Origin of the sequence: Demequina sediminis (assembly GCF_039545075.1) — a bacterium.
GTDB lineage: Bacteria > Actinomycetota > Actinomycetes > Actinomycetales > Demequinaceae > Demequina > Demequina sediminis.
Genome location: NZ_BAABRR010000013.1, coordinates 1 through 54882, shown reverse-complemented (window position 1 = coordinate 54882; position 54882 = coordinate 1). Strand labels below are relative to the sequence as shown.

The window sequence follows — 54882 nt, the reverse complement described above, 5'->3', positions numbered from 1 at the left end:
CGCAGGAAGTCCCCGTGATCGAGGCGGCTGAAGACGGCCTCGCGCACGCGGTCCGTCGTGGGACGGGTGCCGCGCGGCGGCACGGCGAGCCGGCGGCCGCCCCAGCGGCCCGCGATGATCCTCGTCACCGGACCAGCCTACGGGTCACGGCGCGACGCGACGCAGCACCTCCAAGCATGCGCGTGCGTTGTGATACGGGCACTTCCATGGACCCATCTTGACGTCTCCGCCGCCATCAGACCGGGGCGTGTTGCTCGCGTCCAGGCGCGCAAACCACTCTCCCCCCTCGCGATCGATCACGTGGCGCTCGATGTAGTCCCACGCGCGCAGCGCCGCGGCACGGTCCTCGGCCCGGCCCGCCAGCTGGAAGGCGTTGAGCCATCCCACGACGCCCTCGGCCTGCGGCCACCAGTGGCGGTCGAGGTCCGTAGGCCCCGCATGAGTGCCCGCGTACAGCACCGCGCCGTCGGCGGCCACGCCGCGGTGACGCACCGCCTCGGCGAGATCCAGCGCCGCCTCGCGCGTGCGCCACTCGAGATCGGCATCGTCGAGGCCCCACGCCGCGAGCGCCTCCCACGCATCCCACAGCAGCCAGGACCCCTCGATGTCGTGGCCGTACGAGACGCCGTCCGAGCGGCTGTCCCAGCTCTCGTCGAAGTACAGCGCGCAGTGAGGGAAGGGCGCGGCCTGCATCACGCTGTCGAGCACGGTGCGCAGCAGCGTCTCGAGCGACTCAGCGACAGTGGGCGACGAGGACGCACGCAGCAGCTCCGTGAGCGCCTCGAGAACGTGAAGGTTCGTGTTCATCGACTTGGGCACGTCGGGGTCAACCTCCGACAAAGCCATCCGGTCGGTGGGGGTCCAGTCGCGCGCGAGGGCCTCGATGTAGCCGCCGTACTCGCGGTCGCGGGCGCTCGCATCCACTGCCGCGGCGAGCCACAGCGCGCGCTCGAGAGCGGAGTCGTCCCCCGTCACCCGCGCCCAGCACGCGAGCGCGTAGACGGCGAAGGCCTGGGCATAGACCTGCTTGCGGTCGTCCACGACGGCGCCCGACGCGTCGAGCGACCAGTACACGCCACCGTGCTGCACGTCCCACATTGGGCCCGTGAGGACGTCGAGCGCCCGGCGCGCGGTCGAGAGGTGTCGCTCGCGGTGCGTGGGCACGGCCTCCGCGGCCGCCGCGAACGTCCACAGGATCCTCGCCGCGAGCACCGAGTGGCGCGGCAAGTGGTCGAGGTAGTCGAGCCCGCCCGAGACTCCCCCGCGCAGGCTGCCGTCCTCGGCGAAGGCGTGTGCCTCCCAGAACGGCAGGATCCCTCCCGCGAGCTCGCGCTGGGCGAGATCACGCAGGACCGCGAGCTGACGATCGGAGTTGATGACTTCGGGCATGCGCAAAACTGTAAACGCTCACAACCGGGACTCGTGCACGCACTCTCGACTCCTCAACGAGGCGCCTCGGCGGTCGATGGGGAACGCTCACGCTACGTTCCTGTCAGGGCGCGCGGTCCGCACCCACTAACCGCGCTCGAGGTACTTCTCGCGCTCCGGATCGAGCATGTCGGCGATCGCCGCGGCGAGCTCGGGGTGCGTCGCGAGCGTGGGATCGGCCGCCACGAGCGCGACGGCCTCCTCGCGTGCCTGCTCGATCACGGCGGCGTCCTTCACCACGCGCAACAGGCGCAGCGAGTTGCGGCCACCCGACTGCGCCGCGCCCAGCACGTCTCCCTCGCGACGCAGCTCGAGATCACGCTCGGCGAGCACGAACCCGTCGGTGGTCGCGGCGAGAGCGCTCAGGCGCTCGTGCGCGAGCGTGCCCTCCTCGGCATGCGACACGAGCAGGCAGATGCTGGGCTCGCTACCGCGCCCCACGCGACCGCGCAGCTGATGGAGCTGAGAGATCCCGAAGTGCTGAGCGTCCAGGATCACCATCGCCGTGGCCTCGGGCACATCCACGCCCACCTCGATCACCGTGGTCGACACGAGCACGGGTGCCTCGCCCGAGGCGAAGCGGGCCATCGCGGCGTCCTTCTCGTCGGAGGACAGCCGGCCATGCATCACGCCGATCCCGATCCCCGCGAGCGCGGGCGTCTCGCGCAGTGCCGCTGCCACCTCGACCACCGCCGCCAGCGGCGGCCGGGACGGCTGCTCGCCCGCGGCATCGTCCGCCGCCACCTCCGCGTCGAGAGGGGTCTCCTCCTCTGGCTCGGCGTCGTCGCCATCGATGCGCGGGCACACGACGTAGGCACGCCCGCCGCGCTCGACCTCCTCACGCACGCGCGTCCAGATCCGCTCGATCCACGCCGCGTTTCCCGCCGGCACGAGGTGGGTCACGGTGTCCTGGCGGCCGGCGGGGCGGTCGCTCAGCACCGAGGTTTCGAGGTCCCCGAAGACGGTCATCGCCACCGTGCGCGGAATCGGGGTGGCCGTCATGACGAGAGTGTGGGGGACGCGGGTGCCCCGCTCGCGCAGGGCGTCGCGCTGCTCGACGCCAAAGCGGTGCTGCTCGTCGACCACCACGAGGCCGAGGTCGGCGAACTGCACGGTCTCGCTCAGCAGGGCGTGGGTGCCCACCACGATGCCCGCCGCCCCCGAGGCTGCCTCCGCGAGCGCGGCGCGCCTCTCGCGCGATCCCTGTGAGCCGGTGAGGAGCACGATCCGCGTCGCGTCGTCGGCGGCGGTCAGCATGCCGCCGTCCGCGAGCGGACCCATCAGCGCGCGCAGGGACCGCGCGTGCTGCGCCGCGAGCACCTCGGTGGGGGCAAGCAACGCGGCCTGGCCCCCCGCGTCGACCACCTGGAGCATCGCGCGCAGCGCCACGACGGTCTTGCCCGCGCCCACGTCGCCCTGCAGGAGGCGGAGCATCGGCGTCGACCGCGCAAGGTCGGCTGCGAGGGCCTCGCCCACCTCCCGTTGGCCCGCGGTGAGGTCGTACGGCAGCCTCGCGTCGAGGGCCGCGACCAGCCCACCGCTGCGAGGCGGCCGCGGGGTCGCGGCGAGCGCCTCGTGATCGGCGCGCCTGCGCGCGAGCGCCGTCTGCAGGACGAGCGCCTCCTCGAAACGCAATCGGGCGCGCCCACGCCGGTGGTCGCCCACGGCCTCGGGGACGTGCACCAGGCGGAGAGCCTCGAGCAGGGTCGGAAATCCGCGACGCTCGCGCAGGTCGAGCGGCAGGGGGTCGGGAACGTCCGCCTCGGTGAGGGGATCGAGCACCGCGCGCACGGCCCTGCCGATCCTCCAGGTGGGGACCGATGCCGCGGCCGGGTACAGCGGAATAGGCCGGGAAGCCTCCGCCATCGCGGCGTCCTCGTCCGCGGCGTCGACACCGACGATGAGGTAGTCGGGGTGGGTGAGCTGGCGCCGGCCGCGGTAGTCGCCCACGGTGCCGGTGAACAGTCCGCGACGCCCGGGCCGCAGCTTGTCCTCGTGCATGCGCAGCACGCCCGCGCGCTTGGCGAAGAAGGTCAGTTGCAGGGTGTCCGTGCCGTCCGTCACCACCGCCTCGAGCATCGCGCCACCACGAGAGCGCATCTGACGAACGGTCGCGGTGCGCACCTCCGCCATGACGGTGACGTGCTCGCCCGGGGTGAGCTCGGCGAGCCGCGTGAACTCCCCCGGCGCGCCATAGCGGCGCGGGTAATGGCGCAGCAGGTCCCCGACCGTCACCAGCCCCAGCTTCTCCAGCGACCCCGCGGCGCGGGCGCCCAGCACCTTCGCGAGCGGCTCGTCGAGTCGACCGGTCATCGAGGAGTGGCCTCGACACCGATGAGGATGGGCGGCCACTCGTGACCACCCTCGTAGACCGCGACCTCCGCGCCGGGAGCGCGCGCCTCGATCGAGGCGCTCACCGACTGCGCCACCGAGTCGTCGACGCCGCGCGCGAGGATGAGGGTGACGACTTCGGTGCGGGAGTCAACCAGCCGGTCGAGGTCCTCGTCGAGAGCGTCGCCCGTGCTCTCCCCCACCGCGGTGGCGGCGACGGCGGCGGCCATCAGGTCCGCCACCTCCTCGCCGGGGGTGGCGAGCGCCGATGCCGCGACGGCGGCCACCACATGCGCCTCGTGGGCGGCGTCGAGCACCACCAGATGCGGCTTGCCGCGCTTCGCCTCGAGGGCGCGGGCCACCGCAAGCAGGGCGGGGTCGCCCGCGACCACGATCGCCTCCGCTCCCGAGGCGTCGCGCACCGCGCGAGAGAGGTCGCGGCGGTGCAGCGCGCCGGGATCGGGAACCACGAGCACCACGGCGCCGGCGTCAGCCAGCGGCTCGGCGAGCCCCGCGCACGTCGTGAGCGCGACCACTCCGGTCGCGGTGCGGTCGTGGACGATGCTCATCGCGATCGAACGCACCACGATCTGCCGCGCGGTAGCGCCGGCGGCCACCGCGACCGCTCGCGCGGGATGATCCGTGTGGACATGGGCGTGGAGCAGACCCACTCCCGCCGTGACGGTGACGGAGTCGCCCAGCGCGCCGAGCGCGCGAGCGATCGCCGCGCGTCCGGCCTCCTCCTTCTCGACCACGAACATGACCTCGTAGGCCCCGCCGTGCTCGGCGCCATGGCCGGGATGGCCCGGCTGCACCACACGGTGACGCCTGCCCGGAAGCTCCCACGCCACCTCGGGGTGGTCCGCGAGGGCGTCGGGGCCCGCGATCGCCTCGGCGAGCCGCTCGAGCTGGAGCACCAGGGCGGCGGCACCCGCATCGACCACGCCCGCATCGCGCGCGCTCGGAAGCTGCTCCGTGGTGCGCACGAGCGCCTCGCGCGCGCCGTCGACCGCCGCCACGATCACCTCCGCGCGTCCGCCTCGCGCGGCCGAGACGTCGGTCGCGGCGGCGGCCGCCGCCCTCGCGACGGAGAGGATCGTGCCCTCCACCGGCGTGCTCACCGCACCGTAGGCTGCCTCGGCCGCGACTGCGAGCGACTGCGCGATGGCGTGCGCGTCGACGGACTCGATGCCTCCACGCTCGTCCATGACGCGCAAGAGGGCGCTGAGGTACTGGCTCACGATCACGCCGGAGTTGCCGCGCGCTCCCACGAGCACGCCGCGCGCGAACGCGGCGGCGACGTCGCGATGGGTCGCGTCGGCGGGCAGGCGCGCGATTGCGCGGTTGCCCTCCTGCAGCGTGAGATAGACGTTGGTGCCGGTGTCGGAGTCCGCGACGGGGAACACGTTGATCGCGTCGAGGCGGCCGCGGGAACGATGCACCGCGTCGAGTCCGGAGCCCAGCCAGCGGCGCAGGGTGTGCGCTTCGCTCACGGGTCACCTCCGGTCGGGGGCGTGGGGATGCGCCCGCGTACTATCGTGGCACGACACGCCGACACCGGCGGGCCGCGCGCCGCGTCGAGCACCCCACGGGTTTGCCGCCCGGGCTGGTCGTCGGTTACGCTAGTGCGGTTGCCCGATCATCCGGGCCCCCAAGCTTTGCGGGTCGACCCTTCGACCTGCGCCATTAACGAGGAGAACTATCGTGGCTGCCACCTGCGACGTCTGCGCCAAGGGACCGTCCTTCGGTCACAGCATCTCGCACTCCCACCGCCGCACCAAGCGTCGCTGGAACCCCAACATCCAGCGCGTGCGCGCCGTGGTCGCGGGTACCCCCAAGCGCCTCAACGTGTGCACCTCGTGCCTCAAGGCCGGCAAGGTTCAGCGCGCCATCTGATGGATGCGCGCGCCGGCGTGCACCGGCGCGGCTGATCGCCGCCTCTCCCAAAACGGACGTCCCATCGGGGCGTCCGTTTTGCTGTCCGCCGCGGGTCCGGGGTTGACCCGCGGGCTATCCGCCGAAGTGGTCCCAGCCATGGTCGACAGGCGTCTCGCCATCGACCCGCACGCCCGAGAAGGCGTCGGTGGTCTCACCCACCACGGTCCATCCCGCCGGCACGGCCGCCTCGCGGGGGAACACGGCCAGCATGTGGTGGTCCTCTCCCCCGGTGAGGGCCCACGGGCGCGGGTCGACCAGCAACTCGATCGCCGCAAACCGCGCCCCCTCGTGCACGGGGACGTCATCCGACCGCAGCGCGATTCCCACCTCCGAGGCTCGCGCGATGCGACCCGCGTCCCGCACCAGTCCGTCGGAGATGTCCATGAGCGCCGTGGCGCCGTGCAGCGCGGCCTCGAGTCCCGCGCCGATCCGGGGGCGCGGGCGCAGGAACAGGCCGATGCTCTCCTCGTCGATGCGCCTGCCCTCGGTGAGTTGGACGTAGCCCGCCGCGGCCGCCCCGAGCGGCCCGGAGACCGCCACGACCTGGCCGGGCAGGGCATCGGCCCGTGTGATGGGCTGCGTGCCGTGCGTCTCGCCCAGCACGGTGACGGAGATCGCGATCTCCCTCGCGCCGGACAGGTCGCCGCCCACGACGCCCACGCCGTGCGGCTCGCACGCCTCACGCAGTCCGTCGGCGAAGCGCAGCACCCAGTCCGCGTCGAGGGTGGGCGGCGCCGCGAGCGTCACCTGCAGCGCGGTGGGGACCGCGCCCATCGCGTCGATGTCCGCGAGGTTCTGCATCGCCGCGCGCCATCCGACGTCCTCGGGGCTCGACCAGTCGAGCCGGAAGTGCCTGTCCTGGATGAGGACGTCCGAGGAGACCACCAGGTCCCCGTCGATCGCCAGCACCGCGGCATCGTCGCCGGGGCCCAACACCTCCGCGTCGCTCACGGGTAGCCGCGGGACGAATGCCGCGATGAGCGCGTCCTCCCCCATCTCGCCAATGCTCGCCATGCGCACCAGCGTAGGGGTGGCGGGGCGGGTGCCCGGCCAGGCGCGGACGCCCGGCCGCACGCCGCTACCCGACCTCGAGCACGACCTTGCCGCCGACGCGCTGGGTCTCGAGGTGGATGCACGCGCTCATGTGCTCCTCGAGCGGGTACACCGCCCCGAGATGCGGGCGCACCTCGCCCCGGTCGATCCACGCCGCGATCCGCTCAAGAGAGGCCCCCTCGGGCCTCGCGGCGACGAGCGCCACGCGCCTGCGCAGCCACGGACCGGCCGCCGCGGCCGCGAACATCGGCCCCGCCGGCCCGAGGAGGCGGCTTCCCTTGAGGGCACCCGCCGGGGCAAACACGCCGTCCGACGCGATCAGGGGCGCGAGCCGTCGCAGCGGCAGCGTCGCGACCGTGTCGAACACCACGTCGAAGCGTTCGCCGCAATCGCGCACGTCCTCGCGGTCGTACGCGATCACGCGGTCGGCGCCGAGGCCAGCCACCCAGTCCGCGTTGCGATCCGCACACACGGCCACCACGCGTCCCGCCCCGAGCGCCTTCGCGATCTGCACGGCGAAGTGCCCCACGCCTCCCGAGGCGCCCAGCACCAGCACGCTCGCGCCGGCCGGCACGCGCGCCTTCTCGAGGCCATGGAGCGCGGTGAGCGCGCCCATCGGCACGGCGGCGGCCTCGGTGAAGGTGAGCGACCGCGGCTTGAGCGCGAGGCGCGACGCGTCCGCGACCGCGGCCTCGCCGCATGACCCGAAGCCGATCTCTCCGTAGACCGCATCGCCCACCTGGAAGGAGTCGACGCCCGCTCCCAGGGCATCGACCACCCCCGCGACGTCGGCACCCAAGACGCGCCGTCCCGGGCCGCGCCACCCGACCGCGCTGCGCGCGATCCACGGATCCGCACGGTAGAGATGCCAGTCGTACGGATTGAGTCCCGCGGCGCGCACCCGCACGCGCACCTGACCCGGTCCGGGTGCCGGGTCCGGCAGCTCGCTCATCGAATGCCCCTCGGGCCCGCCGTAGCGCGTGTAGGTCACGGCCCTCATGGCGCCACCACCACCTTGCCTGCGGCGTGACGCGAGGCCACGCGTGCGAGTGCCGCCTCCGCCTCGCGCAGCGCCCACACGCGATCCACGTGGGGCCGCAGCGTGCCGTCGGCCAGCATCGCGGCGAGCCGCTCGAGGTCCTCTCGCCGCGGCGACGAGTAGTAGGTCAGCACGCGCACGCCGCGCACCACGAGGTTGACCCACGCGGCCTTGGCCACGCGCGCGAGCGGGCCTCCGTCCGGGCCGGGCTCGCCCGAGTTGGGCAACAGGACCCCGCCAGGGGTCAGGAGGCGCATCACCTCGCGCATCCGATGATTGCCCACGTTGTCGAAGACCAGGTCGAAGCGCTCGTCGAGGTCGAGGATCGACTCCCGCGTGTAGTCGACCACGCGCGCAGCGCCCAGGTCCGCGACCCAGTCGGCATTGGCCGCCGAGCACACCGCCGTCACCTCGGCGCCGGCCGCGGTCGCGAGCTGCAGCGCCAGGTGGCCGATTCCCCCGGCCGCTCCGTTGATGAGCACCCGCTGGCCGGGCGCGAGACCCGCCGCGCGCAGGCCGTGCAGCGCGGCGAGTCCCGCCATCACCACCGCTGCGCCGTCCTCCGCGGCGACGGCGTCGGGCAGCCTCGTCACGCGCTCGCACGACGCCACGGCGTGCTGCGCGAGCGACCCTCGCGTCTCGCCAAAGACGCGGTCACCGCGACGGACCCCCGTCACCGCCTCGCCGACCGCGACCACGATGCCCGCGGCATCGGTCCCGATCACGCCGTGGCGCGGGCGCCGTAGCCCGCCACTCATGCGCAACACCCAGGGCCGACCGCGGAGCTTGAAGAGGTCGGCGGGGTTGAGGGCCGCGGCCTCGACGCGAATCAGCACCTCGCGCGGGCCCGGCACGGGGACGGGGACCTCGGAGATCTCGACGATGTCGGGCTCTCCGTACACGCGGTGGACCGCGGCGGTCATGGTGGTCGTGGACACGGTGGTCATGATGCGCTCGTTTCGTGAGTGACGGAAGGGGTGGGGAGGGACGATGCCCTGGCAGAGTCGGCGGGGATGTCCGCCACGGCGTCGCGCGGCGGGCGCAGCCCGACCGTGAGGAGGTAGCCGACCATCCACAGTTCGCCGACGGTCGCGACCAGGGACAGGCCGTCGACCAGGGCGACGGGGGCATCGGCCCATCCGTAGCCCACGAGGGCCGAGGCGACGTACCCGAGGCCTCCCGCGACCAGGAGCCAGCCGAGCAGTCGCGGCAGGCGGCGCGACGCGAGGCCCGCGACGCCCATGGGGATCAGCCACAGCCCGAAGAACACGGCGCCGACACCCCAGGCGTGGTCACTGACCTCGAACAAGAGCTGAGCGGTGGCGGCGGCGTCGCCCGCGGGGGCGAGCGTCGGGTCGGCGGACACGGCCGTCGCCGTCGCGAGCGCGGCCGCGGATCCCATGATCGCGGCGGCGTTCATCAGTCCGAATCCGGCGATCGCGGCCCCGGCGACGGGCGCGTCGCGCCGCCACAGCCCGAGGAAGCCGATCGCCGCGAGCGCCTGAGCGATGACGACAGCGAGTTCGAGGGCGAGGTAGGCGAGACCCGTGAGCCGGGCCGTACGAAGGGTGGACATGGTGGACTCCTGGGGTGCGCGAGGGCGCGTCGAGTAGAGCCGCGTGCCGCGGCCGTCATGAAGGTGTGCTGCGCCGGGGCCGCGGCGCGGCCCGAGCGTGCGGTGAAGGGCGGCGCTAGGCCTGCTCCTCCTCGGGGTACTGGAAGACGTCATCGAGCGGGACGTTGAACGCCCGCGCGATCTGGAAGGCCATCTCGAGTGACGGCGAGTACCGTCCCTGTTCGATCGCGATGACGGTCTGGCGGGTCACGCCAATCCTCTCGGCGAGGTCCGCCTGGGTCATCTCGCCGTGCGCGAAGCGCAGCGCGCGGATCGCGTTCGTCACGCGGGTCGAGCGTCCCATCAGAAGCCCCTGCGGTACGCGCGGAGCTTGGTGGCGGCGACGATCACCCCAGTGATGAGTCCGGACAGGAACAGGGCGTGAGCGATCCAGAAGGGATCGGCGTCGAGCATCGCGAGCACCGCGGCGGCGGCCGATCCCAGTCCGGCGAGCGTGTAGCCGCGCGCATTGCCGAGGAGCTCGATCTGCTTGTCGCGGACGTCGCCGTCCTCCCACTCGGGCGTCTCGCCGGCGACCTCGGCACGCACGCCGGTGGCGATCGCCGAGGCGATGGTGCCCGCGACGATGAAGACGATGATCGCGCCCCACGCCCACAGCATCGGCGCGACCCAGCTGACCTCGGCGACCGGCGCGTCCAGGGCGCGCGCCACGATGACTGCGAAGTAGACGATTCCCACGAGCGGGAACACCACGAGGCTCGCCCACACCATGCGTTCGGTCATGGTCATGAGAGGTCTCCTCGGTACGCGGAGAGCGACACAACTGCGGAGGAGACGGAGCCGAGGAACGAGCCGACGAAGAGCACGTGGGCGCTCCAGAAGGGGTCCGCGTCGAGCGCCATCATGATGAGCGTCACGAGCACGGCCAGGCCGGTCAGCTGGCCCCCTGCGGTCTCCGACATCAGCGCGATGTGGGTGTCGCGTTCGTCGGCGACGCGGGTGCCGCGGGCGCGCCAGCGCATCGTCCCGTAGACCGCCCCGTAGATGGCGCCGCCCACGACCAGCGCGGCGAGCATCGGCCCCTGCCACGCGACCTGCGTGAAGGGAAGGTCGTCGCCAGCCGCGCGTACCGCGATGACCACCCAGTACGCGACGAAGGCCGCGATGCCGAGCCCCAGGCCGATCGCCCGATTGCGCTCCTCGAAGGACATCACAGCCCCCTGCGGTCGAGCACCACGCGTGCGCCGACGCCGAAGACGGCGGCGAGCGCGTACGCGAGGAAGAGCGCGTTGGCGATCCAGAAGGCGTCCGCCTCCCGGATCGCGAGGACCATGGGCCCGAGCGCGAAGATCGAGAACGCGTAGAAGGCGAGGGCGTCCGCGCGGCGGCCGATCTCCTTGTCGCGCTGGTCGGTGAGCTCCGCGCGCGGGCCGCGACCGCGCACGATCGACCTGCCAATCGCGTGGATCACGATCGAGGCGACGATCGCGCGGAAGAGCGCGCTGGTGTAGTCGACGTCCGCGGCGGGGGTCGAGTCGAGCTGGATCGCCAGCCACGCCACGTAGACCGCCGTCGTGACCAGCGCGGCGAACCCGTACGCCACCTGGCCTCTCAGCTCGAAGCTCATGTCCCCTCCGGTGTCAAAGATTGTTGACTTGCTCAAGGTATGCCTCGCTTGACATCGTGTCAAGAGTTCTTGACATGGACGATGCAGGGCGCGCGCCCGCCGCGCCACCCCGCCTCTGTTCGCACCACGTACCCCCCCCGTTCGCAAGTCACACATCTGGAGCCACGTGGAACGCGCGCACACGGGGATTCCGAATTACCCGGCGTCAGATGTGTGACGTGCGGAAGAGCAGGCCCACACGGAGCGGACCCGCACGGAGCGGGTCCTACGCGTGCGCCCGGTCGAGCCAGCGCCCGGCCCGCGAGATCCGCACGTAGGCGATGCCCATGAAGACGCCCCGCGCGACGTTGAAGAGCAGGAACGCCCGCCAGAGGTCGTGGTTGCGGCCGTCGTCGACCCACGCGAGACCCGCGAGCAAAGCGGGCACGAAGACCAGCAGCGCCGCGGCGAGCATGGTCACGAGCATCTCGCGCGTGCGACCCGCCCCCAGGAAGACGCCGTCGAACAGGTACGCCGCCGAGGACGCGAGCGGCAGCCACACGACCCATCCGATGTGCTCCTGCGCCGCGGCGGTGACCTCCGGCAAGGACGTGAGGACCGCGAGGAAGGGCCCCGAGGCGAGCAGGTACGCGATCGTGAAGACCCCGCCGATCGCGACGGCGGGCAACGCGGAGGCCGCGACCGCGCGGCGGAACGCCGGAACGTCACGCCGTCCCACCTCGCGCGCGACCATCGACTCCGCCGCATGCGCGTAGCCGTCCTGCCCATAGCTGGCGAGCAGCATGAGCTGCATGAGGATCGCATTGGCCGCAAGGATGTCCGGTCCCAAGCGGGCCCCGTAGGCGGTCACGAACGTCAACACCGCATACAACGTGGCGGTGCGCAGGAAGAGGTCCGTGTTCATCGCGGCCAGACGCCGCCAGCCGGTGCGCAGCCCGCGGCCGCGCCAGCGCCGCACCGCGGCCCGCGTGGCAGGTCGAGCCGCCCGCCACCAGAGCGTCACGGCGACCGCAAGACCCAGCCACTCGGCGATCACGGTCGCCGCCGCGGCCCCCGCGGAGTTCCACCCCAGTCCCCCCACGAAGGCCACGTCGAGCACCAGGTTGACCACGTTGACAGTCGCGACAATCACGAGCGGCCGTCGCGTGTCGCCGGCGCCCACGAACCACCCCGAGATCACCAGCGTCACGAGCGCGGCCGGCACGGAGGCCATGCGGATCCACGCGTACTGGATCGCAAGGTCCCTCACGTCGCCCGCCGGCGCGAGGACGGACATCAGTGCGGGCACCGCGATCCACTGCAGGAGCAGCGCTCCCCCGCCGATCGCGACCGCAAGAAGGGCCGCGCGTTGAGCGTGGGTGACCGCGGCATCGTCCCTTCCCGAGCCCAGCGCCCTGCCCACCAGCGACGTGGTGCCGGTGCGCAGGAAGCTCACGAGCCACATCACGGCGCTCAGCACCGTCGACCCCAACGCGACCGCCCCCAGGTGCGTGGCGTTGGAGAAGTGGCCGAGCATCGCGGTGTCCACGAGACCCACCAAGGGCACCGTGATGTTGCCCAGGATCGCGGGCCACGCGAGCGAGAACGCGCGACGATGCGGCAAGGGGGTGCGAACGGTCACACCGAGACGTTACCGGGCGCCACTGTGACGCTCGGCACACTGCTCTCCCGTTCAGTCGTGGCGCACCATTAGGCTCAGCCCGTGGATCCGCTCACCCTTCGCGTCGCGCTCGCCGCTGTCGCCGTGAGCCTGTTGCTGCTTTCGTACGCCGGCGTGCACCGGCGGACGCGCTCGCGGTACTCCATGTGGTGGTGCCTGTCGCTCGTGGCCACCGCCGCGGCCACCATGCTCTACCTCTTCAACGGCACCGACGCGCAGTTGATCGCCAACCCCCTCGCCAACGCCGTGGGTACCGTCAGCGCCGCGTGCACGTGGGGCGCCGCGCGCGCCCTCGGTGGCCGCACGCTCGGCGTCTGGCCGCTCGTGGTGCCCGCCGCGGGAGTCTTCCTCGCCTCGATCGCGGACCGCCCCGCGACCAACATCTGGGCGGGCGGCTGGGCGACGCTCCTCGCGATGGTGCTGCTGTTCGCCGCAACCGGCCGCGACCTCTGGAAACTCCGCGGGGAGCACCGCGACATGGGCGAGTCCCCCTTGGGCACGCGAGCCATCACGATGCTCGCTATGACCGTGTCGGGCCTGACGGTCTTCTACGCGTTCCGCTTCGCGATGTACATGGCGTTCGGCCCCACGCACGAGACCTTCCAGACGTTCGTCGGCTCCGTGCCGACCACGCTCGCGCTGATCGTCGCGCTCGTGATCGTCACGTTCACCATGACCGACCTCAGCGCGGTCGAGAGCACTCACCAGCTGCGCATGCGCGCGACCCGCGACTCCCTCACCGGCCTGCTCAACCGCGGCGAGTTCAAGGCCCGTGCCACGGCCCGCCTCGCAAGCTCGGGCGCACGCCATGCAATCGTGTTTGCCGACCTCGACCACTTCAAGGCGATCAACGACACCCACGGCCACGCGGCGGGCGATGCGGCGCTGGCGACGTTTGCCTCCGCCTGCCAGCAGACGCTCACGGGTGACGAGATTGTGGGCCGCATGGGCGGCGAGGAGTTTGCGCTGCTCCTGCCCACCTCGGAACCCGAGGAGGCGCGCGCCCGCGTCGAGCGCGTGAGCGAGGCGTACGCTCGCCTCGCGAAGGCCGCCAGCATCCCCTCGACCACGGTGAGCTATGGCATCGCGATCGTCGCCGAGACCGACGACCTCGCGCAGGCGCTACGCCGCGCGGACGCCGCGATGTACCGGGCCAAGCGCGCGGGGCGCGACCAGGCAGTCGTCGACGGCACGCACTGACGTTCCGACGCGGGCCGGCGCACGGCTAGTCTGAATCGCGTGAATCGCACGTCCGCCGCCCTGGTGCTGGCCGCCCTCGCGGCTCCCCTTGCGGGCTGCGCCTCGCCGCTCGTGGTCGATGCCGCCCCCTACGCGGCCGATCCCGACTGTGCGCGCGTCATGCTCGCGGTGCCCGAGGTCGTGGGCGGCCTCGACATGAGGGCCACGTCCTCGCAGGCCACGAGCGCGTGGGGCGAGGACAACGCGCTCGTCATGCGGTGCGGCGTCGAGCCCCCCGGACCCACCACGGAGACGTGTATCGCGGTCGAGACGTCGGGAGACACCGTCGACTGGCTCGTGCTCGAGGAGGACGATGCGTGGCGCGCGGTGACGTTCGGACGCTCGCCCGCGGTGGAGCTTGAGGTGCCCAAGGTGCGCGCGCAGGAGGCGCTCGGCGACGTGCTTGCCGAGGTCTCCGCCGCCGCGGGGCGCGCCCCGCTCAACGGACTCGCCTGCCGCTAGCCGACCGGGTACGGCTAGCGCAGCCCCACCGGCCGCTCGAGCGCGACCGTGAGCAGCGTCTCCACGAGCGCCGGATACGAGATGCCCGCGGCCGCCGCCATGCGCGGATACATCGACGTGGGAGTGAAGCCCGGCATCGTGTTGATCTCGTTGACCACCACATCGCCGGTGTCCGTCACGAACACGTCGACGCGGGCGAGCGACTCGGCGTCGATCGCGCGGAAGGCGCGGCGCGCATAGTCCGCGACGGTCGCCGCCACGGCGGGCTCGAGCTCCGTGGGGCACAGCAGCGTGACCGCGGCCTCGTCGAGATACTTGGCCTCGAAGTCGTAGAAGTCGTGATCGCCGCCCGTGATGATCTCGCCCGCGGGGGACGTCAGCAGCCCGTCGGGCGTCGCAAGCACCGCGGTCTCGATCTCGCGGCCCACCACCGCCGCCTCGATGAGCACCTTCGGATCGTGCTTCTGGGCGTCCGCGACGGCCGCATCGAGGGCCGCCCAGTCGGACACCTTCGAGATTCCCATCGAGGATCCGGCGCGGGCCGGCTTGACGAAGACGGGAAGCCCTAGAGCCTCGATCTGCTCGCGCTGCTCGCTCACGCCCACCGTGGGGGTGACCACGACATCGGGCGTCACGGGCAGGCCCGCGCCACGGAACACCGTCTTCATGAAGACCTTGTCCATGCCCGCGGCGGAGGCGAGCACGCCGGACCCGACGTATCTCGTGTCGGTGAGTTCGAGCGCGCCCTGGATCGTGCCATCCTCGCCCCACGGCCCGTGGAGCAGGGGAAATACCACGTCGACGTGGGCGAAGTCGCGAGTCTGACCGGCATCGGTCACCACGGTCCACTGCCCCGAACCGGCCGCCCGCGGCGTGACCACGGCCTCGTCGGTCGCGAGTACCTCGGGCATCCGTCCGTCGATGATGCGCCACTGCGCGGGGTCGGAGGACACCGGCGTCCAGCGGCCCTCGCGCGTGATCCCCACCGCGACCACGTCCCACGTGTCGCGGTCGATCGCGCCGAGCACTCCGCCCGCGGTCACGCACGACACGCCATGCTCGGAGGACCGACCGCCGAAGACCACCGCCACCGTGGGCCGCGCCGTCGATGCCGCCATCAGTCGACCTCCGCCTTGCGCGGCCGGGACAACAGCGCCTCGACCACCGACTCGCGCGGCGCGCCGCCCTCGAGGATGGTCACCACGCCGTCGCAGATCGGCACCTCGACGCTAGCCGACGCCGCCAGTTCGCGGATCGACTGGGACGTCTTGACGCCCTCGGCGGTGCCGCGCGTGAGCGCGATCGCCTCCTCGAGCGAGGCGCCTCGACCGATATGGGCGCCGAGCGTGTGGTTGCGCGACAGCGGCGACGCGCACGTCGCGATCAGGTCACCCATGCCCGCCAGCCCCGAGAAGGTCTCGGGCCGCGAGCCGAGCGCGAGGCCCAGCCGCGTGATCTCCGCGAGGCCACGCGTGATGACCGTCGCGGTGGTGTTGTGACCGAAACCGAGGCCATCGGCGATCCCCACGCCCACCGCGATGACGTTCTTGTACGCGCCACACAGCTCCACGCCCACCACGTCGTCATTCGTGTACGGCCTGAAATAGGACGATGCCGTCGCGGCGGCCACGAGTTCGGCGGCCTCCCGGTTGGACGATGCCACGACGGTCGCCGTGGGCTGGTGTTGGGCGATCTCGCGCGCGAGGTTGGGCCCGGACACCACGGCGACGCGATCGGCGCCAAGGGCCCAGGCGTCCGAGATGACGCTCGACATGCGCGCGTGCGTCCCGAGCTCGACACCCTTCATGAGCGACACCGCGACGGCGCCGTCGGGCACGAGCGACGCGAACGGAGCGATGATGCCCCTCACGTGCTGCGCGGGCAGCGCGATGGCCACGAGGTCGGCTCCCGCGAGGGCCTCCTCGACATCGGTGGTCGCGTGAATCCCCGCGGACAACTCGACGCCGGGAATCGACGCCTCGTGGCGGCGCTCGTCGCGGATCGACCGCACGACGGCCTCGTCGCGACCCCACAACGTCACCTGCGTTCCGGCATCGGCCAACACCGCCGCAAACGTCGTGCCCCACGCGCCCGAGCCGAGCACCGCGGCCCGGGTCATCGCGCTCCCCCGCGTCCGTCGCGCTTGCCGCGCATGTCGAACGGCGTCGCGGGAGGCGTCTCCCCACGGATCTCGGCGACCATGGAGGTCAGCGTAGCCATGATGCGGTCCGTCGCGACCCGCAGGGTCGCGGTGTCGAGCTCGCCGCCGCGGAGGTCGTCGAGGTCGACTGGCGGGCCGGCCACCACCGTGATGGTCTTGCGCGGGATGGGGCGCAGGAGCTTGCCGTAGCGCGGAAGGAGGCGCTGTGCGCCCCATTGCGCGACGGGGATGACGGGCACGCCGGTGCTGAGCGCCATTCGCGCCACGCCGGTACGCGCGACCATCGGCCACAGGTCGGGGTCGCGGGTGAGGGTGCCCTCGGGGAACATCGCGATCATGTCGCCGCGGCGCAGCACCTCGACGCCTGCCTCGACGGCCTCGGCGGCGCGGGACGTGCCTCGATAGACGGGGATTTGGTCGAAACCGCGCAGGATCGGGCCGATCACGGGCGCCTCGAAGAGGCTTGACTTCGCGAGGAACCGCGGCGGGTGTCCGTTGTTGTAGAGGAAGTGCGCGAGCGTGATCGGATCCGCGTAGGTCATGTGGTTCGACACCGCGATGAAGCCGGTGTCGGAGGGCAGGTGCTCCGCACCATGCCAGTCCTTGCGCGTGCACGCGGTCACGAGTCCCTGCAGGAACCTCGCGCCGCCGCGATAGAAGCGGGTGGGCTGCGTCGGCACGGGCTTAGACGACCTCGGCGCCGAGCGCGGACAGCTTGCCTCGGAAGTTCTCGTATCCGCGGTCGATGATCCCGATGCCGCGCACCGTGGACGTACCCTCCGCCGCGAGCGCGGCGATGAGGTGGGAGAAGCCGCCGCGAAGATCGGGCACCTCGATGTCGGCCGCCTTGAGCGGCGTGGGACCCGAGATCACCGCGGAGTGCTTGAAGTTGCGGTCGCCGAACCTGCAGGCACGGTCGCCCAGGCACTCGCGGAACAGCTGAACCTGGGCACCCATCTGGCACAGCGCGTGCGTGAAGCCGAACCGCTGCTCGTAGACCGTCTCGTGGACGATGCTCAGGCCCTTGGCCTGCGTCAACGCGACCACGAGAGGCTGCTGCCAGTCGGTCATGAAGCCGGGGTGCACGTCCGTCTGCAGCGCGATCGAGTGGAGGTCGCCGCCCGGGTGATAGAAGCGAATGCCGTCGCGAACCACCTCGAACTCGCCGCCGACCTTGCGGAACACGTTGAGGAACATGCCCATGGTGCGCTGCTGCGCGCCGTGAACGAAGATGTCGCCCTTGGTCGCCAGCGCGGCGGAGGCCCACGAGCCCACCTCGATGCGGTCCGTGAGCGCGTAGTGGTCGTAGCCGTGGAGGCGCTTCACGCCCTCGATCGTGATCGAGCGGTCGGTGTCGACCGAGATGATCGCGCCCATCTTCTGGAGCGTGTCGATGAGGTCCTTGATCTCGGGCTCGACGGCCGCGCCCTCGAGGTGAGTGATGCCCTCGGCCATGACGGCGGTGAGGAGCAGTTGCTCGGTCGCGCCCACCGAGGGGTAGGTGAGCTTGTGCTTGATGCCCTTAAGCCCGTGTGGCGCGGTGAGGTAGAGGCCGTCCTCCATCTGCGTGACCTCGGCCCCGAACTTCTTGAGGATCTCGAGGTGGAAGTCGATCGGCCGGTCACCGATCCGGCAACCGCCGAGGTCGGGGATGACGGCCTCGCCCAGGCGGTGCAGCAGGGGGCCACACAGCAGGATCGGGATGCGGGACGAGCCCGCATGCGCCGCGATCTGTGCGGCATCCGCGCGCACGAGGCTCGAGGTGTCCATGGCGAGGACACCCGCCTCGACGTCGTAGTCGACCTCGACGCCGTGGAGGCGGAGCAGGGAGGACACGACGTTGACGTCTCGGATGTCGGGCACGTTGCGCAGGGTGGACGCCGAGGAGCCCAGCAGCGCGGCAACCATCGCCTTGGACACAAAGTTCTTCGCACCGCGGACGGTGATCTCGCCCGTGAGGGGGCGCCCGCCGGTGACCCGGATGGAATCGGTCATGGGCTCTATCTTCCCCCATGGGCGGCGCCACGACCGCACCGGCGCCCGCGCATCGTCCTGGCTACAGTGACGACGTGACCACGTCCGCCCTGTTCGCCGGCCTCGCGACGCTCGACATCGTCCAACTCGTGGAGGCGCTTCCCTCGCCCAACCAGAAGGTCGCCGCGCTGGACTTCACGGTGTGCGCGGGCGGCCCCGCCGCGAATGCCGCGGTCGCGTTCGCCCACTGCGGCGGAGCCGCGACGCTGGCGACCGCGCTGCCCGAGCACCCGCTCGCCGCTCCCCTGCGGGCGGACCTCGAGCGCTGCGGGGTCGAGATCGTCGCGGCGGCCTCCTACGACGGCCCGCCGATCACCGCGTCGATCATGATCACGCGCGCGACCGGCGATCGCGCGGTCGTGTCGCCCACGGGCGTGGCGACGGCTGGCGCGCTCGAGCCGACGCATGAGGCGTCCTTGGACGGCGTGTCCGCGGTGCTGATCGACGGCTACTTCCCGTCGGTGTCGCTGCCGATCGCCGCCAGGGCACGTGCCGCGGGCGTCCCCGTCATCCTCGACGCGGGCAGCCACAAGCCCCACACCGACGCGATGGTGGCGGCGTGCGACATCGCGGTGGTCTCCGACGACTACGCGCCTCCCGGCACCGCGGGCTCTCCCGACCGCGTCGTCGACCACGTCCTCGGACTCGGCGCCAGCGCCGCCGTCATCACGCGAGGCTCCCGGCCGGTCCTGTACCGCACGAGGACTGCCGACGGGTCGGTGGCGATCCCGCCCGTCTCGCCCGTGCGGGACACCCTCGGGGCCGGCGACTTCTTCCATGGCGCGCTCGCGTGGCGCATCGCGTCCCTGGGAAGGGACGATGCCCGGCTGGCGGAGGACATCGCGTTCGCCTCCGCGGTGGTCGCGCGGTCGCTGGGGAGCTTCGGCACGCGCGCGTGGCTTGAGAAGGAGAACGGCTAGGGCGCCGCGGCGGCTCGCGCGGCCTGCACGATCCGCGCGTTGGCCTCATCCACCGAGTCGACCCACGCGACCGCGTCCTCGCGGGATCGTCCCGTCGTCACGCGGCGCTCGATGAGCCGCGCCCTCGCGACCTCCCACGGCACGTCGAGCCACCACAGGGCGTCGAGCAGGGGCCTCACACCCTCCCAGCCGCCGGCACCCCACGCCAGGTAGTTGCCCTCCGTCACCACGACCCGAGTGCCCGCGGGGATCACCAGGCGGTCCGGCACCACGTCGTGGAGGTCGCGGTCGTAGTCGGGCGCGAGGATGTCACGGCCCGCCGCTCGGACGTCGCGCACGCTCCGGAGCAGTCCCACGTAGGCCGCGGCATCGAAGGTCTCGGGGGCGCCCTTGCGGCCCGCGAGTCCACGCCGTGCGAGCTCGGCCGCAGGCAGGTGAAAGCCGTCCATCGGCAGATACGCGGCGGGCACGCCGCGATCGATCACGGCCGACACCAGTGCGCGCGCGTATGTCGACTTGCCCGCGCCGGGAACGCCCGCGATCCCGATCACGACGCGCGGCCGTTCCCCCGCCAGCGACACGGCACGGGCGACGTGCTCGCTCGAGGCGGCGGGTTGATTCACGATGCCGACGACCCTCAGGGCGCCGTGATGAAGATGTCGAAGAGCTCGGGCTGATGAGCATGGACCAGCACCGCGAAGACCACGGCGTCGAAGAGCAGGTGGACCGTGACCACGTACGGCAGCGACTTGGTACGCGCGAAGATCCACCCCTGCACGAGCGCGAACGGGATCGTCAGCGCGGGCCCCCACGCGCGGTAGCCCAGCTCCCACAGGAAGCTGACGAACACGATCGCCTGCAGCACGTTGGCAAGCCACACCGGGAAGTGGGCGCGCAGCAGGGCGAAGACCACGCAGATGAAGAAGAGCTCGTCCCACAGTCCCACCGCGTTGACGCCCACGAACAGCCGCGCGATCTCGCCGTCGGAATCGAGGTCGGGCCAGTTCGTGTACACCCCGCTCGAGATGAAGTACCAGGGCAACAGCAGGTAGCCCACCGCGACCACGATCGCGAGGTACAGCCACATCGTGCGCGTCCAGCGCCGCCCCGTGGCCACGGGGAACGTGATGGCCCGGTCGCCGAACACGTGGTGGGAGATCGCCCACGGCACCAGCACGGCGAGCGAGAGCGCGACCGTGAAGCGGGCCATGCCGGCGTCCGAGAGGTCCGCCTTGAGGGAGATGGTCGAGATGATCACCTGCCCCAGCGCGATGAGTCCCAGGTCGCGCGCGAGCCTGCGGTCCACGGCCGCCGCAAGCACGACGCCAACGATCAACGGCACGTAGCCGAGCGGCCGGACGTGGACCGCGAACAGCAGCACGGCGGCGCCGGTCACCAGGACCGCGGCGACCACGCGCAGGACGGTGTGCGCGTCCGCCCTCAGTGCGGGCACGGCGGGGACAGCAATGGCCGGGGAGCTCATGGCCCGACTATGCCATGTGTCTCCCCGGCCATCTGTTGACCGGTCTCAGGTCAGGACGGCATGTCGGCCGCGCGGGCGGCCTCGATCTCCACGCTCGGGAGGTGCTTCGCGGGCAGCGTGCGCGGACGCCACGCGGCTCGCTTGGCCTCGAAGGCCGTGATGTCGGCCTCGTGCTGCAGGGTCAGGCCGATGTCGTCGAGACCCTCCATGAGGCGCCAGCGCACGTAGTCGTCAATCTCGAACGGCACGGTGAGCTCGCCGCACGTCACCGTGCGATCCTCGAGCGACACCGTGATCTCCTTGCCGGGCTCCGTCTCGAGCAGCTTCCACAGCAGCTCGACGTTCTCCTGGCTCACGACGGCGGCGAGCAGTCCCTGCTTGCCCGAGTTGCCGCGGAAGATGTCCGCGAAGCGCGACGCGATGACGACCTTGAAGCCGTAGTCCTTGAGCGCCCAGACGGCGTGCTCGCGAGACGATCCGGTGCCGAAGTCGGGCCCGGCGACCAGCACGCTGCCGTGCGTGTACGCGGGCTGGTTGAGCACGAAGTCGGCGTCGCCCTTCCACGCGGCGAACAGCGCGTCCTCGAAGCCGGTGCGCGTGATGCGCTTGAGGTACACGGCGGGGATGATCTGGTCCGTGTCGACGTTGGAGCGGCGCAGCGGGACGCCGATTCCGGTGTGGGTGGTGAACTTCTCCATCTCGGTGTCTCCTTACGCGAGCGCCGCGGGGGCGTCGACCAGGTCGTCGGGGCTGGACAGCGTGCCACGCACCGCGGTCGCGGCGGCGACCAGGGGCGACACGAGGTGAGTGCGGCCGCCCTTGCCCTGGCGACCCTCGAAGTTGCGGTTCGAGGTGGACGCCGAACGCTCCTGCGGGCGCAGCTGGTCGGGGTTCATGCCCAGGCACATCGAGCAGCCGGCATTGCGCCACTCCGCACCGAAGTCCTTGAAGATCTGGTCCAGGCCCTCGGCCTCGGCCTGGAGGCGCACGCGCGCCGAGCCGGGGACGACGAGCATGCGCGTGTTCGGCGCCTTCTCGCGGCCCTTGATGATCGCGGCGGCGGCACGCAGGTCCTCGATGCGGCCGTTGGTGCACGAGCCAAGGAAGACCGTGTCCACGGCGATCTCGCGGAACGGAGTGCCGGGCGTCAGCCCCATGTACTCGAGCGCGTTGGCGGCCGCCTCGCGCTCGGCCTCGTCCGCGAAGTCCTCGGGGTTCGGCACGGTCGCGCTCAGCGGCAGGCCCTGTCCCGGGTTGGTGCCCCACGTGATGAACGGCTCGAGGTCGGAGGCGTCGAGGTCGACCTCGGCGTCGAACTGGGCGTCAGCATCGGTGACCAGCGTGCGCCAGTAGGCCACGGCATCGTCCCAATCCTGGCCCTCGGGGGCGTGGGGACGGCCCTTGACGTACTCGAACGTCGTGTCGTCGGGGGCGATGATGCCGGCGCGCGCGCCCGCCTCGATCGACATGTTGCAGATGGTCATGCGCGCCTCCATCGAGAGCGCGCGGATCGCGTCGCCGCGGTACTCGAGCACGTAGCCCTGTCCGCCGCCGGTGCCGATCTTGGCGATGATCGCGAGGATGATGTCCTTCGCGGTGGTGCCCTTGGGCAGCGTGCCGTTGACGTTGATCGCCATGGTCTTGAACGGCTTGAGAGGCAGGGTCTGGGTGGCGAGCACGTGCTCGACCTCCGAGGTGCCGATGCCGAAGGCCAGCGAGCCGAACGCGCCGTGGGTCGAGGTGTGGGAGTCGCCGCACACGACCGTCATGCCCGGCATGGTGAGGCCCAGCTGCGGGCCGACCACGTGCACGATGCCCTGGTCGGCGTCGCCCAGCGAGTGGATGCGGACGCCAAACTCGCGGGTGTTCTCGCGCAGCTTGTCGACCTGCTTGCGCGAGGTCTCGTCGGCGATCGGCAGGTCGATGTCGAGCGTGGGGGTGTTGTGGTCCTCGGTCGCGATGGTGAGGTCCGGGCGGCGCACGGGGCGGCCGGCAAGGCGCAGCCCCTCGAACGCCTGCGGGCTGGTGACCTCGTGGCACATGTGGAGGTCGATGTAGATGAGGTCGGGCGCGCCGTCCTCACCCTTGCGGACCAGGTGGTCTTCCCACAGCTTCTCGGCCAGGGTGGTTCCCATGGGGCTCTCCTTCACCTCTCGACATCTCAGGATTTGAGACGCTAGTATCGCTCTGTGGACAATCATAGCGGAGTCGGCGTCATTGACAAGGCGGCAGCGATCCTGGGTGCGCTGGAGCAGGGACCGGCCACCCTCGCGGAGCTCGTGGCCTCGACCCACCTCGCCCGCCCCACCGTGCACCGCCTCGCCCTTGCCCTTGAGCACCACCACCTCGTGGGGCGCGACTCGACGGGCGCCTTCGTGCTGGGACGCCGCTTCGCTCAGCTGGCCGCGTCCGTCAACGAGGACCGCCTGGTCTCCGCGGCGCAGCCCGTCCTGACCGTCCTGCGCGACCGCACGGGCGAGTCCTCGCAGCTGTACCGGCCGCACGGCGACGAGCGCATCTGCATCGCCGCGGCCGACCGTCCCGTCGGACTGCGCGACTCGATCCCCGTGGGCACCACGATGACCATGACCGCCGGCTCCGCCGCGAAGGTGCTGCTGGCATGGGCGGAGCCCGAGCGCATGCACCGCGGGCTCGCGCGCGCCCGCTTCACGGCCGCCGAGCTCGACAAGGTGCGCGCGAACGGCTTCGCCGAGAGCGCCGGCGAGCGTGAGCCGGGGGTCGCGTCGGTCTCGGCGCCCGTATGGGGGGCCGCGGGCACCGTGATCGCCGCGGTATCCATCTCCGGACCCGCGGAGCGACTCACCTCCTCCCCCGGCGCGGTCCACGCCGGCGCGGTGGTCGACGCCGCGCGCCAGCTCACCGAGGTGCTTCAGCGCACCGTGATCGCGTAGCGCTTCGCGATCGCGAGGCGCGCCGCAATCGCGTAACTCGCTGTGGCCGGGCACCTTCACCCGGCCACAGCATCGTCCCCCCAGGTCTTGACACGCACGAAACGTTTCGTGTTACGTTGCGCTCACCCAGCGGCCGGTCCCGGCCCGGGCACACCCCTGATGCAATGGCGCAACAAGGAGGAATGGTGGGGCAACTCAAGAGAGCGCTCTCTCGGAGCGCGATGGTCGCACTTCTGGTGGTCGCGGGGGCGACCCCGGCGGCGGCCGATGTCACGAATGGCGGCTTTGACGACGGCGAGACCGGCTGGTTCGCGTACGGCTTCGCTGCGACGACGACCGACGACGGACGCTTCTGCGGGGAGGTGCCCGCGAGCGCGGAGAACCCGTGGGACGCCGCCGTCGGACAGAACTTCACGGAGCTCGCCCCCGGCGAGTACACGCTGACCTACACGGCGAGCGGCGATGGGGCCGTCACCGCCGTGGTCGGCCAGGGCGCCGAGCCCTACGCGCAGTACTGGACGTCGGCCACCACGGTCACGCCCGACCCGGCCACGGTGGTCGAGACGGTCACGATCACGGGCGAGACGTCGAGCCCTCAGCTCGCCTTCCAGGTGGGCGGCAACGCCGGCGCAACCTTCTGCCTCGACGACGTCTCGCTGGTCCCTGCCGGCACGGAGTACCTCTCCAACACGGACTTCGCAACGGAGACCGCGCCCTGGTGGACGTCGAACGTCACGTCGAGCACGCTGGTCGACGGCGTGTGGTGCCTCGACATCCCCGGCGGCACGACCAACCCGTGGGACGTGATCGTCGGCTACAACGACGTGGGCAACCTTGACCCCGAGACGGGCCAGTACGTGCTCCCCGCGGGCCCCTACACGCTGTCCTTCACGGGCAGCGGGGCGGGGCCGGTGCGCGCGATCGTGGGCGACAACGGCGCCCCGTACGGCACGTACGGCGAGCTCATCCAGACCGCGCCGGACGGCACCTACTCGGCGAGCTTCACGCTCGACGAGCCCACGCCGTCGAGCCCCGAACTGCCGAACCTGCAGGTCGCGTTCCAGGTGGGCGGATCAGCCTCGCCGTGGACGTTCTGCCTCGACGAGGCCTCGCTGATCGGTGGCGGAGCGGTCGAGGAGTACAGCCCCGACACGGGACCGCGCGTGCGCGTCAACCAGGTGGGCTACCTCACGGGCGGCCCCAAGCAGGCCACGCTGGTGACCGAGGCCTCCGAACCGGTCGCATGGCAACTCCTCGACGGGGCGACCGTGGTCGCCGAGTCGATGACCACCGTGCAGGGTGTTGACGCCTCGGCCGGCGTCAACGTTCACCTCATCGACTTCTCCGACGTCACCGATCCCGGCACCTACACTCTCGCCGCGGACGGCGAGACGTCGTACGAGTTCGAGATCGGCACCGAGGCCTACCAGCAGCTCAGGTACGACTCGCTCAACTACTTCTACCTCGCACGGTCGGGCATCGAGATCGACGGCGCGATCGTGGGCGAGGACTATGCCCGCGAGGCGGGCCATGTGTCCTCCCCCGCCGACGGCGTGGCAAACAAGGGCGACCTCGACGTGCCGTGCCAGAACGTCACCGACTCGCAGGCGGTCTACGGCGAACCGTGGACGTGCGACTACACGCTCGACGTGGTGGGCGGCTGGTACGACGCCGGGGACCACGGCAAGTACGTGGTCAACGGCGGCATCGCGACCGCGCAGTTGCTGGGCACCTACGAGCGCTCGCTCACCGCGCCCGGCGCGGCGACGGACGCCCTCGCCGACGGCACGCTCGATGTCCCCGAGTCCTCGAACGGCGTCCCCGACGTCCTCGACGAGGCCCGCTGGGAGCTCGAGTTCATGCTCGCGATGCAGGTGCCGGACGGCGAGCAGTACGCGGGCATGGTGCACCACAAGATCCACGACGATGGCTGGACGGGCCTGCCGCTCATGCCCGCCGCGGATTCCCAGGTGCGCGAGCTCCACCGCCCCTCGACGGCCGCCACGCTCAACGTGGCAGCCACCGCGGCCCAGGGCGCGCGCCTCTTCGAGGCCTACGACCCCGACTTTGCCGCGGACCTCCTTGAGGCGGCCCGGTCGACGTGGGAGGCGGCGCTCGGCACGCCCGCGCTGTACGCCCCCGCGGCGGACGGCGCCGACGGCGGCGGGCCGTACGACGATGACGACGTCACCGACGAGTTCTACTGGGCCGCGGCCGAGCTCTTCCTCACCACGGGAGAGCAGGAGTTCGCCGACTTCCTCGCCGACTCGCCGATTCACACGGCGGACTCGTTCCCCACCACGGCGTTCAGCTGGGATGCGCTCGACGCGATCGCCAAGATGAACCTGGCGACAGTGCCGAACGACCTTGCCGACCGCGACGCGATCGTCGCCCAGGTCATCGACGGCGCGGACGCGATCCTCGCGGTGCAGGAGGAGCAGGAGTTCGGCCTCGCCCTCCCGGACGACGCGTTCGAGTGGGGCTCCAACAGCCAGGTCCTCAACAACCAGGTGGTGCTCGCGACGGCCTTCGACCTCACGGGCGAGCGCGCCTACGCGGACGCGGTGGTCGAGTCCATGGACTACCTGCTGGGCCGCAACGCCCTCAACCAGTCCTACGTGACCGGATACGGCGAGGTCTACTCGGAGAACCAGCACTCACGGTGGTTCTCGGCGCAGCTCAACGGCGACCTGCCGCACCCGCCGGCGGGCTCGGTGGCGGGTGGCCCCAACACCACGACGAGTACGTGGGACCCCACGTTCGCTGCGCTCTATCCGGATCAGGACTGTGCGCCGCAGTGGTGCTACGTCGACCACATCCAGTCGTGGTCGACCAACGAGATCACGGTCAACTGGAACTCTGCACTCAGCTGGGTGGCGTCCTTCGTGGCCGACCTCGACCAGGCGGACAGGATCGGCAACCCGCCGTTCTCGGACGTCCACGAGGGCCTCGAGCACTATGAGGCGATCCGCTGGATGTGGCAGAACGGTATGACGACCGGCTTCGATGACGGCACGTTCCGGCCCTTCTCCCCCATCACGCGCGACGCGGTCGCGGCGTTTATGTACCGGCTCGCGGACCCCGAGGGGTACGTCGCGCCGGAGACGTCGCACTTCACCGACATCACGCCCGAGAACACCGAGTTCTACACGGAGATCAACTGGCTCTACGACGCCGGCATCTCCACCGGCTGGGCCGACGGCACCTTCCGACCCCAGGGCAAGACCACGCGTGATGCGATGGCGGCGTTCCTGTACCGCTACCTCGAGCCGGAGGGCTACGAGGCGCCCGTGATGTCCCACTTCACGGACGTCACCACCGAGAACACCGAGTTCTACACGGAGATCAACTGGCTCTACGACGCCGGCATCTCCACCGGCTGGGCCGACGGCACGTTCCGCAAGGCCTCTCCGATCACGCGCGATGCGTACTCGGCGTTCCTCTACCGGATCATGACCGCAGCCGACTGATCCCGCACCACCCACACGGCGCGCCGGCCCTCCTCGACCGGCGCGCCGTGTGGCGTCATGACCAATGTCCCTGGCGCTCGCGTGCGCAGGGGCGGACCATGGCGCCATGAGAGCAGTCGTGGTCTACGAGTCGCTGTGGGGCAACACGGCGGCGGTCGCCACCGCCATCGCGGCGGGCTTGGGGGACGATGCCGTGGCCCTGTCGACCTCCGAGGCCACCCTCGCGGTGGTCCAGTCCGCGCAGGTGCTGGTCGCGGGCGCACCCGTGCACGGCATGAGCCTGCCGACGGAGGCCAGCCGCGAGTCCGCACGCTCCAAGCCCACGACGGGCCACCAGCCGGCGCCCGATCTCTCGCACGTGCCGATGCGCGCATGGCTCGAGACGCTGCCCGCGGGGCCGCGACTCGGCGCGGCGTTCGACACGCGCGTGCGCGGCCCGCTCGGCCGCGGTGCGGCCCGGGCGATCGCCCGATCCCTCGAGGCGCACGGGCTTACGCTGCTCGACGGACCGCGCGGCTTCACGGTGCACCTGCGCGCCACCTCGGAGGAGCCCGCGGGGTTGCTGCTGCCCGGAGAACTGGACGCCGCTCATCAGTGGGGCCAGGAGCTCCGCGAACGGGCTCACGCACGCCTCTAGGCACTCCTCGCGCGCCGTTACGCTGGCGGCATGCGTGCAGTAGTGGTCTTCGATGGCGACTGCGGCCTGTGCAACGGGTTCGTCGCGTGGCTGCTGCGCCGCGATCGCACGGGCACGTTTCTCATCGCGGGCTCGGCCGGGGACGCCGGACGCGAGGTGCTGCGTCTGGCCGGGCTCGGCCCGTCCGTGGCAGCCTCGAGCATCGTCGTGTGGGACGGCAGCCAGGGATGGCTGCGCACCGATGCCCTGGCGCGGATCGCGCGCGGCCTCCCCTGGCCGTGGCGAGCGGCCGCCGCGATGCGCATCGTCCCCCGCGCCCTGCGCGACACCGCCTACGACGCGGTGGCGCGCAGGCGACCCCGACGGCCCGCCGAGGACCCCGCGTGCGGCACCCCGCCACCCGCGCTTGTGACCCTGTGGCGGTCACGCCTCGCGAGCGTCGAGGACGTCGCGGCGCTGTCCTGAGACACGACGATGCCCTGGGGACGGACCCCCAGGGCATCGTCGAGCTGGTTCGCTACGGCTTGCCGACGGTGTCGGGCTTTCCTGCGGTCTCGGGCTTGCCCGCGGTGCTGGGCTTGCCCGCGGTCTCGGGCTTGCCCGCGGTGCCGGGCTTTCCCGTGGTCTCGGGCTTTCCCGTGGTCTCGGGCTTGCCCGCGGTACCGGACTTGCCGGGCGCCTGAGTGTCGGCGCTGGGCTCGGGCGACGCGCTGGGCGCCGGGCTCGCGGAGGCGGAGGGCGACGGCTCGGTCGACGGCTCCGTCACCAGGCCGCGCGCACGCTCCGACACACCCTGGCCGAAGTCGCGGCCCGTGGCGTCGGCGGTCGCCATCCACTCGAGCATCGCGGCCACGCGCTCGTGAACCTCGGCCGAGGCCTCGGATCCGTTGGTGCGCAGGCGCTCGGCCACGCCGAGCAGGGCCTCGGAGGACGCGGAGTCCTCCTCGACCGCCTCGACGACGTGCTCGAGGGCACCCTCGCTGTCGCCCGCCTCGTCGAGGACAATCGCCTCGTCGACGCGCTCGTCGACTCCGCCATCGCCGATCCCGAGGTCCTCGAGGGCGCGGTCGACCCCGTACAGCGCGTCACCCGGCGCGGCGTCATCCGCGGCAGCGGCTCCGCCCACGACGCCGAGCCCCAGGAGTGCGAGACCGCCGGCAATGGCGGCGCGCATACGCCATGGGGAAGGGGTTGCCGCCGCAGGCACGGTGAGGGGGACCGAGGAATCCGCGGCGACACTTGCGAGAGCAGCCGCCGCACGCGCCGTCTCGGCGTCGTTCGGCGCGACGTTCAGCGCGCGGAGCGCCGCGATGGCGGGGGCCGCGTCGGCCAGCGGGCCGGTGGCGTCGCCACGCAGCAGCCGCTCCTGGTCGCGGGGCGTGAAGTCGTTGCTCGTCATGGTCCTGTGATCGCCACGCCGCGCCGATCGGTTACATGACCGTCAGGATTTCTCAGCGTCGCGCTTGGCGCGGGCCCGCCGGAGCGCGGTGATGGCGCGGTGCTGGGCCACCTTCACCGCCGACTCGGATTTCCCGACCACCGACGCCGTCTCCCTGACCGACAGCTCGCCGACCACTCGCAGGAGCAGGATCTGACGCTGATCCTCGCTCAACCCGGACAGGAGATCTGCGGTCGCCACGGCCGCGTCGCGGACCAGCACGGACTCCTCCGCGCTGGGGGTCGCCACGCGGTCCGCGCCCTCGGCGAGGTCGGTGAGCTCGGTGTCGACGACCTTGGGGCGACGGCCCGCCTTGCGATGCGCGTCGACCATGCGCCGGTGCGCGATCGAGAACACCCACGAGCGGAAGGCGGACTCGTCGCCGTCGAAGGAGGCGATTCCCTTTGCGACGTGAAGGAAGGTCTCGGCGGCCTCATCCTCGGGCTCGGGCGAGCCGCGGCCAGCGAGGTATCCGCGGACGGGACCCGCGAGGTCCCGGTAGATCTCGCTCCAGGCCCACTGCTCGCCCGCACGTGCCGCAGCCAAGACGCTCTCGAACCCGTGCCCGAGGGTCACGAGGCGGAGCCCTGCACGGTGAATGAGCGCCAGTCAGACATGGAGGGAGACGCTAACACGGTCGCGAATACGCCCGCTTACGACAAAACTCCCCGCCGCGAACGGTGAGGAGTTTCATGTCGTAGCCCCGACGGGATTCGAACCCGCGCTACCGCCTTGAGAGGGCGGCGTGCTAGGCCGCTACACAACGGGGCCCTAGCTGCATCGGCCACCCTCCCGGGCGGCTGGCGCGAGATAAGACTCTACAGCATCGGCGCGTCGTTGCACAACCACCGGCTGCGCTGGCGGAGCGGCCACCCGATCGGCCACGCCGCCCCACCGTGCGCAAGTCACACATCTGGCGCCACGTAGATCGTCACCGAACGGGGAATCGCGAACACCGGTCGCGAGAGGTGTGACTTCCGCTCGACACGACAAGGTGCCGGACCCCCGCCCTCCCCCGCTCCACTTGCGCCGCCGGATGTCGTTACGTAAACTTGAGCGTAGGCGGCTCAAGTCTGAGGCAGCCAGCCGCAAGAGAGCACCACGCACCACCAGGAGGAACTCATGTCCGCTCAGCCCTACGCCCCCGACACCCAGGAGCAGGCCAGCGCGCTCGAGCAGTTCGGCCAGGACTTCACCGCCCTCGCCGAGTCCGGCGCGCTCGACCCCGTGATCGGTCGCGACGAGGAGATTCGTCGCGTCATGCAGGTGCTCACGCGCCGCACCAAGAACAACGCGGTCCTCATCGGCGAGCCCGGCGTGGGCAAGACCGCGATCGTCGAGGGCCTCGCCCAGCGCATCGTCGCGGGCGACGTCCCCTCGTCCCTCAAGGACCGTCGCGTCATCGAGATCGCGATGAGTTCGCTGGTCGCGGGCGCGGCCTTCCGCGGCCAGTTCGAGGAGCGCCTCAAGGCGATCCTCAAGGAGGTCGAGGAATCCGAGGGCCGCATCATCCTCTTCGTCGACGAGCTCCACACGATCGTGGGCGCCGGCAAGGCCGAGGGCTCGGTCGACGCGGGCAACATCCTCAAGCCGATGCTCGCGCGCGGCAAGCTGCGCATGATCGGCGCGACTACGCTCAACGAGTACCGCGAGCACGTCGAGACCGACTCGGCCCTCGAGCGACGCTTCCAGCCGGTCTTCGTGGGCGAGCCCAGCATCGAGGACACCGTCGCGATCCTGCGCGGGCTCCAGGAGAAGTACGAGGTCCACCACGGCGTCAAGATCACCGACGAGGCGATCGTGGCCTCCGCGCGCCTGTCCGACCGCTACATCACCGAGCGCTTCCTGCCCGACAAGGCGGTCGACCTCATCGACGAGGCCACGAGCGCGCTGAAGATGCAGCTCGACTCGATGCCCATCGAGCTCGACCGCGCGCGCCGTCGCATCATGCAGCTCGAGATCGAGCGCACGCAGGTCGCCAAGGACAAGTCCGAGCACGCCAAGGCGCGCCGCGAGGAGATCGACCGAGACATCGCGAGGCTCCGCGAGGAGTCCGATGCCCTCAACCTGCGCTGGGCGCGCGAGAAGGAGCTGATCGTGCGCGTGTCGCAGGCCACCGAGCGGCTCGAGCAGCTGCGCGGCGAGCTCGAGCGCGCGGAGCGCTACGGCGAGCTCGAGAAGGCGGGCCGGATCCGCTACGGCGAGATGCCCGCCGCGGAGCGTCAGATCGCCCAGGCACGCGAGGAACTCGAGGCGATCCCCCCTGCGGAGCGCATGCTGCGCGAGGAGGTCACGGGCGAGGACATCGCGGGCGTGGTCGCGAAGTGGACCGGCGTGCCCGTCGAGAAGCTCCTCACGGACGAGTCCAGCAAGCTCGGCCACCTCGAGGACCGCCTCCACGCGCGCGTGGTGGGACAGCATCGTGCGATCGCGAGCGTGTCAGACGCGATCCGTCGCGCCCGCGCGGGAATCTCCGACGCGAACCGACCTATCGGCTCGTTCCTGTTCCTCGGCCCCACGGGCGTGGGCAAGACCGAGCTCGCGCGCGCCCTCGCGGAGCAGCTCTTCGACGACGAGCGCGCGATGATCCGCATCGACATGTCCGAGTACATGGAGTCCCACGCGGTCTCGCGTCTCATCGGCTCGCCCCCCGGCTACGTGGGCTACGACCAGGGCGGACAGCTCACGGAGGCCGTGCGTCGGCGCCCGTACAGCATCGTCCTGTTCGACGAGGTCGAGAAGGCCCACCCCGACGTGTGGAACGTGCTGCTGCAGGTGCTCGACGACGGCCGCCTCACCGACGGCCGCGGCCGCACGGTCAACTTCACCAACACGATCATCGTGATGACCTCGAACCTGGGGTCGGACGTGGTGCTCGCGTGGGACGGGGTCGACCGCGAGGCGCTCGAGCGTGACCTGCAGGCGGTACTGCGGCGCGCCTTCAGGCCCGAGTTCCTCAACCGCCTCGACGACGTCGTGATCTTCGACCGGATCGACCCCGCCGCGATGGAGGGAATCGTCGACACGGAGCTCACCAAGACCGTCGCCCGGCTCGCGGAGGCGAAGGAGATTGCGCTCACCGTCACGCCCGAGCTGCGCGCGGCGCTCGCCCGTGACGGCTTCGATCCCGCGTTCGGCGCGCGCCCGCTCAAGCGCCTCATCCAGACGCGCCTGCTCAACGCGCTCGCCAAGGAGATCGTGGACGGGCACGTGGGCGAGGGCGACGCGGTGACGGCTGGTTGGGATGGCGAGGCGGTCACCCTCGAGGTCGAGTAGGACCGGACGATGCCCGGGTGGGCCGCGCGCGTGCGCCCGCCCGGGCATCGGCGTAGGTTCGTAAGAAGGGGCAGTTCCGCTCGCAAGGAGGGGTCGCCATGGCGCGCACCTACGTGGTCACGGGATCGGCATCGGGTATCGGGAGGGCGACCGCGGACCTCCTGAGAAGTCAGGGCCACACCGTCATCGGAATCGACCTCCACGACGCCGACCTCACGGTCGACCTCACCAGCCCCGCCGATCGCGCCCTCATGGTGGACATGGTCGCGGAGCGCTCGGGAGGCGGCATCGACGCGATCATCGCGGTGGCCGGTCTCGCGTCTCCTACGCCCGCGACGGTCGCGGTCAACTACTTCGGGATGGTCGCGACGCTCACCGGCCTGCGGCCGCTGCTCCTCGACTCGCAGGACCCGCGCGCCGTGGGCGTCTCGTCGATGGCGAGCCTGTTCCCCGGCGATCAGGCGCTCATCGACGCGATGCTCGACGGGGAGGAGGACGCGGCGCTCGCGAGCGCCGGCGAGCTCGCGGCGGACCCGCAGTTGGGCCAGCTCATCTACGGCTCGACGAAGGCCGCGTTCTGCCGCTGGATCAGGCGTCACGCCGCGACCCCGGAGTGGGCGGGCGAGTCGATCCCGCTCAACGCGGTCGCCCCCGGCGTGATCCTCACCCCCATGGTCGAGCCGCTACTCGAGACCGAGGAGGGGCGCGCCCAGATCGCGCAGGCCGTGCCGATGCCGCTGGGCGGCTTCGCCGAGCCCATCGTGGTCGCGCGCCTGCTCGCGTGGCTCGCGAGCGAGGACAACACGCACCTGTGCGGCCAGGTGGTGTTCGTGGACGGCGGCTCGGACGTGGTGATTCGCGGGGACTCGGTGTGGTGAAGCGCTCGCGAGGCGGTCGCGAGCCGCTCGTGACTACTCGCCGCGCGAGGACTCCCCGCGCCACTGCGCGATGAGGTCGCGCTCCCGCTCGCTGGGGGCCCTGCACGCACACGCGTCCTGGTGCGCGGCGTGCCAGCGCCCGCGCTCGCGGTCCGTCGGGCGATCAGGCATCCGGTGGTCCCGATGCCACTCGCGGTTGATGGCGCCCATGGGTCGCTCCTCGTGTGAGGGGGACTCATCGCCAGGCTATACCCGGGTCGGCGGCGCATCGGCGCACGGATCCGGACACGAGAAAGGGCCCGCCATCAGGCGGGCCCTTGTCTCATCGAGACTCTCGTGGAGATCTCTTGCGGCTGGGCTACAAGGATTCGAACCTCAACTAACGGAACCAGAAACCGTCGTGCTGCCAGTTACACCATAGCCCATCAGGTTCTTTCGAACCGAGGTACCACTGTACCCGACCCGCGGCGGCATTCCAAACCGGCTACCCCTCCGCCGGGTCGACGCTGTCGAACGCCACGACCCCGGCATCGTCCGCATCACAGAAGCCGCCGAACGACGCAAAGTAGCTGTCGGGGTTGGCGCCATCAGGCAGATCCTCGAGGGCGACCCGCGCTCCCGAGCCGGTCACGGAGGTGGCATCCGCGAAGGCCGCGTCGCCCCACCGGACTCCCCCGTCGTCGGTCGCCTCCGCGTCCGGAGGCCACACGATCCAGGGCTCCGAGCCGTCCTCGAGCCGCAGGTGGAGGCAGCCGTTGGTCGCGATCACCACGGTGCCGCCCAGCTCCTCGCGAACACCCGGCACCTCGCCGGCCTCCTGCTGGCGCGGCACCCCGAAGCCGGCCCGGCTGTCCTCGCCCGCACAGCCGACCACCAGGAACGATGCCGCAGTGAGCGCGGCGGCGAGCCTCACCATGGGCTCACCGTACCGCGAGCAGCCCCGCCAGCTCCTCGAGAGAACCGATCCGCACCAGGCCGTCGCGCGGCTCCCCCACGCCGCACAGGCCGTCGAGGTCCCGGGAGTGCGCGCCAGGGCGCTCGATCCACACGCCAAGTCCCAACCCCGCCGCCACCGCGGCCAGCGGGTCCACGTCGAACTCGTCGCCCACATAGGCAACCTGCTCAGGCGGGAGTCCGAGCCTCTCGCACGCGAGCGCAAAAACCCGTGGATCGGGCTTACCGAAGCCGAGCTCGTCGACCCCCACGAGCATCGGCATGCGCTCAAGTCCGCACGCCGCGAGCTTGAGCACCTGATAGTCATGCGCCGCGTTGGACAGCCCACCGTAGGGGATGCCCGCGACGTCGAGAGCGTCGAGCGCGGGTGCCGCATCCGGGTGGGCCTGCCAGCCCTCGCGGAAGTAGTGCTCGAAGGCGGCGTCCCATGCCTCGTACGCCTCGGGGTCAAGATAGGGGCCGTCGAAGAGCTCGTGGAGGTCGTTCGCGCGGCGGTGACGCTGCTCCTTGTGGGTCAGCTCGCCGCGGGTGTGCGCGCGGTACCAGCCGTTCGCGTCCGCGCGCCACACGCGCAGGAGCTCGTCGTGGTCGACGTCGCCGAGGTAGTCGACCGCGACGGTCGCGAGCGCGTGACGGAACGCCCCACGCGTGTCGACCAGCGTGTCATCGACGTCGAACAGCACTCCGCGAATCACAGCCGCACTCTCCTCTTCCCTCAGCCCGGGAGCCGCCCGCCCTACAGAGCCGCGCGCAGCTTCCTCAGCCTCGCGAGAGAGGAGTCCTGACCCAGGATCTCCATCGACTCGAACAGCGGCGGCGACACCTGACGGCCCGTGATCGCGACCCGCAGCGGCCCAAAGGCGAAGCGCGGCTTGATGCCCATCTCGTCGACCAGGCGCGCGCGCAGGGCCTCCTGCTGCGCGTCGGCCCCAAAGTCGGCCAGCCCCGACAGCACGTCAATGGACGCGTCAAGGATCTCCGCGGCCTCCGGCGGAAGCTTCGCGAGCGCGGCCTCCTCGGGCACCACGGCCTCGTCCCCGATCAGCAGGAACCCGAGCATGCCGGGGGCCTCCCCCAGCAGCGTCATGCGCGTCTGCACCAGGGGAATCGCCTCCGCGAGGATCTGCTCCTCGTGCGGGGACAGCGACTGCGGCGAGGGCGAGGACACCAGTCCTGCGTCGTAGAGGTACGGCACCACGCGAGCGGCGAAGTCGCCGGGGGCGAGCATGCGCATGTGCTCGGCGTTGATCGCCTCGGCCTTCTTGAGGTCGAAGCGCGCGGGGTTGGGGTTGACGTCCGCGATGTCGAAGGCCGCGACCAGCTCGTCCGGCGTGAACACGTCGCGGTCGGGCCCGATGCTCCAGCCCAGCAGCGACAGGTAGTTCAGCAGCCCCTCGGGCAGGAAGCCGCGCTCACGGTGGTGAAACAGGTTCGACTCGGGGTCGCGCTTCGAGAGCTTCTTGGTGCCCTCGCCCAGCACCATCGGCATGTGCGCGAAGCGCGGCACGGCATCGGCAATCCCGAGCTCGACCATCGCACGCCACAGGACGATCTGGCGCGGGGTCGAGGACAGCAGGTCCTCGCCGCGCAGCACGTGGGTGATCTTCATGAGGGCGTCGTCGACCGGATTGACCAGCGTGTACAGCGGGATGCCGTTCGCGCGCAGGATCACGTAGTCGGGCACGGAGCCGGCGGGGAACGTCACCGATCCGCGGATCATATCGTCCACCGTGATGTCCTCGTCGGGCATGCGCATGCGAATCACGGGCAGGCGTCCGGCCGCGCGGTAGGCGGCCTTGTCCTCCTCGGTGAGCGAACGGTCGAAGCCGTCGTACCCCAGCTGCGGCGAGCGTCCGGCCGCCTTGTGGCGTGCCTCGATCTCCTCGGGGGTCGAGAAGGACTCGTACGCGTAGCCACCCTCGACCAGGCGGCGCACCACGTCGAGGTGCAGGTCGTGGCGCTCGGACTGGCGGTACGGCGCGTACGGGCCGCCGATATCGGGCCCCTCGTCATACGTGATGCCCAGCCAGTTCATGGCGTCGAGCAGCATCTCGTAGCTCTCCTGAGAGTCGCGCTCGGCATCGGTGTCCTCGATGCGGAAGACCAGGTCACCTCCGGTGTGGCGCGCGTACGCCCAGTTGAACAGCGCGGTACGGACCATGCCCACGTGGGGCAGGCCGGTGGGCGACGGGCAGAATCGGACGCGGACCTTGCTCATGTTCTTCTCTCTAGCGGGGGGACGATGCTGGGGTGGCGTGGGCGCTCAGGACCGGCGGATGACCGGGTTGCGCAGCACGCCCAGGTCCTCGATCTCGATCTCCACGACGTCACCGTGGTGGAGGGCGCGCACGCCGGACGGGGTGCCGGTGAGGATGATGTCGCCCGGCAAGAGGGTCACGACCTCGGAGACCATCGCGACCGCGTGGGCGACGTCGACGATCATGTCGCCCGAGTGGCCGGCCTGGGCCTCCTCGCCGTTGATGCGCGAGGAGATGGTCACGTCGTCGTGAGCGAGCTCGGTCTCGATCCACGGGCCCAGCGGCAGCGACGTGTCGAAGGCCTTGGCACGGAACCACTGGTCTTCCTGACGCTGAATGTCGCGCGCCGTGACGTCGTTCGCGCACGTGTAGCCGTAGATGTAGTCCTCGGCGTTGTCGGCGCTCACGTCCTTACACACGCGGGAAATGATCACCGCGAGCTCGGCCTCGAGCTGGACGTCCTCGCTGTAGTGCGGCAGCACGATCGGGTCGTCGGGGCCGATCACGGTCGTGTTGGGCTTGAGAAACAGGATCGGCAACTCGGGTGCGGGGCCTCGGTGCGGGATCTCCTTGGCGTGCGCCTCGTAGTTCTTGCCCAGGCACACCACCTTGGAGCGCGGAATCACGGGCGCCAGGAGGCGGACGTCGTCGGTGAGCGGGATCCTCTCGCCGGTCACGGTGCCCGGCGTGTACATCGGGTCGCCGGTGAGGACCACGAGCTCTTCACTGCCCGCCTCCCCGTCGACAATCGCGTAGCGAGGCTCTGCTCCGGTCGTAAAACGGGCGATGCGCATGACCTCCAGCCTAGTGGCTCGACGCCCCGGCACACGCGGAGCGAGGACCCTACGATGGGAGCCATGGGACAGGAAGCCGAGCGGATCGTCGCGCAGGCCGAGTCCGGCCTGGCGCGCGTGCTCGCCCGCACCGATCCTCACAGGGACGCGGACCTGGGCGACGCGTATCAGGGTCGCCGCGTCGCTGACGTCCTTGCCCACCTCCACGCCTGGCACGTCCTCTTCGAGGGCTGGGTGACCCAGCATCGTTCCGGAGCGGTGCCCGCCTTCCCCGCCGAGGGCTACTCGTGGCACACGCTGGGCGACCTCAACGACGCCCTCCACCGTGCTCACCACGACCGCACCTACGAGGAGATTCGCGCGCTCCTCGTCACCTCCCACCACCGGATGATCGCCCTGGTGCGCGAGCTCGACGACGCCACGCTCGGATCCCCCGGCGCCCTGGCGTGGCTGGGCGACGCGTCGCTGGGCAGCGTGGCGCACGAGTGCCTGGGCGCCCACTACGCGTGGGCGGAGCGCGTCCTCGACGATGCCGGGGTGCCGACTCCGTGACGTCCCGAATCGCGGGCCTCGACGTCGCGCGCGGACTCGCGATCCTGGGCATGGTCGCGGCTCACGTGGGCGACGATGCCTCGACCGACGGCGTGGGCTGGCCGTGGCTGTTCGCGACCCACGGTCGCTCCTCCGCGCTGTTCGCGGTGCTCGCCGGGGTCACCATGTCCCTCATGCTCGCGCGCGGAGACGATGCCGGGGGCGCCTTTCGTACCCGGGTGAGGATCGCGACGCGCGCCGGGATTCTCGTCGTGCTGGGGCTGCTGCTGACCGAGCTGGGCACGCCGGTCGACATCATCCTCGTGAATCTGGGTCTTATGATGCTGCTCGCGCTGCCGCTCCTGCGAGCGCCGTCGTGGGCGCTGCTTGCGATCGCGGGCGGGGCCATCGCGGGCGGCTGGTGGTACGTGCCGCGCCTCGCGGAGACGTTCTCCGAGTTCCTCCCCGTGCTCGGGAGGCTGTGGAGCACGCACTATCCGGCGCTGTCGTGGATCGGATACGTGCTGATCGGGGTGGTCGTGGGCCGACTGCCGCTCGTGCAGGCGCGCACGCAGGCGCTCCTGGTGGGGGCCGGCCTCGCGGTCGCGAGTGCGGCGGTGCTGGTGCGCGCCGTGGCGGGCGAGGGCCCGGTGACGAGCGTCGAGCCGCACTCGTACACGCCCGTCGAGATGGCGCACAACGCCGGCGTCGCGGTGCTCGTCATCGGGGCATGCTGCTGGCTCGCGACCGTCGCGCCGGCCGCGCGCGCGGCCCTCGCGCCGCTGGCCGCGCTCGGTTCGATGGCGCTCACCGCCTACGTGGGCCACCTGCTCGTGATCGCCGCGATCGGACCGGAGGCGGCGTTCCAGCCCTCGAACGTCACCCTCGTGGTGCTGTGCACCGCACTCCTGGCGATCGCGTGGGCATGGCGCACGTGGCTGGGTCAGGGCCCGCTCGAGCGCGTGCTCACGCTCGCCTCGAACGCCGCCGGCGACCGCGCGGTGCGGGCACGCGAACAGGCAGAGAGGGAGCGCATCGCGTGAGCGTGATCGACTGGCTCCTGGAGGGCGACCCCGCGATCCGCTGGCAGGTGATGCGCGACCTTCTCGACGCGGATCCGGACCACGTCGCGGCCGAGCGATCGCGCGTCGCGCGCGAGGGCTGGGGAGAGCGACTGCTCGCGCTGCAGCAGCCGGACGGCTCGTGGGCGGGCGGCGCGTGGTTCCCCGCGGGCTCCCGCGATCCTGGTGGAGATCCCATCGACGGTCAACCGTGGACCTCGACCGCCCACGTGCTCACGCTGCTGGTGCACATGGGTGTCGACCCGGACGCGACGGCGGTGCGGAGCGCGGCCTCGTGCGCCTTCGACGCGGTGCGCTGGGAGGAGGGCGACCGGCCCTTCCTCGAGGGCGAGGACGAGGCCTGCACGCTGTCGACAGCGATCCTCGCCGGCGCGTACTTCGGCGCGGACATGACCGCGCCCGCCGCGCGGCTGGTCGCGGACCGACGCGGCGACGGCGGCTGGAACTGCGAGCCGCGCGAGGTGTCGAACCGCTCGAGCTTCCCCTCGACCCTGATTGCCCTCGAGGCTCTCGCGGCGCAGCGACGCCACGCGGGCGCGCTCCCGCTAGACGCGTCCGAGGCGATCGACGCCGCCCACGAGTACCTGCTCGCGCGCGGACTCATGCGCCGCCGCTCGACCGGCGAGATCCTCGACCCCGCGTACCAGCGCCTGTCCTTTCCGACCTATTGGCACTACGACGTGCTGCGTGCCCTCGACCACCTGCGCGACTGGGGCGCGGAGCCCGACCCCAGGGCCGGCGAGGCGATCGAGCTGGTGCGATCTCGCCACACGGCGGCCGGCCCGTGGCCCCTGGAGAACACCCACCGCGGCGCCGTGCCCTTCGTCATGGAGGACGGTGACGGGCGCCCGAGCCGCTGGATCACGCTGCGCGCCCTGCGGGTGCTGAGGTGGTGGGACGATGCGTAACGCTGCCCCCGTCGCTGCCTCCTCGGAGTGGGAGCCCCTCGCGGCCGCGCACGCCGCGCGCGCCGACTCCCTCACGGCCGGTCACCGCGAGCGCACCGAGCGCGGCGAGTCCCACGCGATCGAGGACTTCCTCTACGACTACTACTCGACCCGTCCCTCGCTGCTCCGGCGCTGGCATCCCGGCCCCGGCATCGTCCTCGCGGACGCCCCCGACCACGCGACGTGGAAGTACTACCGGACCGATGCCGGCCTCACCAGGATGGACGCGACCGCCTTCATGGCGGCGCGAGGCGCCGCGGTGGACTGGATCGAGCGGCTGCTGACGGCGACGGCGGGACGCCAGCCGCGGCTGGGCTGCTTCGGGCTGCACGAGTGGGCCATGGCGTACCGCGCGGGCGCGGAGCTGCGCCACCCCCTCCCCCTGCGGCTGGGCCAGGCGGGCACCGATGCCGTGGTCGAGTCCCACCCCATCGCGTGTTCGCACATCGACGCGTTCCGCTTCTTCACGCCCGAGGCCGTGCCGCTCAACCTGCTGCAACCCACGCGCAACACCCAGGTCGAGTTCGAGCAGCCCGGCTGCCTGCACGCGACCATGGATCTCTACAAGTGGGCGGCGCGACTCGCACCAGCCGTGCCCTCAGAGCTTGCGCTCGACGCGTTCGAGCTCGCGGTCGAGGTGCGACGCGTCGACATGCGCGCCTCGCCGTACGACGTGAGCGGGTTCGGGCTCGCCGCGATCACGATCGAGACGCCCACGGGCAAACGCGAGTACGCCGACCACCAGCGCGACTTCGCGGAGCGCGGCGGACTCCTCCGCGAGCGCCTCCTCGCCGCGATCACGGCACTGCGCGCGCACGCCGCCTGACGCGGCCGGCACGCGGGCCCGGACACGGCAACAGGGGGACGGCCGGTGGCCATCCCCCTGTCGACGGGCGGTGCTACGCGATCGAGATGAGCGGCTCGGTGAGCGTGAGACCCACCTGTGCGCCCTGGCTCGCGAAGAGCAAGAACAGCGCGAGCGCGCCGCCGATGAGACCCAGGTTCTTGTTGAAGGAGATCTGCTCGGTCTGCTTGGCCTGAGCGTCGGTCTCCTTCCAGAACGCGTGCATGAAGAAGGTCACGGGGATGAGCGTCGCGACGATGAGGAGCGCGCCAATCTCGCCGTAGAAGCCGAGCAGGATCATGAGGCCGCCGATGCCCATCGCGACGCCCGAGGCGATCACGCCGAACTTGCCGCCGGGAGCACCCTTGTACGAGGCGTACTGCGCCATGGCGTTCGCGCCGACGATGTGGCCCACCGCGGAGAGCAGGAAGATGAGCGCGACCAGGATGCGGGCGACGAGGAAGACGATGTCCATGAGGGTCCTTCGAGAGTTGATGACGAATAGTTGTTGGATTAACTAATCGTAGGGCGTGAATGATTGACGTGTCAACTGGAAGTCGGCACGGCCCGTCGCACGGCGCGTCGCGCGGCGGTTGAGCGCCGGCACGCGCGGCGCGTGCTCCCCCGCATCGCGCCTGGTCGGGGGAGCATGGAATGCGTGGCCGACCGGCCATGCGGGTCATCGGAGGGGGCATTCATGGCACGGTCGACGGAGGGCGCGCGGTTGGCGGTGCTGATCGACGCGGACAACGCGGGCGCACAGCACCTCGAGCGACTCCTGGTCGAGATCGCGAAGTACGGCACGGCCAGCGTGCGCCGCGCGTACGGCGACTGGACCTCCACGCAACTGGGCAAGTGGAAGGACGCACTGCTCGCCCACTCGGTGCAGCCCATTCAGCAATTCAGCTACACCACCGGCAAGAACGCGACGGACAGCGCGCTCATCATCGACGCGATGGACCTCCTGCACGCGGGCAACCTCGACGGGTTCTGCCTGGTGTCAAGCGACAGCGACTTCACGCGCCTGGCCGCCCGCATCCGCGAGCAAGGACTGACCGCGTACGGCTTTGGGGAGCGCAAGACGCCCAAGCCCTTCGTCGCGGCGTGCGACGCCTTCATCTACGTCGAGAACCTCGCACCGCCGGTCGCACCCGCGAAGGCCGCCACGACCGCGGCGAAGCCCGCGCTCAAGCCCGACAAGACCCTCGACCGCCTCCTCGCTGAGGCCGTCGACGTCGCCGCAGGTGACGACGGCTGGGCCAACCTGGGCACGGTCGGCAGCAACCTCTCCAAGCTCGCGCCGGACTTCGACTCCAGGACGTGGGGCTACGGAAAGCTCAAGGACCTCATGCAGGCGCACCGCGACTACGAGGTGAAGTCGCGCAGCGCCGGCGAGGGAAAGAACCCCAGCGCACACGTCAGGCACAAGTAGGGCCTGTGCGGCGTTGACGAGCGCATGACCTGGGACATCGTCGACCGCTTCGACCGGCCGGACCTCGATCCGGACCTGTGGATTCCGCACTACCTCCCGCACTGGACCACGCCCGACCGTTCGGAAGCGCGGTACCGCCTCACGGACGAGGGCCTCGAGTTGCGCATCGAGCGCGACCAGCCCGCCTGGCGACCGGCCGACGGGCCGTTCCGGGTCTCGCACGTCCAGACCGGCCATCGCGACGGCCAGCATCGCGTAGGCAGCCACCTCACCGTCGTGTCGCCGCGGCCGCCTCGCACGCTGTGGGCGCCGCGAGAGGGAGCACTCGAGGTCGTCGCGAGCGCAAGCGCCGATCCCGCGTGCATGCTCGGCATCTGGCTGCTCGGGGACGAGTCCGCAGGGCCACGAGACTCGGGCGAGATCTGCGTGGCCGAACTCTTCGGCAGCGCGGTGGGCGCGCCTCTGTCGACCGTGCGCACGGGCATCAAGGCGCACCACGACCCCCGCCTCGCGTCCGACGTCCGCGACGTGGAACTGGCGATCGACGCGAGGGCGCCGCATGTGTATGGCGCGCGCTGGGGAGCGCACGGATGCGAGGTGAGCGTGGACGGCACCGTCATCTTCGCGACCGATCAGGTGCTCGACTATCCGCTCCAGCTCATGCTGGACCTCTGGGAGTTCCCGGAGCAGGGCGCGGGCCGCGAGGCAGAGTCCTATCCCAAGACAGCTGTCGCCCACGAGGTGCGACTGCGCATGTACCGCTAGGACGTCATTCCTGGCCCTCTCGCGAGGTGTGGACGTCGTAGAGGAACACCCGTAAACTGGGTGACCAGCCTCACCATTGCGGTGGTGTGGGAAGTGAGCCTCAGGAGTTCCTGCCGAAGACAGGGCCTGGGGCTCGCTGCCGTTCTACGTCGCGCCGCCGATGAGTTCGATTGTTGCCCGTTTGTCGATGAGTCGAATCCAGCGGTCATCGCCGAGCCGATACGCGACCACGGCGCCGCACACGGCATCGGCGAGCCAGAGAGCGGGCTCTGCCGGCCCGGGCACGTGCTCGATGCGCAGGCCACCGGCGCTCAACACGCGGCCTGCCCGCATCGCATCGAAGCACAAGCGATCGCGATGGTCGTCGGAGGGTCCGCGCGACTCCATCGTGAGTGTCGCGCAGCCAACACTCTCGAGAGCCGGAGCAAACGTCTCCATGCACTTGCGCCTGCGCCTCTCGTTCCGTTCCATGACGCTTCCGGCGCGCACGACAACGAAGGCCTCCAGGTCCTCCTCGAGCGCGGCCATGAGGGTACGGCGGTGGCCAGCATCGTCGTCGGAACTCCAATGGAGCTTGCTGCCGCCCCTGCGAGGGACAGCGCGCATGGCCGCCCGCAGGTCGTCGAGGCGGTCCACGGCAACGATGACAGCGCCGAGGAGATACGTGCCCGGATCTCGCGACGCCACCGAGCCAGACTCGTCTCCCCACGCCTGGAGCATCGGCCCGCCCTTCTCGCGTCCCGATCCAGGCTATGCGCGCCCACCGACGCGCACACGGCAACGTAGCGGCGCACGGCGCCTCTCGCACCTACCGCGCCGAGAGCACTCCCTTGTTGGCGAGTTCATCGGCCCTCTCGTTGCCGGGGTCGCCCGCGTGTCCCTTGACCCAGACCCACGTGATCTGGTGGCGCTGGAGCTGCTCGTCGAGCGCCTGCCACAGCTCGACGTTCTTGACCGGCTTCTTGTCAGCGGTCTTCCACCCGTTGCGCTTCCAGCCCTTCATCCACGACTGCGCGCCGTTCTTCACGTACTGCGAGTCGACGTGCAGGGTCACGGTGCACGGCCGGTTGAGGGCCTTGAGGCCCTCGATGACCGCGGTGAGCTCCATTCGGTTGTTCGTGGTGACCAGCTCGCCGCCGAAGAGCTCGCGCTCGTGGCCGCCCGCCTTCATCCACACCCCCCAGCCGCCCGGGCCGGGATTTCCCTTGCAGGCGCCATCGGTCCACATGTGCACGTCGGTCACGGTCGCGTCTTCCACCCGGACACGGTAGCCCCTCCTCACCCATGGCATCGGCCACAATGTCTCCATGTCCCGCAAGCACGTCGCCGGCGGAGCGACGCCCGCAGTCCACGCCCTGGTCGAGGCAGGCATCGTCCACACGCTGCACCCCTATGAGCACGACCCCGCCTCCGAACTCGGCTACGGCCTCGAGGCCGCCGCGGCGCTGGGCGTGGACCCCGACCAGATGTACAAGACCCTGTGCGCATACGTCGACGGCACGCTGTCCGTGGGGGTCGTGCCCGTGAGCGGGATGCTCGACCTCAAGGCGCTCGCGCACGCGCTGGGCGGCAAGCGCGCGGAGATGGCACCCCCCGCCGACGCCGAGCGCGCCACCGGCTACGTCGTGGGAGGAATCTCGCCGCTGGGTCAGCGGCGCGCACTGCCCACCGCCATCGACGAGACCGTCGAACTGTGGGACACGGTCTATGTCAGCGGTGGCCGACGCGGCCTCGATATCGGCCTGGCCCCCGCCGACCTCATCGCGTGCACCTCCGCCGTGCTCGCCCCGATCGCGAAGGACTCCTGATGGACCTCTCCCCCACGCCGGCCGGTTGGGACTACGCGGGGGCTCTCGCCGCCGTGAAGGCCCGCGTGCATGTCGCGGAGGCCGCGAGCGGCCGGGCCGGTTCCGGTGTGCGCGTCCTGGTGGCGACCAAGACGTGGGACGCCGATGCCGCGGTAGCGGTGGTCCGCGCCGGCGGGGTCCTTGTGGGCGAAAGCAGGATGCAGGAACTCGACGCCAAGGGCGCCGAACTGACCGCCGCGGGCGCGCGCATCCACGTGATCGGACAGCTCCAGCGCAACAAGGTCGCCACCGCCGTCGAGTGGGCGCAGTGCATCCAGACGGTCGACTCGGCGCGTCTCGCCGAGCGCATCTCGCGCCTGTGCGTCGATGCCGGACGCACCATGGAGGTCATGCTGCAGGTCAACGTGTCGGGAGAGGAATCCAAGGCCGGCGTCGAGCCGGACGAGGCCCTCGCGGTCGCGTCGATGATCGCCTCGCTGCCCGCACTGACGGTCACCGGCTTCATGACGATCGGCCTGAACTCTCGAGACGAGAACGCGGTACGCGAGGGCTACGCGCGGCTCAGGGAGATTCGCGACCAGGCGCTCATCCGCTCCGAGCGGGGCACGCTCCCCCTCGCGCAGGCGTGGGAGCTGTCGATGGGCATGTCGCAGGACCTCGAGTGGGCGGTCGCCGAGGGCGCGACCATGGTGCGCGTGGGCACCGCGGTGATGGGGTCACGCACCGCGGCCTAACCGCACACTGGGCCGTGCGGATAACGGGCTCTTCGCATTCAAGGGTGTAGTAGTGGCCTGAAGCCGCCAGTCTCGAGTAGCGACCTGGCGATGTAGTGCGTCAGGTTCCGGAACCCCAGGGCCGAGCCGCGGAGGTGTTCGAGTCGGCCGTTGATCGCTTCTGTCGGGCCGTTGGATGTGCCGGGTCGGTCGAAGTAGGCGAGGATGTCGCAGGTGCGATTGTTGAGGGTCCGCCCGAGGCGGCGTAGCTCGATCAGCGCGGCGGGGACGCCGGTGCGCAGGGACTCGATCAGGTGGGCGAGGTCGGCGCGGGCGGCGGCGCGGTCGGGGTTGCGGTAGTTGGTGATGAGGCGCTGGTAGGCGGCCCAGGTGATCTCGACCTCGGTGTGGGCGTCGGTGTTGAACAAGGTCTCCAGGCGTGCCCACTGGCGGTCGGTGAGGTACTCCAGTCCGGTGTGCAGGATCCGACGGGACATGTACAGCGGGTCTCCGGCACGTCCCCGGTGGCCGTGGATGGCTTGCTGGATGCGGCGACGGCATTGGTCGAGGGCGTCGCCGGCGAGCTTGACGACGTGGAACGGGTCCATCACGGCGGTCGCGGTGGGCAGTTCCTCGGCGGCCGCGGTCTTGAACCCGCTGAAGCCGTCCATGGCGATCGACTCGATCCGCTCCCTCCAGCATCGAGGACGTTCGGCCAGCCACATCTGGAAGGTGACCTTCGACCTGCCAGGGATCATGTCGAGCAGCCGGGCCGGACCGACGCCGTCGCGTACCGGGGTGAGGTCGATGATGACCGTCACGTAGTTGCCACCGTAGCGGGTGTGTCGCCATACGTGCTCGTCGACACCGATCACCGCGACACCGTGGAACCGGGTGGGGTCGTTGATCAGCTGGCGGTGCCCTTCGGTCAGGACCGCGTCGTTCGCGGTGTGCCACGCGACCCCCAGTCCCGCCGCGATACGAGAGATGCTCAGGTGGTCCACGACGAGCGCCCTGAGCGCCCAGGCCAGGCCGCCGCGGGAGACCTTCGCCCGCGGATCGGCGGCCGCACGGAGATCGTCTGTCCAGAAACGGCCGCACGGGCTGCACCTGTAGCGGCGTACCCGGATCAACAGGGTCGTGGGCCGTCCGCCGAAGGGCTCGTGCGCGAGTCGGCGCGTGATCGTGCCGCGCGACACACCTCGCCCACCGCAGCCATGACACAGGTCGTCAACCGTGGCGGCGCGGCACTCGAGGACAGCCCGATCGGGGGCGAGATGTTGGCCGGTGACGATCAGGCCAAGAGCATCGAGGTTGCAGAAGGTCGTGAGATCGGGCGCGCCGAAGGTAGCGTGAGACAAGTCGAGGTCTTCCGGACGGTGAGTGTGAGAACTTCCATCCTGGGGGACCTCGACCCCTACCCCCGACCACTCACCGCAGCACGCACTACACCCTCATTTGCGAAGAGCCGGATAACGTGGCATCCATGATCGAGCTCGACCCGGTGCCGCTCACGTACCTTGCCGTCGGCGTCGCCACTCTGCTGGCGGCCCTGTTGCCGCGCCTGCTGCGCGCGGCACCCCTGTCCATGCCGATGCTCTTCGTCGCCGCCGGCATCGTGGTCTTCGCGCTCATCCCCGACCTGCCCGATCCCGATCCCCTCGCTCACCCCGAGGTCGCTGTTCACCTCACCGAACTGTGCGTCATCATCTCCCTCATGGGTGCCGGGCTCGCGCTCAACCGGCCGCTCGGGTGGCGGCGGTGGTCGAGCACGTGGAGGCTGCTGGGCATCACGATGCCGCTCAGCATGATCGCGGTGGGGCTGCTCGGATGGACGATGCTCGGGCTGGGCGTCGCTGCCGCCGTGCTGATCGCGGCCGTCCTGGCTCCCACCGACCCCGTGCTGGCCTCGGAGGTGCAGGTGAGCAAGCCCGCACAGGATCCCGAACACGACGACGACGAGGTCCGCTTCGCCCTCACCTCGGAGGCTGGGCTCAATGACGGCCTCGCGTTCCTGTTCACGTGGGCTGCGGTCGGCATCGCGATCGCGGGTATCGCGCCGTCGGGCTGGCTGGGGCACTGGCTCGCGGTCGACCTCGTGTGGCGCATCGCGGCTGGAGTCGGCATGGGCGCGGCCTGCGGCTGGCTGCTGGGAAGGATGCTCTTCTCGACGGCATCGGAGCGGCGCCGGATCACGGATGGCGCGCACGGCTTCATCGCGCTGGCCGCGACCTTCCTCACGTACGGGCTCACCGAGCTCGTGCACGGGTACGGCTTCATCGCCGTGTTCGTCGCGGCGCTCGTGCTGCGCTCGAACGCCCGACACCATGACTACGTCCGCGTCCTGCACGGGTTCGTCGAGCAAATCGAGCGCCTCCTCACCGTCGCGGTGCTGGTGCTCGTGGGCGGAGCGGTGAGCAGGGGTGCACTCGAGGGGATCGGCCTGATCGACATCGTCTTCGTGGCGGCCGTCCTACTGGTGGTGCGACCGCTCGCGGGATGGATCGGGCTCGCGGGAGGCGTGACGCGCCGCCGCGAACGCATGGTCATCGCGTTCTTCGGCGTGCGCGGGGTCGGGTCGCTGTTCTATCTGGCCTTCGCCCTCCAGGAGGCCAACTTCCCCGGCGGCGACCGGCTGTGGGCGGTAACGCTGCTCGCGGTGCTGGGTTCCGTGATCCTCCACGGCATCACGGCCACCCCCGCGATGAGATCCCTCGACCGACGCCATGGGCGGCTCCCCGAGGAGCCCGCACCCGCCTGACGGGTGCGGCCGAGACGACGCACGGTTGGCGTTTGCCTCGGATGCTTGCGACACTTCATGAGGAGTGCCGGTCGGGCGCGAGCTGAGGGGTCTCGACGAGGAGGTCCACCATGCCGCTGTTTCACCTGGCCATGTACTACGAGCAGGGCTCGGGCGAGGTCCCGCCTGATCTGGACCAGATCATGGCGGAGGTCGACGCACTCAACGACGACCTTCGCGACGCCGGCGCATGGGTTACCGCGGCGGGATTCGAGCCCGCTCCCCAGGCACGCGTGGTGACCGCACTCCCCGACGGCGCGGAGACCACCGACGGCCCCTACCTGGCGACCGCCGAGCACCAAGGCGGCTTCTGGCTCATCCACGCGCGCTCGATGGGCGACGCCATCATCTGGGCGGAGCGTGCCAGCCGAGCGCTGCGCCTTCCCGTCGAGGTGCGCGCATGCGCTCCCGAGAAGGAAAGTTAGGCAAGGTTTCGCTTGCTGGCGGGCGCGGCGGCGCCTGCCTACCCTGGAAGGCGTGACCAACACCCAGCCGCACCACACCTCGTTGTTTCCCGACGAGGACCGCGTCTCGCGCCGCCTCAACGCGCTGCGCGCCGGCGTGCTGGGAGCCAACGACGGCATCGTCTCGATCGCCGCACTCCTCGTGGGCGTGGTCGCCGCCAATCCCAGCCCCGCAATCATCCTCACCGCCGCGATCGCCGGCATCGCGGCCGGAGCTCTCTCGATGGGCGTGGGCGAGTACGTGTCCGTCTCGAGTCAGCGCGACGCGGAGCAGGCCCAGCTCGACCGCGAGCGCCAGTGGCACGAGCACCGGCCTGACTGGGAGCTCGACCAGCTCGCCCAGCTCCACATGGAGACCGGGATGTCGGAGGAGACGGCGCGGCGCGCCGCTATCGAGCAGACGGCCTTCGACCCGCTCGCGGCCCACGCCCGCGCTCACCTGGGCATCGACCCCGAGGCGCTCATCAACCCCTGGCACGCCGCGTTCGCCTCACTCATCGCCTTCACGCTGGGCGGCATGTTCCCGCTGCTGACGGCCGTGCTCGCGCCCGACAGCCTCAAGGTGCCGCTGACCTTCGGTGTGGTCGCGGTGGCGCTCGCGATCTCGGGACTCGTCTCCGCCCGCCTGGGACACGCGCCCCGCGCACGCGCGGTGCTGCGCAACGTGCTGGGAGGCTCGCTCGCGATGGCGATCACGTGGGGCATCGGCTCGTTCGTGGGCGTCCACGTCTAGCGTGTGAGGCCCTACGGGACGATCCTCAGCCACGAGTCAGTCGCGAAACGGTCCTCGACGGCGCGGTGGGCCGCGGCGAGTTCGTGCTCCCGGACGGCGCCGGGCACCGTCGCGTACCGCGACGCGAAGTGGTCGAGGAATGCCTCGATAATGTCCGCGCGCGACATGCCGGTCTGGCTGCGCAAGGGGTCGACCCTCTTGTTCGCGCTCTTGGTGCCCTTGTCCGACAGCTTCTCGCGGCCGATCCTGAGCACCTCGAGCATCGCGTCGGCGTCGATGTCGTAGGCCATGGTCACGTGGTGGAGCACGGCGCCCGCGGAGTAGCGCTTCTGCGCCGCGCCCGCGATCTTCCCCGCGGGAGACGCGATGTCGTTGAGCGGAACGTAGGTCGCCTCGATACCCACCGACCTCAGCGCGCCGAGCACCCAGTCGTCGAGGAACGCGTAGGACTGCTCGAAGCTCAGCCCCTCGACCAGCGACGTGGGCACGTAGAGCGAGTACGTGATGGTGTTGCCCGGCTGGATGAACATCGCGCCGCCGCCGGACACGCGCCGCACCACGGTGACGTCATGGCGCGCGGCACCCTCGGCATCGACCTCGTTGCGCAGCGACTGGAAGGACCCGATCACCACCGCGTTGCGCTCCCACTCCCAGATGCGCAGCGTAGGTCCGCGCGTGCCCGCCGCGACCTCGCGCGCCAGGACGTCGTCGATCGCCATCTGCAGGTGCGGGTCACGCGGGGAGTCGTGAATGGTCTCGAACGTGTGGTCGTGCCAGCTGGTCGCGTGCCCGAGCGCGCGACGCACCGCGATCGCGACCGCCTCCGGGCTGAAGCCGATGAACTGCGCGCCGCTCGCCGCACGCGTGACGGCGGCGGTCATCTGCGACACGGTCGCATGCGCGGACAGCCCCGCGAGCGCCCGCGAGATGTCGCCGATCGCCTCCGCGGGCTCGAGGAAGAAGTCCCCCGAGATCACCACCGTGTCGAGCGTCTCGCCCGTGTGATCGAGCTCGACATCCGCGACCACGAGCTTGCCGCCAGGAACCTTGTACTCACCGTGCATGCCACCTATCCTCCCCCGCCCCGGCGGGCGCGAGGACCACGGTGACCCCGGCATCGTCCCTCCTGGGGACGATGCCGGTCGCAGGTGCGGCGGGCGGCTACACCGCCGGGGTCACCTCGGCCTTCAGGAGGCCGTAGAGCAGCGCGTCGGTGAGGGCCTCCCACGAGGCCTCGATGACGTTGGGGCCCACGCCGACCGTGCGCCACTGGGCGCCGGTCACGGTGTCGACCGTGGTGATCAGCACGCGCGTGACCGCGTCCGTGCCGTGTGCGGCGTCCATGATGCGCACCTTGAAGTCGGTGAGGTCGAAGCGGTCGATCTCGGGGTACGCGGCCACCAGCGCGGCACGCAGGCCGTGGTCGATCGCGTTGACCGGGCCGTTGCCCTCACCGACCGTGACGTAGCGGCGCCCGCCCGCACGCAGCTTGACGATCGCCTCGGCGTCGGCCTCGTTGGGGTTTCCCGGTGCCGAGGACACGAGCACGCGCCACGTCTCGACGTCCCAGTACCGAGGCGACTGACCCATCTCACCGCGCAGCAGTAGCTCGAACGAGGCATCGGCCGCGTCGAACGTGTAGCCCATGGCCTCGGCATTCTTGACGCGCTCCATGACGCGCTTGAGGACCTCGGGCTGGCCCTCCAGGTCGATTCCGAGCTCCTTGCCCTTGAGCTCGATCGAGGCACGCCCCGCCATCTCGGACACCAGCATGCGCATGTCGTTGCCCACGAGCTCGGGCTGGGTGTGCTGGTAGAGGTCGGGATCGACCTTGATCGCGCTCGCGTGAAGGCCCGCCTTGTGAGCGAAGGCCGATGCCCCGACGTACGGCTGCCGCGCGAAGGGCGCGATATTGGTGATCTCGGAGATCGCGTGCGAGATGCGCGTCGCGTCGCTCAGTCCGTCGCCCTTGAGCGCGGACACCCCACGCTTGATCTCGAGGTTGGCCGCGACCGCGATCAGGTCCGCGTTGCCCGTGCGCTCGCCGTAGCCGTTGACGCAGCCCTGGACGTGCGTGACGCCCGCGGCAACCGCTGCCATCGAGTTCGCGACGGCGCAGCCGGAGTCGTTGTGCGCGTGCATGCCCAGCTGCGCAGTGGTGCGCGCGCGGACCGCCGTGACGATCCGCGTGACGTCGTCGGGGAGCATCCCGCCGTTCGTGTCGCACAACACCAGCGACGATGCCCCGGCGTGCTCTCCCGCAAGCAGCGCCCTGATCGCGTACTCGGGGTCGTAGACGAAGCCATCGAAGAAGTGCTCTGCATCGAGCACGACGCGGCGACCCTCGCCCACGAGGAACGCGACGGTCTCCTCGATCATCGCGAGGTTCTCCTCGCCGCTGACGCGCAGGGCTCGCTCCGCGTGGCGGATGTCGGTCTTTGCGACCAGCGTGATGATGGGGGCCTCGGAGTCGAGCAGCGCGCGCACCTGCGGGTCAGATGCCGCCGTGCTGCCGGCGCGCCGCGTCATCCCGAACGCCGCGAACTGCGCGTGCCGGAAGCTCAGCTCCTTGGCGACCAGCCCGAAGAACTCGGTGTCCTTGGGCACCGCGCCGGGCCAGCCACCCTCGATCACTCCCACGCCGAGCTCGTCGAGCAGCGGCGCGATCGCCATCTTGTCGGCGACCGAGAGGTTCATGCCCTCTTGCTGCGCGCCGTCGCGCAGGGTCGTGTCGTAGATCTCGACCGTGAGATCCGCCATGGTGTGCTCCTCGTGTCCGGCATGGTGACGCGGCGACTGCGCCGCCCCAACAAAAAAGCCTCCCAGGGGTACGGGAGGCTGCGCGTCGGGGTACTCCCGACGCGCTACAGAATGATGATCGCGGTAGGCATCGCGTTCATTGTGGCACAGGTCGCGCGCGTTGTGCCGCAGTGGTGCGTGACCGAGCGGTGGTGCGTGCCCGAGCGGTGGTGCGTGCACAAGCAGTGGCGAGCCCGCGACCGTCCGGCATCCTGGAAGCCGTCCAGCATCCCTGGACCGTGCGGATGTCACACATGTGGTGCCGGGTGTGGCGTGATCCGTGCGTGGTTGCGGGTTACCTGTCGTGAGGTGTGTGACTTGTGGATGCGGGGCTGGTGCGCGGGTGATGTTTGGGTGGTGTGGGGGTATGCGAAAGACCCCCCACGGTGTGGGGGGTCTTTCGAAGGTATGTCCTGACTCGTGCCACTTTCTGCTGATCGGTGGTTTGCGCGAGCATTCGCCCTGGTAGTTGAGTTTCGGGGTTCGTGATTGACACACCCCGCTTGGCGGTACGGTCGGGGATGTGGTGTTCGTGCGCAAGTCCCCGGGCCGGTCGGGGGCGGTGAAGGTCCAGATCGCGGAGCGTCGCGCTGGCCGTGATGTGGTGCTCGAGCACGTCGGCACGGCCCATGATGATGCCGAACTCGCGGCGCTGATGGAGGTCGCGCGCGGCAAGCTCTACCCCGGCCAAGGGGAGCTCACGCTCGACGGCGTCGCGCCGCGGACCGTGGAAGGTGAGCCGACGACGGTGGACATCACGTCGAAGTCGAACGCGGTGTTGTGGCAGGTACTTCAGGCCGCGTACACGGATCTGGGCTTCGATGTCGTCGATGACGACGCGTTTGAGCAGCTCGTGCTGGCGCGGCTGATCGAGCCGACGTCGAAGGCCGACTCGCTGCGCGTTTTGCGCGAGCTCGGGATCGCTCATGCGTCGCTGCGGACCATGTTCCGCTCCCTGGAACGCGCTGGGGAGCGTGACTACCGGTCCCTCCTCGCCGACGCGTGCTTCGCCCACGCCGCGTCCGTGGGTGACATCAGCTTGTGCCTGTATGACGTCACGACGTTGTACTTCGAAGCCGAGGATGAGGACTCGCTGCGGAAGGTGGGCTACTCGAAGGAACGGCGGGTCGACCCGCAGGTCGTCGTCGGGCTCCTCGTCGACAGGAACGGCTTCCCGCTTGAGATCGGCTGCTTCGAGGGCAACAAGGCCGAGACGCTGACCCTGATTCCGATCGTGGACCAGTTCCGTCAACGCCACTCCCTCGAAGGGTTCGTGGTTGTCGCCGACGCCGGCATGCTGTCCGCGACCAACTTGCGCGAGCTCGATGACGCGGGACTGCATTTCATCGTCGGGTCCCGCACGACCAAGGCGCCGGTCGATCTCGAGTCGCACTTCCGTTGGCATGGCGACGCGTTTCGCGACGGGCAGGTCATCGACACCATCACGCCTCGCCACGGACGCACCAGGGCTGGCGCGTCGGATCCGATGGTCAAGGCTGAACCGATCTGGAAGTCCGAGCATGACAGTTCGTGGCGGGCGGTGTGGGCGTACTCCGGCAAGCGTGCCGTGCGCGACAACCGCACCCTGACCTTGCAGGAGGAGCGTGCACGGGACGTCGTCGCCGGCGACAAGGCCGCCCGCACGCCACGCTTCGTGAAGACCGTGAGCGGCTCCCGCAAGATCGACGAGGCGTCGCTGGCGCGCGCGCGACGCCTGGTCGGGCTCAAGGGCTACGTCACGAACATCCCTGCGACGTTGATGCCCGCGGCCGAGGTCATGTCCAGCTATCACGACCTATGGCACGTCGAGCAGTCATTCCGGATGTCCAAGACCGACCTACGCGCCCGGCCGATGTTCCACCACACGCGCGACGCGATCGAAGCGCACCTCACGATCGTGTTCGCATCCCTCGCGATCAGCCGCTACCTACACACCACGACCGGGCTGACGGTGCGCAAGATCCTCCACGCGCTGAAACCCATTCAGCAGATCACCGTCCGCATCGCCGGCCACGACCACGTCGCCCGCGACCCCATCACCAAGCCCGCCCAAGCCATCCTCGACGCCCTCGACATCACCCTGGACTGACACACCCCGGTGGCACGAGTCAGGCTGGACCGTGCGGATGTCACACATGTGGTGCCGGGTGTGGCGTGATCCGTGCGTGGTTGCGGGTTACCTGTCGTGAGGTGTGTGACTTGTGGATGCGGGGCTGGTGCGCGGGTGATGTTTGGGTGGTGTGGGGGTATGCGAAAGACCCCCCACGGGGTGGGGGGTCTTTCGAAGGTATGTGCCGCAGCGACCTACTCTCCCACACCCTGGCGGGTGCAGTACCATCGGCGCTGGGAGGCTTAGCTTCCGGGTTCGGAATGGAGCCGGGCGTTTCCCTCCCGCT

The 54882-nt window shown here is 70.7% G+C and carries 56 protein-coding genes, 2 tRNA genes and 1 rRNA gene (1 of these 59 only partly in view); 22 read left to right on the top strand and 37 right to left on the bottom strand.

Going from position 1 to position 54882, the window contains the following annotated elements; translation table 11 throughout:
• The 4 genes from rsmD to ABEA62_RS11220 form a co-directional block, all read right to left on the bottom strand.
• A protein-coding gene (gene rsmD / locus ABEA62_RS11235) for a 16S rRNA (guanine(966)-N(2))-methyltransferase RsmD (protein ID WP_286215501.1) crosses the window boundary here: on the bottom strand, window positions 1-128 show its 5' portion. 478 nt of this gene lie to the left of the window's left edge; the window shows 128 of its 606 coding nt (coding positions 1-128); the start codon lies at window positions 126-128; the stop codon falls past the left edge of the window.
• A 16-nt stretch (window positions 129-144) separates the two neighbouring features.
• Window positions 145-1389 (bottom strand): AGE family epimerase/isomerase, encoded by a 1245-nt coding sequence (locus tag ABEA62_RS11230; RefSeq protein ID WP_345380160.1) that lies wholly within the window; start codon window positions 1387-1389, stop codon window positions 145-147.
• A 126-nt stretch (window positions 1390-1515) separates the two neighbouring features.
• A complete protein-coding gene (locus ABEA62_RS11225) occupies window positions 1516-3741 on the bottom strand; it encodes an ATP-dependent DNA helicase RecG (protein ID WP_345380158.1) in 2226 nt (741 codons plus the stop codon).
• Complete coding sequence (locus ABEA62_RS11220; RefSeq protein WP_345380156.1) at window positions 3738-5252, bottom strand: DAK2 domain-containing protein; 1515 nt, start codon at window positions 5250-5252, stop codon at window positions 3738-3740. The genes ABEA62_RS11225 and ABEA62_RS11220 overlap by 4 nt, the downstream gene beginning before the upstream one ends.
• A 211-nt stretch (window positions 5253-5463) precedes the next feature.
• On the opposite strand from ABEA62_RS11220, the gene rpmB reads away from it, so the two are divergent.
• Complete coding sequence (gene rpmB / locus ABEA62_RS11215; protein WP_042216526.1) at window positions 5464-5655, top strand: 50S ribosomal protein L28; 192 nt, start codon at window positions 5464-5466, stop codon at window positions 5653-5655.
• 114 nt (window positions 5656-5769) lie between these two features.
• Here the strand turns inward: rpmB and ABEA62_RS11210 are convergent, their stop codons facing one another.
• The 9 genes from ABEA62_RS11210 to ABEA62_RS11170 all read right to left on the bottom strand — a co-directional run bounded on the left by ABEA62_RS11210 (window position 5770) and on the right by ABEA62_RS11170 (window position 12613).
• A complete protein-coding gene (locus ABEA62_RS11210) occupies window positions 5770-6711 on the bottom strand; it encodes a thiamine-phosphate kinase (protein ID WP_345380151.1) in 942 nt (313 codons plus the stop codon).
• A gap of 64 nt (window positions 6712-6775) precedes the next feature.
• Complete coding sequence (locus ABEA62_RS11205; protein WP_286215496.1) at window positions 6776-7750, bottom strand: NAD(P)-dependent alcohol dehydrogenase; 975 nt, start codon at window positions 7748-7750, stop codon at window positions 6776-6778.
• A complete protein-coding gene (locus ABEA62_RS11200) occupies window positions 7747-8736 on the bottom strand; it encodes an NAD(P)-dependent alcohol dehydrogenase (RefSeq protein ID WP_286215495.1) in 990 nt (329 codons plus the stop codon). Before ABEA62_RS11200 ends, ABEA62_RS11205 begins: the two co-directional genes overlap by 4 nt.
• The gene (locus ABEA62_RS11195) at window positions 8733-9365 is read right to left on the bottom strand and encodes a DUF4386 domain-containing protein (protein ID WP_425558033.1); all 633 of its coding nucleotides are present in this window, start codon (window positions 9363-9365) and stop codon (window positions 8733-8735) included. The genes ABEA62_RS11200 and ABEA62_RS11195 overlap by 4 nt, the downstream gene beginning before the upstream one ends.
• Before the next feature lie 115 nt (window positions 9366-9480).
• The gene (locus ABEA62_RS11190; protein WP_286215493.1) at window positions 9481-9708 is read right to left on the bottom strand and encodes a helix-turn-helix transcriptional regulator; all 228 of its coding nucleotides are present in this window, start codon (window positions 9706-9708) and stop codon (window positions 9481-9483) included.
• Window positions 9708-10154, bottom strand: a complete 447-nt coding sequence (locus ABEA62_RS11185) for a hypothetical protein (RefSeq protein ID WP_286215492.1) — start codon at window positions 10152-10154, stop codon at window positions 9708-9710. Before ABEA62_RS11185 ends, ABEA62_RS11190 begins: the two co-directional genes overlap by 1 nt.
• Window positions 10151-10576: a hypothetical protein gene (locus tag ABEA62_RS11180; protein ID WP_286215491.1), complete on the bottom strand. Its 426-nt coding sequence runs from the start codon at window positions 10574-10576 to the stop codon at window positions 10151-10153. The genes ABEA62_RS11185 and ABEA62_RS11180 overlap by 4 nt, the downstream gene beginning before the upstream one ends.
• On the bottom strand, window positions 10576-10992 hold the full coding sequence (locus tag ABEA62_RS11175; RefSeq protein WP_286215490.1) for a hypothetical protein: 417 nt from the start codon (window positions 10990-10992) through the stop codon (window positions 10576-10578). The genes ABEA62_RS11180 and ABEA62_RS11175 overlap by 1 nt, the downstream gene beginning before the upstream one ends.
• Window positions 10993-11257: 265 nt before the next feature.
• Window positions 11258-12613: an MATE family efflux transporter gene (locus tag ABEA62_RS11170; protein WP_345380145.1), complete on the bottom strand. Its 1356-nt coding sequence runs from the start codon at window positions 12611-12613 to the stop codon at window positions 11258-11260.
• A gap of 81 nt (window positions 12614-12694) precedes the next feature.
• Here ABEA62_RS11170 and ABEA62_RS11165 point away from each other — a divergent pair, with 81 nt between their 5' ends.
• A complete protein-coding gene (locus ABEA62_RS11165; protein WP_345380143.1) occupies window positions 12695-13852 on the top strand; it encodes a GGDEF domain-containing protein in 1158 nt (385 codons plus the stop codon).
• Window positions 13853-13891: 39 nt separating this feature from the next.
• Window positions 13892-14353, top strand: a complete 462-nt coding sequence (locus ABEA62_RS11160) for a DUF3515 family protein (RefSeq protein ID WP_345380141.1) — start codon at window positions 13892-13894, stop codon at window positions 14351-14353.
• Between the two features lie 14 nt (window positions 14354-14367).
• Here ABEA62_RS11160 and ABEA62_RS11155 read toward each other — a convergent pair whose 3' ends face one another.
• Genes ABEA62_RS11155 through murA form a run of 4 tightly spaced genes read right to left on the bottom strand, consistent with a single transcriptional unit; the run spans window position 14368 to window position 18509 of the window.
• Window positions 14368-15471: a D-alanine--D-alanine ligase family protein gene (locus ABEA62_RS11155; protein ID WP_286215483.1), complete on the bottom strand. Its 1104-nt coding sequence runs from the start codon at window positions 15469-15471 to the stop codon at window positions 14368-14370.
• Window positions 15471-16472, bottom strand: a complete 1002-nt coding sequence (locus tag ABEA62_RS11150; protein WP_286215482.1) for an NAD(P)H-dependent glycerol-3-phosphate dehydrogenase — start codon at window positions 16470-16472, stop codon at window positions 15471-15473. The genes ABEA62_RS11155 and ABEA62_RS11150 overlap by 1 nt, the downstream gene beginning before the upstream one ends.
• The gene (locus ABEA62_RS11145) at window positions 16469-17194 is read right to left on the bottom strand and encodes a lysophospholipid acyltransferase family protein (RefSeq protein WP_286215481.1); all 726 of its coding nucleotides are present in this window, start codon (window positions 17192-17194) and stop codon (window positions 16469-16471) included. The genes ABEA62_RS11150 and ABEA62_RS11145 overlap by 4 nt, the downstream gene beginning before the upstream one ends.
• 4 nt (window positions 17195-17198) lie before the next feature.
• On the bottom strand, window positions 17199-18509 hold the full coding sequence (gene murA, locus ABEA62_RS11140; protein WP_286215480.1) for a UDP-N-acetylglucosamine 1-carboxyvinyltransferase: 1311 nt from the start codon (window positions 18507-18509) through the stop codon (window positions 17199-17201).
• Between the two features lie 74 nt (window positions 18510-18583).
• Between murA and ABEA62_RS11135 the strand changes: the two genes are divergently transcribed.
• Window positions 18584-19468 (top strand): PfkB family carbohydrate kinase, encoded by an 885-nt coding sequence (locus tag ABEA62_RS11135; RefSeq protein ID WP_286215479.1) that lies wholly within the window; start codon window positions 18584-18586, stop codon window positions 19466-19468.
• Here ABEA62_RS11135 and ABEA62_RS11130 read toward each other — a convergent pair.
• From ABEA62_RS11130 to leuC, 4 genes are read right to left on the bottom strand one after another with little or no spacing between them, the layout of a single operon-like run.
• Entirely contained in the window at window positions 19465-20091 is a 627-nt protein-coding gene (locus ABEA62_RS11130) for a nucleoside/nucleotide kinase family protein (protein WP_286215478.1), read from the bottom strand. The two genes, ABEA62_RS11135 and ABEA62_RS11130, sit on opposite strands and share 4 nt — an antisense overlap.
• A gap of 14 nt (window positions 20092-20105) precedes the next feature.
• Window positions 20106-20951: a CPBP family intramembrane glutamic endopeptidase gene (locus ABEA62_RS11125; RefSeq protein WP_286215477.1), complete on the bottom strand. Its 846-nt coding sequence runs from the start codon at window positions 20949-20951 to the stop codon at window positions 20106-20108.
• Between the two features lie 50 nt (window positions 20952-21001).
• The gene (leuD, locus tag ABEA62_RS11120; RefSeq protein ID WP_286215475.1) at window positions 21002-21649 is read right to left on the bottom strand and encodes a 3-isopropylmalate dehydratase small subunit; all 648 of its coding nucleotides are present in this window, start codon (window positions 21647-21649) and stop codon (window positions 21002-21004) included.
• 12 nt (window positions 21650-21661) lie between these two features.
• Window positions 21662-23086, bottom strand: coding sequence for a 3-isopropylmalate dehydratase large subunit (gene leuC / locus ABEA62_RS11115; protein ID WP_286215474.1), 1425 nt, complete (start codon window positions 23084-23086; stop codon window positions 21662-21664).
• A 54-nt stretch (window positions 23087-23140) separates the two neighbouring features.
• Here leuC and ABEA62_RS11110 point away from each other — a divergent pair, with 54 nt between their 5' ends.
• The 4 genes from ABEA62_RS11110 (at window position 23141) to ABEA62_RS11095 (ending at window position 28435) form a co-directional block, all read left to right on the top strand.
• Complete coding sequence (locus ABEA62_RS11110; protein ID WP_345380134.1) at window positions 23141-23863, top strand: IclR family transcriptional regulator; 723 nt, start codon at window positions 23141-23143, stop codon at window positions 23861-23863.
• A 221-nt stretch (window positions 23864-24084) separates the two neighbouring features.
• Window positions 24085-27333, top strand: a complete 3249-nt coding sequence (locus ABEA62_RS11105) for a glycoside hydrolase family 9 protein (protein WP_345380132.1) — start codon at window positions 24085-24087, stop codon at window positions 27331-27333.
• A 106-nt stretch (window positions 27334-27439) separates the two neighbouring features.
• On the top strand, window positions 27440-27970 hold the full coding sequence (locus ABEA62_RS11100) for a hypothetical protein (protein WP_286215470.1): 531 nt from the start codon (window positions 27440-27442) through the stop codon (window positions 27968-27970).
• Between the two features lie 30 nt (window positions 27971-28000).
• Window positions 28001-28435 carry a thiol-disulfide oxidoreductase DCC family protein gene (locus ABEA62_RS11095; RefSeq protein WP_286215469.1) on the top strand — a complete coding sequence of 145 codons (435 nt, stop codon included), beginning with the start codon at window positions 28001-28003 and terminating at the stop codon, window positions 28433-28435.
• 52 nt (window positions 28436-28487) lie between these two features.
• On the opposite strand, the gene ABEA62_RS11090 is transcribed toward ABEA62_RS11095, so the two are convergent.
• From ABEA62_RS11090 to ABEA62_RS11080, 3 genes are all read right to left on the bottom strand, one after another.
• On the bottom strand, window positions 28488-29369 hold the full coding sequence (locus ABEA62_RS11090; protein ID WP_286215468.1) for a hypothetical protein: 882 nt from the start codon (window positions 29367-29369) through the stop codon (window positions 28488-28490).
• A gap of 42 nt (window positions 29370-29411) precedes the next feature.
• Window positions 29412-29984 carry an RNA polymerase sigma factor gene (locus tag ABEA62_RS11085; protein WP_286215467.1) on the bottom strand — a complete coding sequence of 191 codons (573 nt, stop codon included), beginning with the start codon at window positions 29982-29984 and terminating at the stop codon, window positions 29412-29414.
• Between the two features lie 122 nt (window positions 29985-30106).
• Window positions 30107-30179: transfer RNA gene (locus tag ABEA62_RS11080), tRNA-Glu, on the bottom strand.
• Between the two features lie 351 nt (window positions 30180-30530).
• On the opposite strand from ABEA62_RS11080, the gene ABEA62_RS11075 reads away from it, so the two are divergent.
• On the top strand, window positions 30531-32684 hold the full coding sequence (locus ABEA62_RS11075; protein WP_345380128.1) for an ATP-dependent Clp protease ATP-binding subunit: 2154 nt from the start codon (window positions 30531-30533) through the stop codon (window positions 32682-32684).
• Between the two features lie 98 nt (window positions 32685-32782).
• Entirely contained in the window at window positions 32783-33562 is a 780-nt protein-coding gene (locus ABEA62_RS11070) for an SDR family oxidoreductase (protein ID WP_286215466.1), read from the top strand.
• A gap of 33 nt (window positions 33563-33595) precedes the next feature.
• On the opposite strand, the gene ABEA62_RS11065 is transcribed toward ABEA62_RS11070, so the two are convergent.
• From ABEA62_RS11065 to ABEA62_RS11040, 6 genes are all read right to left on the bottom strand, one after another.
• Window positions 33596-33772: a hypothetical protein gene (locus ABEA62_RS11065; RefSeq protein ID WP_286215465.1), complete on the bottom strand. Its 177-nt coding sequence runs from the start codon at window positions 33770-33772 to the stop codon at window positions 33596-33598.
• Between the two features lie 143 nt (window positions 33773-33915).
• Window positions 33916-33987 (bottom strand) — tRNA-Gln (locus ABEA62_RS11060).
• A gap of 59 nt (window positions 33988-34046) precedes the next feature.
• The gene (locus tag ABEA62_RS11055; RefSeq protein WP_286215464.1) at window positions 34047-34478 is read right to left on the bottom strand and encodes a hypothetical protein; all 432 of its coding nucleotides are present in this window, start codon (window positions 34476-34478) and stop codon (window positions 34047-34049) included.
• A gap of 4 nt (window positions 34479-34482) precedes the next feature.
• Window positions 34483-35211 carry an HAD family hydrolase gene (locus ABEA62_RS11050; protein WP_286215463.1) on the bottom strand — a complete coding sequence of 243 codons (729 nt, stop codon included), beginning with the start codon at window positions 35209-35211 and terminating at the stop codon, window positions 34483-34485.
• 41 nt (window positions 35212-35252) lie between these two features.
• Window positions 35253-36734: a glutamate--tRNA ligase gene (gltX, locus tag ABEA62_RS11045; RefSeq protein ID WP_286215460.1), complete on the bottom strand. Its 1482-nt coding sequence runs from the start codon at window positions 36732-36734 to the stop codon at window positions 35253-35255.
• A gap of 45 nt (window positions 36735-36779) precedes the next feature.
• Window positions 36780-37568: a fumarylacetoacetate hydrolase family protein gene (locus ABEA62_RS11040; protein ID WP_286215459.1), complete on the bottom strand. Its 789-nt coding sequence runs from the start codon at window positions 37566-37568 to the stop codon at window positions 36780-36782.
• A 63-nt stretch (window positions 37569-37631) separates the two neighbouring features.
• Here ABEA62_RS11040 and ABEA62_RS11035 point away from each other — a divergent pair, with 63 nt between their 5' ends.
• Genes ABEA62_RS11035 through ABEA62_RS11020 form a run of 4 tightly spaced genes read left to right on the top strand, consistent with a single transcriptional unit; the run spans window position 37632 to window position 40954 of the window.
• Window positions 37632-38120, top strand: a complete 489-nt coding sequence (locus tag ABEA62_RS11035) for a ClbS/DfsB family four-helix bundle protein (protein ID WP_286215458.1) — start codon at window positions 37632-37634, stop codon at window positions 38118-38120.
• Window positions 38117-39142, top strand: a complete 1026-nt coding sequence (locus ABEA62_RS11030) for an acyltransferase family protein (RefSeq protein WP_286215457.1) — start codon at window positions 38117-38119, stop codon at window positions 39140-39142. The genes ABEA62_RS11035 and ABEA62_RS11030 overlap by 4 nt, the downstream gene beginning before the upstream one ends.
• A complete protein-coding gene (locus ABEA62_RS11025; protein ID WP_286215456.1) occupies window positions 39139-40089 on the top strand; it encodes a prenyltransferase/squalene oxidase repeat-containing protein in 951 nt (316 codons plus the stop codon). The genes ABEA62_RS11030 and ABEA62_RS11025 overlap by 4 nt, the downstream gene beginning before the upstream one ends.
• A complete protein-coding gene (locus ABEA62_RS11020; protein WP_345380122.1) occupies window positions 40082-40954 on the top strand; it encodes a 3-methyladenine DNA glycosylase in 873 nt (290 codons plus the stop codon). The genes ABEA62_RS11025 and ABEA62_RS11020 overlap by 8 nt, the downstream gene beginning before the upstream one ends.
• A gap of 73 nt (window positions 40955-41027) precedes the next feature.
• Here ABEA62_RS11020 and ABEA62_RS11015 read toward each other — a convergent pair whose 3' ends face one another.
• Window positions 41028-41447 carry a DoxX family protein gene (locus ABEA62_RS11015; RefSeq protein ID WP_286215455.1) on the bottom strand — a complete coding sequence of 140 codons (420 nt, stop codon included), beginning with the start codon at window positions 41445-41447 and terminating at the stop codon, window positions 41028-41030.
• Window positions 41448-41669: 222 nt separating this feature from the next.
• On the opposite strand from ABEA62_RS11015, the gene ABEA62_RS11010 reads away from it, so the two are divergent.
• Window positions 41670-42404 (top strand): NYN domain-containing protein, encoded by a 735-nt coding sequence (locus ABEA62_RS11010; protein WP_286215454.1) that lies wholly within the window; start codon window positions 41670-41672, stop codon window positions 42402-42404.
• A 24-nt stretch (window positions 42405-42428) separates the two neighbouring features.
• Window positions 42429-43169, top strand: coding sequence for a glycoside hydrolase family 16 protein (locus tag ABEA62_RS11005; RefSeq protein WP_286215453.1), 741 nt, complete (start codon window positions 42429-42431; stop codon window positions 43167-43169).
• Between the two features lie 144 nt (window positions 43170-43313).
• On the opposite strand, the gene ABEA62_RS11000 is transcribed toward ABEA62_RS11005, so the two are convergent.
• Entirely contained in the window at window positions 43314-43889 is a 576-nt protein-coding gene (locus ABEA62_RS11000; protein WP_286215452.1) for a hypothetical protein, read from the bottom strand.
• A gap of 88 nt (window positions 43890-43977) precedes the next feature.
• Complete coding sequence (rnhA, locus tag ABEA62_RS10995; RefSeq protein ID WP_425558035.1) at window positions 43978-44397, bottom strand: ribonuclease HI; 420 nt, start codon at window positions 44395-44397, stop codon at window positions 43978-43980.
• A 79-nt stretch (window positions 44398-44476) separates the two neighbouring features.
• On the opposite strand from rnhA, the gene ybaK reads away from it, so the two are divergent.
• Both ybaK and ABEA62_RS10985 read left to right on the top strand, forming a co-directional pair.
• The gene (ybaK, locus tag ABEA62_RS10990) at window positions 44477-44977 is read left to right on the top strand and encodes a Cys-tRNA(Pro) deacylase (RefSeq protein ID WP_345380119.1); all 501 of its coding nucleotides are present in this window, start codon (window positions 44477-44479) and stop codon (window positions 44975-44977) included.
• Entirely contained in the window at window positions 44977-45711 is a 735-nt protein-coding gene (locus tag ABEA62_RS10985; protein WP_286215451.1) for a YggS family pyridoxal phosphate-dependent enzyme, read from the top strand. Before ybaK ends, ABEA62_RS10985 begins: the two co-directional genes overlap by 1 nt.
• Window positions 45712-45749: 38 nt before the next feature.
• On the opposite strand, the gene ABEA62_RS10980 is transcribed toward ABEA62_RS10985, so the two are convergent.
• Window positions 45750-47051, bottom strand: coding sequence for an ISL3 family transposase (locus ABEA62_RS10980; protein WP_345380116.1), 1302 nt, complete (start codon window positions 47049-47051; stop codon window positions 45750-45752).
• A gap of 125 nt (window positions 47052-47176) precedes the next feature.
• Here ABEA62_RS10980 and ABEA62_RS10975 point away from each other — a divergent pair, with 125 nt between their 5' ends.
• The 3 genes from ABEA62_RS10975 to ABEA62_RS10965 all read left to right on the top strand — a co-directional run bounded on the left by ABEA62_RS10975 (window position 47177) and on the right by ABEA62_RS10965 (window position 49687).
• A complete protein-coding gene (locus ABEA62_RS10975; protein WP_286215450.1) occupies window positions 47177-48451 on the top strand; it encodes a cation:proton antiporter in 1275 nt (424 codons plus the stop codon).
• 110 nt (window positions 48452-48561) lie between these two features.
• Entirely contained in the window at window positions 48562-48915 is a 354-nt protein-coding gene (locus ABEA62_RS10970) for a YciI family protein (RefSeq protein ID WP_286215449.1), read from the top strand.
• A 52-nt stretch (window positions 48916-48967) separates the two neighbouring features.
• Complete coding sequence (locus ABEA62_RS10965) at window positions 48968-49687, top strand: VIT1/CCC1 transporter family protein (RefSeq protein WP_286215448.1); 720 nt, start codon at window positions 48968-48970, stop codon at window positions 49685-49687.
• 11 nt (window positions 49688-49698) lie between these two features.
• Here the strand turns inward: ABEA62_RS10965 and lplAB are convergent, their stop codons facing one another.
• Together lplAB and cimA are read right to left on the bottom strand one after the other, a co-directional pair.
• On the bottom strand, window positions 49699-50751 hold the full coding sequence (lplAB, locus tag ABEA62_RS10960; RefSeq protein WP_286215447.1) for a lipoate-protein ligase LplAB: 1053 nt from the start codon (window positions 50749-50751) through the stop codon (window positions 49699-49701).
• 97 nt (window positions 50752-50848) lie between these two features.
• On the bottom strand, window positions 50849-52447 hold the full coding sequence (gene cimA / locus ABEA62_RS10955; RefSeq protein ID WP_286215446.1) for a citramalate synthase: 1599 nt from the start codon (window positions 52445-52447) through the stop codon (window positions 50849-50851).
• A gap of 562 nt (window positions 52448-53009) precedes the next feature.
• Between cimA and ABEA62_RS10950 the strand changes: the two genes are divergently transcribed.
• The gene (locus ABEA62_RS10950) at window positions 53010-54575 is read left to right on the top strand and encodes an IS1634 family transposase (RefSeq protein WP_286215445.1); all 1566 of its coding nucleotides are present in this window, start codon (window positions 53010-53012) and stop codon (window positions 54573-54575) included.
• A gap of 202 nt (window positions 54576-54777) precedes the next feature.
• Here ABEA62_RS10950 and rrf read toward each other — a convergent pair.
• Window positions 54778-54882, bottom strand: a 5S ribosomal RNA gene (gene rrf, locus ABEA62_RS10945); the annotation flags it as partial.

Excerpts from the sequence above, each read along its gene's own strand:
- cimA (WP_286215446.1), bottom strand. The coding sequence starts at position 52,447 with ATGGCGGATCTCACGGTCGAGATCTACGACACGACCCTGCGCGACGGC.
- ABEA62_RS11075 (WP_345380128.1), top strand. The coding sequence starts at position 30,531 with ATGTCCGCTCAGCCCTACGCCCCCGACACCCAGGAGCAGGCCAGCGCG.
- ABEA62_RS11150 (WP_286215482.1), bottom strand. The coding sequence starts at position 16,472 with ATGACCCGGGCCGCGGTGCTCGGCTCGGGCGCGTGGGGCACGACGTTT.
- ABEA62_RS11100 (WP_286215470.1), top strand. The coding sequence starts at position 27,440 with ATGAGAGCAGTCGTGGTCTACGAGTCGCTGTGGGGCAACACGGCGGCG.
- ABEA62_RS10985 (WP_286215451.1), top strand. The coding sequence starts at position 44,977 with ATGGACCTCTCCCCCACGCCGGCCGGTTGGGACTACGCGGGGGCTCTC.
- lplAB (WP_286215447.1), bottom strand. The coding sequence starts at position 50,751 with ATGCACGGTGAGTACAAGGTTCCTGGCGGCAAGCTCGTGGTCGCGGAT.
- leuD (WP_286215475.1), bottom strand. The coding sequence starts at position 21,649 with ATGGAGAAGTTCACCACCCACACCGGAATCGGCGTCCCGCTGCGCCGC.
- ABEA62_RS11055 (WP_286215464.1), bottom strand. The coding sequence starts at position 34,478 with ATGGTGAGGCTCGCCGCCGCGCTCACTGCGGCATCGTTCCTGGTGGTC.
- ABEA62_RS11175 (WP_286215490.1), bottom strand. The coding sequence starts at position 10,992 with ATGAGCTTCGAGCTGAGAGGCCAGGTGGCGTACGGGTTCGCCGCGCTG.
- ABEA62_RS11000 (WP_286215452.1), bottom strand. The coding sequence starts at position 43,889 with ATGCTCCAGGCGTGGGGAGACGAGTCTGGCTCGGTGGCGTCGCGAGAT.
- ABEA62_RS10970 (WP_286215449.1), top strand. The coding sequence starts at position 48,562 with ATGCCGCTGTTTCACCTGGCCATGTACTACGAGCAGGGCTCGGGCGAG.
- ABEA62_RS11190 (WP_286215493.1), bottom strand. The coding sequence starts at position 9,708 with ATGGGACGCTCGACCCGCGTGACGAACGCGATCCGCGCGCTGCGCTTC.
- ABEA62_RS10975 (WP_286215450.1), top strand. The coding sequence starts at position 47,177 with ATGATCGAGCTCGACCCGGTGCCGCTCACGTACCTTGCCGTCGGCGTC.
- ABEA62_RS11225 (WP_345380158.1), bottom strand. The coding sequence starts at position 3,741 with ATGACCGGTCGACTCGACGAGCCGCTCGCGAAGGTGCTGGGCGCCCGC.
- ABEA62_RS11205 (WP_286215496.1), bottom strand. The coding sequence starts at position 7,750 with ATGAGGGCCGTGACCTACACGCGCTACGGCGGGCCCGAGGGGCATTCG.
- ABEA62_RS11185 (WP_286215492.1), bottom strand. The coding sequence starts at position 10,154 with ATGACCATGACCGAACGCATGGTGTGGGCGAGCCTCGTGGTGTTCCCG.
- ABEA62_RS11200 (WP_286215495.1), bottom strand. The coding sequence starts at position 8,736 with ATGACCACCGTGTCCACGACCACCATGACCGCCGCGGTCCACCGCGTG.
- ABEA62_RS11010 (WP_286215454.1), top strand. The coding sequence starts at position 41,670 with ATGGCACGGTCGACGGAGGGCGCGCGGTTGGCGGTGCTGATCGACGCG.
- ABEA62_RS11005 (WP_286215453.1), top strand. The coding sequence starts at position 42,429 with ATGACCTGGGACATCGTCGACCGCTTCGACCGGCCGGACCTCGATCCG.
- ABEA62_RS11230 (WP_345380160.1), bottom strand. The coding sequence starts at position 1,389 with ATGCCCGAAGTCATCAACTCCGATCGTCAGCTCGCGGTCCTGCGTGAT.
- ABEA62_RS11015 (WP_286215455.1), bottom strand. The coding sequence starts at position 41,447 with ATGGACATCGTCTTCCTCGTCGCCCGCATCCTGGTCGCGCTCATCTTC.
- ABEA62_RS11090 (WP_286215468.1), bottom strand. The coding sequence starts at position 29,369 with ATGACGAGCAACGACTTCACGCCCCGCGACCAGGAGCGGCTGCTGCGT.
- ABEA62_RS11070 (WP_286215466.1), top strand. The coding sequence starts at position 32,783 with ATGGCGCGCACCTACGTGGTCACGGGATCGGCATCGGGTATCGGGAGG.
- murA (WP_286215480.1), bottom strand. The coding sequence starts at position 18,509 with ATGACCGATTCCATCCGGGTCACCGGCGGGCGCCCCCTCACGGGCGAG.
- ABEA62_RS11210 (WP_345380151.1), bottom strand. The coding sequence starts at position 6,711 with ATGGCGAGCATTGGCGAGATGGGGGAGGACGCGCTCATCGCGGCATTC.
- rnhA (WP_425558035.1), bottom strand. The coding sequence starts at position 44,397 with ATGTGGACCGATGGCGCCTGCAAGGGAAATCCCGGCCCGGGCGGCTGG.
- ABEA62_RS11035 (WP_286215458.1), top strand. The coding sequence starts at position 37,632 with ATGGGACAGGAAGCCGAGCGGATCGTCGCGCAGGCCGAGTCCGGCCTG.
- ABEA62_RS11040 (WP_286215459.1), bottom strand. The coding sequence starts at position 37,568 with ATGCGCATCGCCCGTTTTACGACCGGAGCAGAGCCTCGCTACGCGATT.
- ABEA62_RS11095 (WP_286215469.1), top strand. The coding sequence starts at position 28,001 with ATGCGTGCAGTAGTGGTCTTCGATGGCGACTGCGGCCTGTGCAACGGG.
- leuC (WP_286215474.1), bottom strand. The coding sequence starts at position 23,086 with ATGGGAACCACCCTGGCCGAGAAGCTGTGGGAAGACCACCTGGTCCGC.
- ABEA62_RS11195 (WP_425558033.1), bottom strand. The coding sequence starts at position 9,365 with ATGTCCACCCTTCGTACGGCCCGGCTCACGGGTCTCGCCTACCTCGCC.
- ABEA62_RS11105 (WP_345380132.1), top strand. The coding sequence starts at position 24,085 with ATGGTCGCACTTCTGGTGGTCGCGGGGGCGACCCCGGCGGCGGCCGAT.
- ABEA62_RS11155 (WP_286215483.1), bottom strand. The coding sequence starts at position 15,471 with ATGGCGGCATCGACGGCGCGGCCCACGGTGGCGGTGGTCTTCGGCGGT.
- gltX (WP_286215460.1), bottom strand. The coding sequence starts at position 36,734 with ATGAGCAAGGTCCGCGTCCGATTCTGCCCGTCGCCCACCGGCCTGCCC.
- ABEA62_RS11020 (WP_345380122.1), top strand. The coding sequence starts at position 40,082 with ATGCGTAACGCTGCCCCCGTCGCTGCCTCCTCGGAGTGGGAGCCCCTC.
- ybaK (WP_345380119.1), top strand. The coding sequence starts at position 44,477 with ATGTCCCGCAAGCACGTCGCCGGCGGAGCGACGCCCGCAGTCCACGCC.
- ABEA62_RS11180 (WP_286215491.1), bottom strand. The coding sequence starts at position 10,576 with ATGTCCTTCGAGGAGCGCAATCGGGCGATCGGCCTGGGGCTCGGCATC.
- ABEA62_RS11125 (WP_286215477.1), bottom strand. The coding sequence starts at position 20,951 with ATGAGCTCCCCGGCCATTGCTGTCCCCGCCGTGCCCGCACTGAGGGCG.
- ABEA62_RS11065 (WP_286215465.1), bottom strand. The coding sequence starts at position 33,772 with ATGGGCGCCATCAACCGCGAGTGGCATCGGGACCACCGGATGCCTGAT.